Origin of the sequence: Actinobacillus delphinicola (genome assembly GCF_900638385.1) — a bacterium.
GTDB lineage: Bacteria > Pseudomonadota > Gammaproteobacteria > Enterobacterales > Pasteurellaceae > Actinobacillus_C > Actinobacillus_C delphinicola.
The window spans coordinates 230,687-288,357 of the sequence record NZ_LR134510.1 but is presented as its reverse complement, the minus strand read 5'-3'; the positions used below and the strand labels follow the sequence as shown (position 1 = coordinate 288,357).

At 37.6% G+C, this 57,671-nt stretch carries 54 protein-coding genes, 1 tRNA gene and 3 pseudogenes (2 of these 58 running past the window's edge); 32 read left to right on the top strand and 26 right to left on the bottom strand.

Translation table 11 applies throughout. From position 1 onward, the window contains the following. Positions 1-965, bottom strand: partial view of a threonine--tRNA ligase gene (gene thrS / locus EL259_RS01315; protein WP_126598287.1) — the 5' portion only. Its footprint begins 967 nt before the window's first position; 965 of the gene's 1,932 nt are visible here — the first part of the coding sequence; its start codon is at positions 963-965; its stop codon lies beyond the left edge, outside the window. Positions 966-1,152: 187 nt separating this feature from the next. Next, positions 1,153-2,160, bottom strand: coding sequence for an SLAC1 anion channel family protein (locus EL259_RS01310; protein WP_126598285.1), 1,008 nt, complete (start codon positions 2,158-2,160; stop codon positions 1,153-1,155). Between the two features lie 164 nt (positions 2,161-2,324). Between EL259_RS01310 and hemG the strand changes: the two genes are divergently transcribed. Further along, a complete protein-coding gene (hemG, locus tag EL259_RS01305; protein ID WP_126598283.1) occupies positions 2,325-2,855 on the top strand; it encodes a menaquinone-dependent protoporphyrinogen IX dehydrogenase in 531 nt (176 codons plus the stop codon). A gap of 32 nt (positions 2,856-2,887) precedes the next feature. Here hemG and ybaK read toward each other — a convergent pair whose 3' ends face one another. The 4 genes from ybaK to rpsB all read right to left on the bottom strand — a co-directional run bounded on the left by ybaK (position 2,888) and on the right by rpsB (position 5,787). Beyond that, entirely contained in the window at positions 2,888-3,379 is a 492-nt protein-coding gene (gene ybaK, locus EL259_RS01300; RefSeq protein WP_197721289.1) for a Cys-tRNA(Pro) deacylase, read from the bottom strand. 63 nt (positions 3,380-3,442) lie between these two features. Continuing rightward, positions 3,443-4,288 (bottom strand): translation elongation factor Ts, encoded by an 846-nt coding sequence (gene tsf / locus EL259_RS01295; RefSeq protein WP_126598281.1) that lies wholly within the window; start codon positions 4,286-4,288, stop codon positions 3,443-3,445. Positions 4,289-4,325: 37 nt separating this feature from the next. Further along, on the bottom strand, positions 4,326-4,898 hold the full coding sequence (gene gfa, locus EL259_RS01290) for an S-(hydroxymethyl)glutathione synthase (protein WP_126598279.1): 573 nt from the start codon (positions 4,896-4,898) through the stop codon (positions 4,326-4,328). Between the two features lie 154 nt (positions 4,899-5,052). Further along, complete coding sequence (gene rpsB, locus EL259_RS01285) at positions 5,053-5,787, bottom strand: 30S ribosomal protein S2 (protein ID WP_126598277.1); 735 nt, start codon at positions 5,785-5,787, stop codon at positions 5,053-5,055. 305 nt (positions 5,788-6,092) lie between these two features. Between rpsB and EL259_RS01280 the strand changes: the two genes are divergently transcribed. The 3 genes and pseudogenes from EL259_RS01280 to EL259_RS01270 all read left to right on the top strand — a co-directional run. Continuing rightward, positions 6,093-7,055, top strand: a complete 963-nt coding sequence (locus EL259_RS01280) for a hypothetical protein (RefSeq protein WP_126598275.1) — start codon at positions 6,093-6,095, stop codon at positions 7,053-7,055. 70 nt (positions 7,056-7,125) lie between these two features. Then, positions 7,126-8,772: a hypothetical protein gene (locus EL259_RS01275; RefSeq protein ID WP_126598273.1), complete on the top strand. Its 1,647-nt coding sequence runs from the start codon at positions 7,126-7,128 to the stop codon at positions 8,770-8,772. Between the two features lie 64 nt (positions 8,773-8,836). Beyond that, a pseudogene (locus EL259_RS01270) lies at positions 8,837-9,025 on the top strand (YkgJ family cysteine cluster protein); the annotation flags it as partial. A gap of 300 nt (positions 9,026-9,325) precedes the next feature. Here EL259_RS01270 and ppiD read toward each other — a convergent pair. Further along, a complete protein-coding gene (gene ppiD, locus EL259_RS01265) occupies positions 9,326-11,170 on the bottom strand; it encodes a peptidylprolyl isomerase (protein WP_126598271.1) in 1,845 nt (614 codons plus the stop codon). Positions 11,171-11,311: 141 nt separating this feature from the next. After that, a complete protein-coding gene (gene rsmC, locus EL259_RS01260) occupies positions 11,312-12,310 on the bottom strand; it encodes a 16S rRNA (guanine(1207)-N(2))-methyltransferase RsmC (protein WP_126598269.1) in 999 nt (332 codons plus the stop codon). Positions 12,311-12,479: 169 nt separating this feature from the next. Between rsmC and EL259_RS01255 the strand changes: the two genes are divergently transcribed. The 12 genes and pseudogenes from EL259_RS01255 (at position 12,480) to EL259_RS01205 (ending at position 23,456) form a co-directional block, all read left to right on the top strand. Next, positions 12,480-12,902 (top strand): DNA polymerase III subunit psi, encoded by a 423-nt coding sequence (locus EL259_RS01255; protein ID WP_172594202.1) that lies wholly within the window; start codon positions 12,480-12,482, stop codon positions 12,900-12,902. Then, positions 12,896-13,345, top strand: a complete 450-nt coding sequence (gene rimI, locus EL259_RS01250; protein ID WP_126598265.1) for a ribosomal protein S18-alanine N-acetyltransferase — start codon at positions 12,896-12,898, stop codon at positions 13,343-13,345. Before EL259_RS01255 ends, rimI begins: the two co-directional genes overlap by 7 nt. A 168-nt stretch (positions 13,346-13,513) precedes the next feature. Next, positions 13,514-13,744: an acyl carrier protein gene (gene acpP / locus EL259_RS01245; RefSeq protein WP_126598263.1), complete on the top strand. Its 231-nt coding sequence runs from the start codon at positions 13,514-13,516 to the stop codon at positions 13,742-13,744. A 218-nt stretch (positions 13,745-13,962) separates the two neighbouring features. Further along, positions 13,963-14,652: a bifunctional protein-disulfide isomerase/oxidoreductase DsbC gene (gene dsbC, locus EL259_RS01240; RefSeq protein ID WP_126598261.1), complete on the top strand. Its 690-nt coding sequence runs from the start codon at positions 13,963-13,965 to the stop codon at positions 14,650-14,652. A 12-nt stretch (positions 14,653-14,664) separates the two neighbouring features. After that, positions 14,665-15,288 carry an L-threonylcarbamoyladenylate synthase gene (locus EL259_RS01235; RefSeq protein ID WP_126598259.1) on the top strand — a complete coding sequence of 208 codons (624 nt, stop codon included), beginning with the start codon at positions 14,665-14,667 and terminating at the stop codon, positions 15,286-15,288. Between the two features lie 45 nt (positions 15,289-15,333). Next, on the top strand, positions 15,334-16,269 hold the full coding sequence (gene rluB / locus EL259_RS01230; protein WP_126598257.1) for a 23S rRNA pseudouridine(2605) synthase RluB: 936 nt from the start codon (positions 15,334-15,336) through the stop codon (positions 16,267-16,269). A gap of 29 nt (positions 16,270-16,298) precedes the next feature. Then, positions 16,299-16,832: pseudogene (locus EL259_RS08735) on the top strand (DNA translocase FtsK 4TM domain-containing protein); the annotation flags it as partial. Positions 16,833-18,791: 1,959 nt separating this feature from the next. After that, positions 18,792-20,345 (top strand): annotated as a pseudogene (locus EL259_RS08730) (DNA translocase FtsK); the annotation flags it as partial. A 56-nt stretch (positions 20,346-20,401) separates the two neighbouring features. Continuing rightward, positions 20,402-20,884, top strand: a complete 483-nt coding sequence (locus EL259_RS01220) for a DUF2799 domain-containing protein (protein ID WP_172594201.1) — start codon at positions 20,402-20,404, stop codon at positions 20,882-20,884. A gap of 51 nt (positions 20,885-20,935) precedes the next feature. After that, on the top strand, positions 20,936-21,496 hold the full coding sequence (locus EL259_RS01215; RefSeq protein WP_126598252.1) for a DUF2799 domain-containing protein: 561 nt from the start codon (positions 20,936-20,938) through the stop codon (positions 21,494-21,496). 6 nt (positions 21,497-21,502) lie between these two features. After that, positions 21,503-22,114: an outer membrane lipoprotein chaperone LolA gene (gene lolA / locus EL259_RS01210; protein ID WP_126598250.1), complete on the top strand. Its 612-nt coding sequence runs from the start codon at positions 21,503-21,505 to the stop codon at positions 22,112-22,114. 1 nt (position 22,115) lies between these two features. Then, the gene (locus EL259_RS01205; protein ID WP_126600800.1) at positions 22,116-23,456 is read left to right on the top strand and encodes a replication-associated recombination protein A; all 1,341 of its coding nucleotides are present in this window, start codon (positions 22,116-22,118) and stop codon (positions 23,454-23,456) included. Between the two features lie 34 nt (positions 23,457-23,490). Here the strand turns inward: EL259_RS01205 and EL259_RS01200 are convergent, their stop codons facing one another. Further along, entirely contained in the window at positions 23,491-24,087 is a 597-nt protein-coding gene (locus EL259_RS01200) for a uracil-DNA glycosylase family protein (RefSeq protein ID WP_126598248.1), read from the bottom strand. Positions 24,088-24,256: 169 nt separating this feature from the next. Between EL259_RS01200 and serS the strand changes: the two genes are divergently transcribed. Then, on the top strand, positions 24,257-25,543 hold the full coding sequence (gene serS, locus EL259_RS01195; RefSeq protein WP_126598246.1) for a serine--tRNA ligase: 1,287 nt from the start codon (positions 24,257-24,259) through the stop codon (positions 25,541-25,543). Between the two features lie 97 nt (positions 25,544-25,640). Here the strand turns inward: serS and EL259_RS01190 are convergent, their stop codons facing one another. Next, the gene (locus tag EL259_RS01190) at positions 25,641-25,865 is read right to left on the bottom strand and encodes a helix-turn-helix domain-containing protein (RefSeq protein WP_126598244.1); all 225 of its coding nucleotides are present in this window, start codon (positions 25,863-25,865) and stop codon (positions 25,641-25,643) included. A gap of 95 nt (positions 25,866-25,960) precedes the next feature. On the opposite strand from EL259_RS01190, the gene EL259_RS01185 reads away from it, so the two are divergent. Then, positions 25,961-26,716 (top strand): DUF3944 domain-containing protein, encoded by a 756-nt coding sequence (locus EL259_RS01185; RefSeq protein WP_126598242.1) that lies wholly within the window; start codon positions 25,961-25,963, stop codon positions 26,714-26,716. Positions 26,717-26,753: 37 nt separating this feature from the next. On the opposite strand, the gene EL259_RS01180 is transcribed toward EL259_RS01185, so the two are convergent. Beyond that, the gene (locus tag EL259_RS01180; RefSeq protein WP_126598238.1) at positions 26,754-28,424 is read right to left on the bottom strand and encodes a formate--tetrahydrofolate ligase; all 1,671 of its coding nucleotides are present in this window, start codon (positions 28,422-28,424) and stop codon (positions 26,754-26,756) included. Positions 28,425-28,668: 244 nt separating this feature from the next. Here EL259_RS01180 and smpB point away from each other — a divergent pair, with 244 nt between their 5' ends. The 3 genes from smpB to lon all read left to right on the top strand — a co-directional run bounded on the left by smpB (position 28,669) and on the right by lon (position 31,929). Beyond that, positions 28,669-29,151, top strand: a complete 483-nt coding sequence (smpB, locus tag EL259_RS01175; protein ID WP_126598236.1) for an SsrA-binding protein SmpB — start codon at positions 28,669-28,671, stop codon at positions 29,149-29,151. 131 nt (positions 29,152-29,282) lie between these two features. Further along, positions 29,283-29,373, top strand: a tRNA-Ser gene (locus tag EL259_RS01170). 153 nt (positions 29,374-29,526) lie between these two features. Continuing rightward, entirely contained in the window at positions 29,527-31,929 is a 2,403-nt protein-coding gene (gene lon, locus EL259_RS01165; RefSeq protein WP_126598234.1) for an endopeptidase La, read from the top strand. 74 nt (positions 31,930-32,003) lie between these two features. Here the strand turns inward: lon and EL259_RS01160 are convergent, their stop codons facing one another. From EL259_RS01160 to fucP, 4 genes are read right to left on the bottom strand one after another with little or no spacing between them, the layout of a single operon-like run. Then, the gene (locus tag EL259_RS01160; RefSeq protein WP_126598232.1) at positions 32,004-33,008 is read right to left on the bottom strand and encodes a sugar-binding transcriptional regulator; all 1,005 of its coding nucleotides are present in this window, start codon (positions 33,006-33,008) and stop codon (positions 32,004-32,006) included. 56 nt (positions 33,009-33,064) lie between these two features. After that, complete coding sequence (rbsK, locus tag EL259_RS01155) at positions 33,065-33,994, bottom strand: ribokinase (RefSeq protein WP_232019061.1); 930 nt, start codon at positions 33,992-33,994, stop codon at positions 33,065-33,067. Continuing rightward, complete coding sequence (locus EL259_RS01150; RefSeq protein ID WP_126598230.1) at positions 33,991-35,016, bottom strand: aldose 1-epimerase family protein; 1,026 nt, start codon at positions 35,014-35,016, stop codon at positions 33,991-33,993. The genes rbsK and EL259_RS01150 overlap by 4 nt, the downstream gene beginning before the upstream one ends. Positions 35,017-35,025: 9 nt before the next feature. Continuing rightward, on the bottom strand, positions 35,026-36,351 hold the full coding sequence (gene fucP, locus EL259_RS01145; protein WP_126598228.1) for an L-fucose:H+ symporter permease: 1,326 nt from the start codon (positions 36,349-36,351) through the stop codon (positions 35,026-35,028). A gap of 341 nt (positions 36,352-36,692) precedes the next feature. Here fucP and EL259_RS01140 point away from each other — a divergent pair, with 341 nt between their 5' ends. After that, positions 36,693-37,070: a winged helix-turn-helix transcriptional regulator gene (locus tag EL259_RS01140; protein ID WP_126598226.1), complete on the top strand. Its 378-nt coding sequence runs from the start codon at positions 36,693-36,695 to the stop codon at positions 37,068-37,070. A gap of 58 nt (positions 37,071-37,128) precedes the next feature. Here the strand turns inward: EL259_RS01140 and radA are convergent, their stop codons facing one another. Next, positions 37,129-38,508, bottom strand: coding sequence for a DNA repair protein RadA (gene radA, locus EL259_RS01135; RefSeq protein WP_126598224.1), 1,380 nt, complete (start codon positions 38,506-38,508; stop codon positions 37,129-37,131). Next, positions 38,508-39,587, bottom strand: a complete 1,080-nt coding sequence (locus EL259_RS01130) for a CYTH domain-containing protein (protein WP_126598222.1) — start codon at positions 39,585-39,587, stop codon at positions 38,508-38,510. Before EL259_RS01130 ends, radA begins: the two co-directional genes overlap by 1 nt. A gap of 197 nt (positions 39,588-39,784) precedes the next feature. Between EL259_RS01130 and EL259_RS01125 the strand changes: the two genes are divergently transcribed. From EL259_RS01125 to EL259_RS01095, 7 genes are all read left to right on the top strand, one after another. Beyond that, a complete protein-coding gene (locus EL259_RS01125) occupies positions 39,785-40,465 on the top strand; it encodes a TIGR00153 family protein (protein WP_126598220.1) in 681 nt (226 codons plus the stop codon). A gap of 15 nt (positions 40,466-40,480) precedes the next feature. Continuing rightward, positions 40,481-41,740: an inorganic phosphate transporter gene (locus EL259_RS01120; RefSeq protein WP_126598218.1), complete on the top strand. Its 1,260-nt coding sequence runs from the start codon at positions 40,481-40,483 to the stop codon at positions 41,738-41,740. Between the two features lie 78 nt (positions 41,741-41,818). Beyond that, entirely contained in the window at positions 41,819-42,439 is a 621-nt protein-coding gene (locus tag EL259_RS01115) for a TIGR04211 family SH3 domain-containing protein (protein WP_126598216.1), read from the top strand. After that, entirely contained in the window at positions 42,430-43,572 is a 1,143-nt protein-coding gene (gene cca, locus EL259_RS01110) for a multifunctional CCA tRNA nucleotidyl transferase/2'3'-cyclic phosphodiesterase/2'nucleotidase/phosphatase (RefSeq protein WP_126598214.1), read from the top strand. The genes EL259_RS01115 and cca overlap by 10 nt, the downstream gene beginning before the upstream one ends. Positions 43,573-43,590: 18 nt before the next feature. Further along, entirely contained in the window at positions 43,591-44,238 is a 648-nt protein-coding gene (gene lolB, locus EL259_RS01105; RefSeq protein ID WP_126598212.1) for a lipoprotein insertase outer membrane protein LolB, read from the top strand. Between the two features lie 2 nt (positions 44,239-44,240). Continuing rightward, complete coding sequence (gene ispE, locus EL259_RS01100) at positions 44,241-45,110, top strand: 4-(cytidine 5'-diphospho)-2-C-methyl-D-erythritol kinase (protein WP_126598210.1); 870 nt, start codon at positions 44,241-44,243, stop codon at positions 45,108-45,110. A 36-nt stretch (positions 45,111-45,146) separates the two neighbouring features. Then, positions 45,147-46,097, top strand: a complete 951-nt coding sequence (locus tag EL259_RS01095) for a ribose-phosphate pyrophosphokinase (protein WP_126598208.1) — start codon at positions 45,147-45,149, stop codon at positions 46,095-46,097. Between the two features lie 59 nt (positions 46,098-46,156). Here the strand turns inward: EL259_RS01095 and EL259_RS01090 are convergent, their stop codons facing one another. From EL259_RS01090 to rsxA, 9 genes are all read right to left on the bottom strand, one after another. Beyond that, positions 46,157-46,690, bottom strand: a complete 534-nt coding sequence (locus tag EL259_RS01090; protein WP_126598206.1) for a TIGR00645 family protein — start codon at positions 46,688-46,690, stop codon at positions 46,157-46,159. A 42-nt stretch (positions 46,691-46,732) separates the two neighbouring features. After that, the gene (locus tag EL259_RS01085) at positions 46,733-48,454 is read right to left on the bottom strand and encodes a protein-disulfide reductase DsbD (RefSeq protein ID WP_126598204.1); all 1,722 of its coding nucleotides are present in this window, start codon (positions 48,452-48,454) and stop codon (positions 46,733-46,735) included. Positions 48,455-48,614: 160 nt separating this feature from the next. Beyond that, complete coding sequence (nth, locus tag EL259_RS01080; RefSeq protein WP_126598202.1) at positions 48,615-49,250, bottom strand: endonuclease III; 636 nt, start codon at positions 49,248-49,250, stop codon at positions 48,615-48,617. 8 nt (positions 49,251-49,258) lie between these two features. Then, the gene (locus EL259_RS01075; RefSeq protein WP_126598200.1) at positions 49,259-49,975 is read right to left on the bottom strand and encodes an electron transport complex subunit E; all 717 of its coding nucleotides are present in this window, start codon (positions 49,973-49,975) and stop codon (positions 49,259-49,261) included. Positions 49,976-49,978: 3 nt separating this feature from the next. Next, positions 49,979-50,623, bottom strand: a complete 645-nt coding sequence (gene rsxG, locus EL259_RS01070) for an electron transport complex subunit RsxG (RefSeq protein WP_126598198.1) — start codon at positions 50,621-50,623, stop codon at positions 49,979-49,981. Between the two features lie 2 nt (positions 50,624-50,625). Then, the gene (gene rsxD, locus EL259_RS01065; protein WP_126598196.1) at positions 50,626-51,711 is read right to left on the bottom strand and encodes an electron transport complex subunit RsxD; all 1,086 of its coding nucleotides are present in this window, start codon (positions 51,709-51,711) and stop codon (positions 50,626-50,628) included. Then, positions 51,704-54,061, bottom strand: a complete 2,358-nt coding sequence (rsxC, locus tag EL259_RS01060; protein ID WP_126598194.1) for an electron transport complex subunit RsxC — start codon at positions 54,059-54,061, stop codon at positions 51,704-51,706. Before rsxC ends, rsxD begins: the two co-directional genes overlap by 8 nt. Positions 54,062-54,076: 15 nt before the next feature. Beyond that, positions 54,077-54,652 (bottom strand): electron transport complex subunit RsxB, encoded by a 576-nt coding sequence (gene rsxB, locus EL259_RS01055; RefSeq protein WP_126598192.1) that lies wholly within the window; start codon positions 54,650-54,652, stop codon positions 54,077-54,079. Further along, positions 54,652-55,233 carry an electron transport complex subunit RsxA gene (rsxA, locus tag EL259_RS01050; protein ID WP_126598190.1) on the bottom strand — a complete coding sequence of 194 codons (582 nt, stop codon included), beginning with the start codon at positions 55,231-55,233 and terminating at the stop codon, positions 54,652-54,654. Before rsxA ends, rsxB begins: the two co-directional genes overlap by 1 nt. Positions 55,234-55,637: 404 nt before the next feature. Between rsxA and xseB the strand changes: the two genes are divergently transcribed. The 3 genes in view from xseB to dxs are tightly spaced (at most 42 nt apart) and all read left to right on the top strand, a layout consistent with a single transcriptional unit that may run on beyond the window. After that, on the top strand, positions 55,638-55,877 hold the full coding sequence (xseB, locus tag EL259_RS01045; protein WP_126598188.1) for an exodeoxyribonuclease VII small subunit: 240 nt from the start codon (positions 55,638-55,640) through the stop codon (positions 55,875-55,877). Positions 55,878-55,895: 18 nt separating this feature from the next. Continuing rightward, on the top strand, positions 55,896-56,780 hold the full coding sequence (ispA, locus tag EL259_RS01040; RefSeq protein WP_126598186.1) for a (2E,6E)-farnesyl diphosphate synthase: 885 nt from the start codon (positions 55,896-55,898) through the stop codon (positions 56,778-56,780). Positions 56,781-56,822: 42 nt separating this feature from the next. Next, positions 56,823-57,671, top strand: the 5' portion of a protein-coding gene (gene dxs / locus EL259_RS01035; protein ID WP_126598184.1) for a 1-deoxy-D-xylulose-5-phosphate synthase. The gene runs 1,005 nt beyond the window's last position; the window shows 849 of its 1,854 coding nt (coding positions 1-849); the start codon lies at positions 56,823-56,825; its stop codon lies beyond the right edge, outside the window.

Genomic DNA, 57,671 nt, shown 5'->3' with positions numbered 1-57,671 from the left:
GATTGTGTTGTGAACATTAAATCACCGTAGTTTTGCCAGTGACCAGTACGTTCCCAAAGTACACGATCCATCATGAATGGACCTTTTACTTCTTGGTAATCGTATTCTTTTAATTTAGTACGAACGAAAGTTTCTAACTCACGGAAAATTGTCCAACCATCGTTATGCCAGAACACCATACCAGGTGCTTCTTCTTGCATATGATAGAGGTCTAACGCTTTACCGATTTTACGGTGATCACGTTTTGCCGCTTCTTCTAAACGTTGTAAGTAAGCTTTAAGTTGTTTTTTGTCTGCCCATGCAGTACCGTAAATACGTTGTAACATTTTGTTATCACTGTTACCACGCCAGTAAGCACCAGCGACTTTCATTAATTTGAAGTTGTGGCAGAAGCGCATGTTTGGTACATGTGGACCACGACACATATCGATATATTCTTGGTGGTGGTAAAGCGCAGGAGTTGCACTGCGTTCAATATTTTCATCAAGAATTTCTTGTTTGTAAGGTTCTTCACGTTCTACGAATGTATCAAACGCATCTTGCCAAGTACCCACTTTTTTTACAACGTCGTAGTTCGTTTTTGCTAACTCAAGCATACGTTTTTCAATTTTTTCTAAGTCTTCTTGAGTTAAAGAATGATCAAGATCTACGTCGTAGTAGAAACCGTTATCAATAGTTGGTCCGATGGCCATTTTTACATTTGGATAGAGTTGTTTAATGGCATGACCTAAAAGGTGAGCGCAAGAGTGACGGATAATTTCTAAACCATCTTCATCTTTTGCAGTGATGATTTCTAATTTTGCATCGTCTTCGATTAAGTCACAAGCATCGTGACGTACACCGTTTACACGACCAGCGATAGTTGCTTTTGCAAGACCAGAGCCAATGCTTTCAGTCACTTCCATGATAGTAACGGGTTTATCAAATTGACGAGTAGAGCCGTCCGGTAAAGTAATAATTGGCATAATTTAATCCTTTCACAGTGGTAACCCTCACGACAGGTTACGTGTTAAATAAAAAAGAAAACAAGGGACTTGCCCTTGTTGAAACATTGTTTAATGTCATCCCTACAATGGATAACGAAAACGTTTACCATTTTACGCTTTTTTTAAGCATTCGCAAGAAAACGAGGGCTTAAACATAAAGCAAAATTTAACAGAAACAATGGACTTCGCGCATAATAATTCCTTTAGCGGTTCGATAAATTAAAAAGAGAATAATCAGGCTAAAAAGCAATAGGCCAATATTGGTTACCATGAGTAAAGCTTGTGCGAAAAGTGGATAATCTTGATGAGCAAGTTTTGCTACGCTGTACATACTATTCAACATAGCAGCAATTGGGAAGCTGATTGCCCACCAAATCACTTTAAAAGAGAGCATGCGTGTTGCGTGCATTAATTGTGGAAGTAATCCAAGAAAAATAAAAACACCGATGCTAAATAATGCGTAAGAAAAAGGCGTCAGTGCTTTAAATGTTGCTGCATAGGCAAGGTACGCCACGCTAAAAGGTGCAACAAGGATAATGAGTGTTGGCATAAAATTTGATGGTAATTTTTCTATAAAAACAATACGTGAGAAAATTAACGTAATGAGCGGAATAGCAAAAAAGATACCAATGCTTAATGAGGTTAAATTTAAAATATATAGATATTGCCCGTGAAAAAGTACAGATGCAGGGGGAATATTAAGTGTACCCACAACAGGCAGCACCCAAGCAGGGGTTAATTGAGTGGCAATATGTTTGGTTTCGATCCAAAAATGTAACATGTAAATGGCAAAAATCCAGGATAATGTTACGCCAACAATCCAAACATAAAATGCGAGAGTATGAGAATATTGATTTAATATAAGAGGTAACAATAATAGTGAAATAGTAATCGTAGCAAAAAAGCTTTTTGTCATAGGATCTTGAAATTCTGCTTTAGCTTGCTCAAAAAAGAAGATCCACTTTAAAACAAAAAGGCAGGTCAGTACAGTAAATACAAAAAGCGTAAATATGCTTAATCCAGTCGCAATATGATTAAAAAAAGCGTATTGCTGAGCAAATTGACGGTATGCCAGTGTAAGCCCTGTTAATCCCATAACGCTTCCAAATAATCCAACGGGAATTGCCATGACAATAGAGGGTTGCGGTGAATTATTTTTAGTGTGCTTGTTCATTAAAACTTTATCCTAAGAAAATATAATATTAAGTGAGTATTATATCCTTTATTTAGAATAAAAAAATAACATTGGAATGGTAACAATTTTTAGTCCATAATACACGCCATATTGTTATAATTTTAATTAAATTTACGTTATCTTTTTTAGAGAATTAGTGGGAAATGAAAATTTTAATTTTGTACTCAACCCAAGATGGTCAGACACAAAAAATTGCCTACTATCTTGCTGAGCATTTAGCACCGTGCCAAGTTGAAAATATGAATGAATTTCGAGGTTCTTTGGCTGATTTTGATGTCGTTATTATCGGCGCACCGATACGCTATGGGCACTTCCATCCAAGTTTGTTCCGTTTTATAAAAGGACATCGTGCAATTCTGAGTTATAAAGAAACCGCCTTCTTTGGTGTAAATTTAACAGCACGCAAAGCAGATAAGAGAACTCCTGAAACTAATCCATACATGAGAAAATATTTAGCAGGTATTGCGCCTATTTGGCAGCCTAAATTAAAAGCAGTATTTGCAGGGGCGTTGCGTTACCCACGTTATAAACTTATTGATCGCTACATGATTAAGTTAATCATGAAATTGACGGGTGGGGAAACTGATACATCTAAAGAAGTTGAATATACGGATTGGCAACAAGTAGATCAGTTTATTGTTGAAATTAAAGAAAAATTTTTACAAAAAAATTGACGAAAATCAGGGCGTGATTTTCGTCAAAAATTTTATTCATTATGGGCTTTAATGAAAGATGCAAATTTTGCATTGATAAGTTTTTCTAAGTCTAATGGATTGATTTCTATTTGTAATCCAATTTTGCCACCTGATACATAAATACTTTCCCAATCTTTTGCTGTTTCATGGATAAAAGTTGGGAATTGTTTTTTCATGCCAACAGGAGAGCAACCGCCATGGACATAACCAGTTAGAGGGAAGAGATCTTTTTGTTTAAGCATCTCAATTTTTTTCACTCCCGCCGTGCGTGCAGCTGCTTTCAAATCCAGTTCTTCCTCACTTGGAACACAAAATACAAAGAAGTTTTTGTTATTATCCGTTGTGACTAATGTTTTGAATACACGTTCTGTTGGCTCATCTAAAAGCCTTGCTACATCTGTTGCTGCGATAGAACCATCAGTTGGATATTCGTGGATTTTATACTCCACTTTTGCACGATCTAGCATGCGCATCGCATTTGTTTTATGAATTTTCATTGCCATAAAAAACCTCAATAAATAAAAAAAGCAGATCCTAGGATCTGCTTTTTTCTAACTAAGAAGAAATTATTTAGTCATTGCAGCAACTTCTGCAGCGAAATCAGTTTCTTCTTTTTCGATACCTTCACCTACTTCTAAACGTACGAAGTCAACAACGTCAGCACCATTTTGTTTTAAGAATTCACCAACAGTGATTGATGGATCCATAACGAATGGTTGACCTGTTAAAGATACTTCGCCAGTGAATTTCTTCATGCGACCTTCAACCATTTTTTCAGCGATTTCTTGTGGTTTACCAGATTGCATTGCGATTTCAATTTGGATTTTACGTTCGTGTGCAACAACGTCTGCTGGAACATCTTCAGGGCGAACGAAGTCTGGGCGGCTTGCAGCGATGTGCATAGCAACTTTTTTCAATAATTCTTCGTTTGCATTTTTACCAGCAACTAAAACACCGATTTTAGCACCGTGTAAGTAAGAACCTAGTTCGTCACCTTTTAAGAATTTAACACGACGGATAGTCATGTTTTCACCGATTTTAGCAACTAATGCCGCACGTTTTTCTTCAAATTCTTTTTGAAGATCTTCGATGCTGATACCTTCATGAGCTAATGCGTAATCAGCAACTTCATTCGCTAAGCCTAAGAAACCTGCGTCTTTAGCTACGAAGTCAGTTTCGCAGTTCATTTCAATCATCACACCGTGATCTTTAGCGATACGAACGATGATAACGCCTTCAGCAGCAACACGACCAGCTTTTTTAGCTGCTTTTGCTTGACCTGATTTACGCATGTTGTCGATAGCAAGTTCGATATCACCATTTGCTTCAACTAATGCTTTTTTGCATTCCATCATACCTGCGCCAGTACGTTCACGCAGTTCTTTTACTAATTGTGCTGTAATTTCAGCCATGGTATCTTTCCTTTTAATTAATGAATAATTAAATTAATTATTTATTGTGCTTGCTCTTGTAGATATGGAAAGCGATAGCGTCCATAAGTACTGGAGATAAGCAATCGTAAGTCGGTAAGCCTAGCTCTTCAAATTGAGCGCGAATTGCGGTCATATCTTCAGGGTTCGTACCAGCTTCAATGATAGAAGATACGAAAGCTGCGAATGATGGTGCAGTCCAACCTTTTTCGTCAGAAAGTTCAGTGTGAACGAAATCTAAACCATAGAAAGGATGGTTTGTATCTTCGATACGACCATACATATGAACACCGCATTCTTTGCAGGCATGACGCTTAATAACAGCGCTAGAGTCTACAACATAAAGTTTATCTTCGTTCGCTTCTACGCTAAGTTTGTCACTTGGCACAACAGCGATTTGTGAAAACAATGCTCCTTCAGGTTTCCAACATTTTGAACACCCACAAGCGTGGTTGTGTGCTGTTTGTGAAGATAATTTCACAACAACTGGGTTTTCTTGACATTTACAGTGTAAAGTACCGCCAGTAAATTCTGGGTTAGTTGCAGTAAAACCGTTGTTGATTTGTGGGTGTAGATTAAATTTTGATGTCATTTTAATTTCCTTATTTATAATTTAATATCATCCCTCGTTATAATGATAGGTTATACCAACTCCAAATGGGGGTGATAAATTTACATCAATAATCAATAATAACTTTAAAGTTATATGACGACTCTATAAAAAGTGGGGTTGCCCCCACAATTTATTATTCTGCGTCTTTAACGATATCAGCAACTAATTCTTCAGTTACTGTTTCATCGTTTTGACGACCTTCATTCACAGCTTTAGCTGCGAAATCTACATAAAGGTTGATTGCGCGAGTTGCATCATCGTTTCCTGGGATGATGTAGTCAACGCCATCTGGACTTGCGTTAGTATCCACAACTGCGAATACAGTAATTCCTAGATTGTTTGCTTCTTTGATAGCGATATGTTCGTAGTCAGCACCGATTACAAAAATTACATCAGGGATGCCAGCCATATCTTTGATACCGCCAAGGCTCATTTCTAGTTTTTCCATTTCACGAGTACGCATTAACGCTTCTTTTTTGGTTAATTTGTCGAACGTACCGTCAAGTGCTTGAGCTTCAAGTTCTTTTAAACGTTTGATTGATTGACGAACAGTTTTCCAGTTAGTCAACATACCACCTAACCAACGGTGATTTACGTAGAATTGACCACATTCTTTAGCTGCTTTTTCTACAGCTTCAGATGCTGCACGTTTAGTACCAACGAATAAAATTTTACCGCCGTTTGCTGAAATGCGAGTTAATTCTGCTAATGCTTCATTGAACATTGGAACAGTTTTTTCAAGGTTGATGATATGAACACCGTTGCGAGCACCAAAGATGAACGGTTTCATTTTTGGATTCCAGTAACGAGTTTGGTGACCGAAGTGAACACCAGCTTGAAGCATTTCACGCATAGTAACTTGTGCCATGATTTTTTCCTTTTTAAAGTTTGGGTTTAGCCTCCACATACCAAGTAAAACGACCGTTTGGCACCCCGTTTTACCCGCTCGGTATGCGTGTGTTTTAGAGTTAAAAAAAAGTTATTCTGAACCATTCAAAATAACACTGCGCTTTATATCACAAATTGAAAAAAAAGACGAGAAAATTTTTCCCAACCTATAAAATTTGTCAAAAAAATCACCATGATCTAGCTCAATAAAACAAAAACTAAAATTGTGAAATCGTTTTTTTTTTGTACAATTTTGCACGAACCAGGCTATAAGAGAGAGTATTTATGATGTTTGAATTAGAATCACCTTATAAATTGCATAGATTAGAGAGAGCACTAGAATTTTTTGAAAACATAGAAAATCATCTAGATAGTAAAGTAATTGAAAAGAACCCACAAAGTTCACGAAAATTACAGAGGTTTGTGAGAGAGTTTATTTTTTATATCCAAAATGATGAAACGTGTTCGTCTCTATCCCATTACAATAATAGATTAATTACGATTGAAATTTCTCGTGATGTTTTATCTTCAGAACAAATAATAGAACAGGAAAAGAGAAAATATCAGCAAATTAAAACAGGACTAGATGAAGTAATAAATAAAACGAATAATAATATTACTGTAATTTATAGAATTTTTCACAAATTAAAATCAAAAACAGAATCTAAAATATGCGAATTTAGTAAGCTAGCAGCCAATTTATTAGACCAATTAGAGTATACTGATTTATCTTCAAATATTAATATAGATATAGTTGATATTCCTTTATGCAAAGTAATTATTCCATCACCAGTTTGGAAAGTTTTTAAAGGAGCTTTATGGGGTGGTGTTATAGGGGCTTTATTATCTTATTCTAAATATAAAGAAGAAGAGAGAAAGAATGTAGGAAACTATATTAAAGATGTAAAAAAAGCAATAGAAAAATGTGATAGTATTTTTAAAAAATTATATGAAATTAATTTATATCTAGTACAAGTGGTGAGTATCTTGATTTGTCAGTATACGGAGTTTAAAAAATATGTATCAATTTTACGTGAAATAAATGAAATGAATAAGGATGAAAGAAAGAATTTAGAAAACTCAAAAATTGAATTGGTTGGTAATGGTAGAGCAATGGTCGATTTATTAGTATCCATGTTTACTACTCCTATTTTTGTAATAGAGAATAAGGAAGAAAAATTAATTACTGACAAGGATGGATTATATATAATAAATGATAATTATAGAAAGAAATTTATAAATAATTAATATATAAAAATATATTAGTGTACAATAGCTTATATAAATTATTTTGTATTTATGGGATGCAGGATGACTTATGAATCAAAAACTAGACTTTTCTAAAGAATTAGAACGTACTGTTGTGCAATCACTTGCGACGAGTTTTGGGCTAGATTTTTTACTATTTGAAGATAAAAAAGGTGGAGATGTTGACACAATTCATAATGTAAGAGCTGGTATTTACGCAACTGAACAGGAAAAACAGCGTTTTGAAAATCGACCAGATTATAAGGAAACAAAAATATTAGCAGATGGAACGAGTTATAAAGTAGATCGATACCACAATGATCCTGAATTTAAGAAAGTGGCACATCAAAGTACGGAAAGAAAATATACTGAACATGTGGATGGTTATCAAAGTGGAAAAAATTTAGGTAAAGATCAGCAACTGGATCATGTGGTCTCTACGTCGGAACTTCATAATGATGCAGGGGCTTATTTAGCCGAAGTTAGCCCAATAGAATTATCAGTAATGAAGGAAAATCTCGTTTTTACTCAATCTTATGTTAATAATAAAAAAAGCAATTTAACAATGGCAGAGTTCATTGAAAAATTGCCAGAAATGAAAGCAAATAAACGAGTAGCTATCCAGAAAAATCAGGATAAGTTGAAAAATATGCCTGAAAGTACACCCCAAGAACGCTACCAAAAACAAAAGGTCAAAGATGCCATTCGTAAAGATAAAGAGCATTTAGAAAACCTAGAAAGATGTGATATTGATAAAATGCGAAAAGCTGATCAAAAAGCACGTAATGCACAGCAATATAAGATTAATGTAGCTTATTACTCAAGCAGTAAATTTTTTAAACAAACTACAGTAGCTGCTGCTAGACAAGGTATAGCACTTGGTCTGCGTCAGGCATTGGGATTAGTTATGGCGGAAACCTGGTTCGAATTGAAAGAACAAATTCCTGTTATTTCTAAAAAACATAAAGAAAATTTCTATATTGGTGAATTTTTAAGAGATGTTGGTTTGACGTTATCCAATATTTGGGATCGTATAAAATCACGTTTTTCGGACTTATTAGCCAATTTTAAAGATGGCTTAATAAGTGGAGTTTTTTCAAGTATAACGACGACACTTCTGAATATTTTCCTTACTACTGAGAAAATGATCGCTAAAATTTGCCGAGAAATGTGGAATACAGTGGTAGGCGTTATAAAACTTATCTTTTTTAATCCTGATAATTTAAGTGCAAAGGAAATATTTTTAGCTTGTTTAAATATGTTAGCGGGGGCTATTGCTGTCGTTACAGGTTCCCTTATTACAGCCTATTTAGCGCCTATTTTTACTTTTCCATTTGGGGATGCTTTTGCTGCCTTTATTGGTACTTTGGTTACTGGTTTGATGACACTGGCATTCGGATATTACATTAGTAATAGTGATATTACCCGAAAAATTTGGGAGTTTCTCGCAAAATTTCAAAGTCCCTATGAGTTACAAGTGAAAGAAATACAGCGAATAAATACAGAGTTAGATCGCTACTTAATAGAACTCACAAAACTGAAATTTAATATGGATATAGAGCAATTACAAATATTTATGGATAGTCTCAGTAAAGCAGATACAGAATTTGAAAAATCTCATATTCTTGCGGAAGAATGCAAACGGCGGAATATCCAGCTCCCATTTGAATTAGGGAATATGGATAGTACTCGAAATTGGTTAGAAAATATAGATTAATAGTTCTTATAAATATTGATTTCTGAATATAATATAGTATTGCCACTATGTCAGCAAAAGTGAATTAACTGCCTATTTAGATCGTGGTGATGGGACGTGTCGGCACTTTGATGAAGAAACGAAATTGTGTAAGATTTATCAAAACCGCCCTCTTATCTGTAGGGTCGAGGATATGTATAAAACACACTTTGCAAAAGATTATACATGGGAAGAATTTATTGCGATTAATTTAGAAATTTGTAATAAATTGTAGTGGTTGGACATTATTGATTTTAACTTAAGGAGCCCCAAATGATCCCCTTACCGCCGAATAAGCACTATGTGATGGTTTGCCCGAATTGTGGGTTTGAGAAAGCGTGTATAGCACGGGGAGATGTGATTTTTTCCTCTAAGGAATGTTCGCAATGTCATCATGAGGTAGAAATCACGATTCGAGAGTTGAGTTATTTTGAGCGTATTAAAAATACTGTTTCAAAACTGATTGATTAATAAAATTGATATAAAAAAAGCGATCTTCCGATCGCTTTTTTGTTATGTTGTTTTTATTTTACGTTTATTCTGCTTGCATGAAGTCTTTGTTGACTTTGATTTCAGCATGTTCGCGTAATGCTTTTACGAGTAAAGTGTTGAGTGCCATTAATTTGGCTTGTTGCACTTGTTGGGTAAAGGCTTTTTGTTGTTCAGGGGTAAGTGCTGGATCGGTTACTTTTTCAAGTTCGACAAGTTTCACTTCGCCCGCTGGCATTTTCACAGCGTAATACATTGGTTTATCTGATTTTGGCAGAGCGAAAACAGCTTGCGTTAAATCAGGTTGGCTTGTATTGCTGAATGAAAGAGTTTCATCTTTACCAAATTGTACATCCGCAGGCATTGGTTTATTGGCATTCAAGTCAGTGGCAATTTTTTCTGCATTTTGGAATGCAATTGCTTGCGCTTTTTGTTGCTGAATTAAATGCGTAATGTCTGCTTTTGCTTCATCAAGAGTACGAACGCCCGCTGCTTTGTGTTGAAGCACACGTACAACAATAGAATGTTGATCGCCAACACTGATTGCTTCAGAATTCATGCCACCTTGCGTGATGTCTGAGTTAAATAATGCGGTTACAACACTACCGTAATTTAAGGCTGCAGGTACGTCTTGACGAGAGAATAGGGTAGTTTCATGAACGGGTAAGTTCAATTCTTTGCCTACGCTATCAAGATTGTCTGTTGTGCCGAATGCGGTATCACTTAATTTTTTCTCTGTACTATAGAAAGCATTAAGTGCCAATTCGTTACGAAGTTTTGTTGCAATTTCATCTTTTACATCAGAAAGTGGTTGAACTTTTTCTTCTTCAACTTTGATGATGTGGTAGGCGTTATCCACTTTAACTGGTAAAGAGAATTGTCCTGCTTTTAATTGAATTGCAGCATCTTCAAATGCTTTCGGCATCATTCCTGGAGTGATCCAACTTAAATCACCACCATTTTTCGCAGAAAGAGTGTCTTTAGAATATTCTTTTGCGAGAGTAGCAAAGTCTGCACCATTTAGTAGTTCTTGATAAATTTTATCTGCTTCTTCTTTGGTTGGTACTTGGATATGAGCAACACGTTGTTGGGTATATTGTGCAAGATTATCTTGATAATATTGTGCAACCTGAACATCGGTTACATTGATATTTTTCGCGACATCTTGGTGTGTTAAATCAATATATTGTACTTTTACTTGTTCTGGTACAGTAAATTCGGCTTGGTGTGCATCATAATACGCTTTGATTTCAGCATCTGTAACTGGCATTTTATTCATAATTGCGTCAGTTGAGATGTTTGCTACACGAATTTGACGGGTTTGATAGAAGTTTTTCGCAAGGGTATCTGCTAAAGCAGGAACAACGAAGTTAGAACCAAGAATCCCGTTTTGTAATTGCCCTAATAGAAGATTGTTATACACGATATGTGCGTAGTAATCAGGGGTTAAACCATTAATTTTTAAGACTTGAAGATAAAGATCGTTATTAAATTTACCATCTTGTTTAAATTCTGGATTCATAACGATAGCTGTTTCAATTTGACGTTTACTGATACCAAGTTTTAACTGATCAGCGTATTGATTAAGTAAAGTTTGATCAATTAATTGGTTTAGTACGTTGTTACGTAAATTTTTATTAAAATCAGGTGAGTCTGCAACCGCAGCAAATTGATTGCCAAGACGTTGGCTAATTTCTTGATATGCATTATTGAAGCGTTGCTGGAAACTTTGTTGAGAAATTTCTTGACCATTTACTTTGACCGCATAGGTATCCGTACGTGAGAATACGTATCCCGCAACACCACTTAAGACGAAAGTAACCGCAATAAAACCGAGGAGAATTCGAGAAGCGAGGCTATTCGCCGAATCGCCAATTTTTTCCATTAACATCGTTATGTTCCTGTAAAAAGTCGTAAAAGTTGTAAAAACAGTGCTAAATTATAATCTATCCGTGCCCATTTCGCATTAGGAAATTTAGTCACGCCCCGATTTTCGTATAATTTTTTACGAAAATTGGGGCGTGATATTGCATTAATTATGCACCGAATACACTACAAATTTATTATTTTTGGCAAGCACTTCATGGCTACCAAAATGCTGGTCGAGTAGATCAGGGTAAGGTAAATGGCGATTTGCCACAATACGCAATTCTCCGCCTTCTTTTAAATGCCATTTTGCTTGCGTAATAAGTGCTGTTACTGCACGGTAAGCGGTATCAAGCCCATCGTGGAAAGGCGGGTTTGAGAGAATGACATCGAATTTTCCTTCAATGTGGGAAAAAACGTCACTTGCGATGACATCGCCCATTAAATTATTGATGAGTAAAGTGCGGCGGCTACTTTCAAGTGCCATGGCATGAATATCGCTCATGACGAGATGAATATTAGGGAATTTTTGTTTGATATAGGTACCAATTACCCCTGCACCACATCCAAGATCGAGAATATCCCCAAAGAAATGGCGATTATCTAAGGTTGATAGGAGGAGTTTGGTTCCTTCATCAAGGACATTGGCACTAAATACGCCAGGCAAACTTGCTACGTTAAAGTGTGGTATAAATTCGGTTGTTTTCCAGAATTCATCAAAATTGAAGTTTACTTTTTCTGTTAATTCAAAATGATACAGAGAACAACGGCGCGCTGAGTCAATTTTGGCAATCTCTCCATAAGGTGCAAGTAGTTTTTCAGCAGAACGCACGCCAGAGCGATTTTCACCGATAATCAGTACTTTTTGACCGATAGGAGCTTTGGAAAGAAGTTGTAAGAGTTGGAATTGATTTTCTAGCTTATTTTTTGTCCAATAAAAGAGAATTAAATCTGCCTGCTGATAACAGTTACTTCCAAAAGTACAGGCTTCTTCGCTGAAATCTTTGGCATAGTCAAAATACCATGACCAAACATGTGTTGGGATTTTTTGTGATTTTAATTGTTGTGGGAAATTATCAGTGACATTACCTGCAAAAAGTACCGAACCTTGATTTAATAGATCTAAGTGGCGTTCTAGTACTTGGCTTTCAGGGGAAATATTCATTATCAAACCTATTGTTAAAGCATAATTTAAAGTTGACGGTATTGTACGGAGATTATAAGGAAAAGCAATGTAAGAGGAGAGAGCGTTATTTAAATTTGAGGAAAAAGCAAGAAATCTTTACAATGCAAGCCATAATAAAGTGAAAAATAATTTTATGTTGAGAGAGAACATGCCAAAGCCATCACGACGCGATAAAATGCTTTATCAAATGGGGATCCCACAATGGGAATTGGTTCATCCCAATACATTGCGTGGAATCGCTAACATGCCTATTGCTGAGAATGTACAACTAGTGCTGGTGGCTGAGAAAACATTGGATAAAGCGGAACAATTTATACAAGATGTTTTATGCGTATTGGATATGCCGAGTCAAAATTGCTTATGTTTAAGTTTTGATTTAACGACGAATTTAAACTTATCGCATTCTGTTATTTTTTGGTTTTTAGGTGCAAATCAAGAAAATATTACTGCTATACAAAAAGCCTTTTCAGATTGCATTATTTGGCAAACACCTAACTTTGAACAATTACTTAAAACAGCTTCTGCCAAAAAACAATTATGGCAACAAATACAACAAGGGACGTTATGTTAGAAATTAGAGAATTAAAAGAGGAAGATATGGAGCAAATTTTCTCAATAGAGGAGAAAGCGCACCTTGTTCCTTGGAGCCTTGGTATTCTTAAAAATAGCCAAGGAAAAAATTATTGTAATTTATTGTTAAAAGATGATGAAAACCCTGTAGGTTTTGCGATTTGTCAAAAAGTTTTGGATGAGGCAACCTTATTAAATATTGCTATTGACCCTGTGGCACAACAGCATGGAAATGGTACTTTCTTATTAAATGCGTTACTGAAACGCCTTAAGGATGAAGGGATTGTGACAGTTTGGTTAGAAGTGAGAGTAACTAATGAAAAAGCGATCCATTTATATAAAAAGTTACAGTTTGAAGAAAAAGGGAAACGTAAAAACTATTACCCACTTCCTGATGGCGGGCGAGAAGATGCGTTTGTTATGGCGAGAGATCTTACCAGTTAATGAAGACTATTTTTTTACTAAAAATAGATTAATAAAAATACAAAATATGTTAAAATAATGCCCTCATTGGGGACGCTTTCCTGAAAAACTACTTGCAACTTTAGCAAAAATAAATAAACTATTGTTCAATCTTTTTATCTTAATCGCTAACCATATAGGAAATTACAAATGAGCATTGAAGATCGCGTGAAAAAAATTGTTGTTGAACAATTAGGTGTTAAAGAAGAAGACGTTAAACCAGAAGCTTCATTCATTGAAGATTTAGGTGCTGACTCTTTAGACACTGTTGAATTAGTGATGGCGTTAGAAGAAGAATTTGATATTGAAATTCCAGATGAAGACGCAGAAAAAATCACTACAGTTCAATCTGCAATTGATTACGTAACAAAAAATCAATAATCTCTTATAAAAGCAGTGAAATTTCACTGCTTTTATTTTTCCACCTTTTTACAGTCCTTTATTTTATATTTCCATTCATTTTTAAATATTGTTTATTTATTTCTTAATAAAAAATTCTTGAAAAATTAGCTTTTTATTCATTTGTGATATCGGCTTATGCTAGAATGCTGAGATGTTTGTACATCTTTTGTATTTTTATCTAAAGAGGATTCTCATTCATGAAAAAACTTCTTACACTCTGTACATTGATGACACTTTCTAGTGTGAGTTTTGCATCGGATCAACCTTTACAGCAAGAGTTGCAAAGATTAGGGTTAACAAATGCTGAAATCAGTGCATCACCAGTCCCAGGATTAAAAACCGCAATGACCGATATGGGAGTCTTTTACATCAGTCAAGATGGTAAATATTTACTTGAAGGCAAAATGTATAAAATAGGATCCAAAGGTATTGTAGATTTAACCAATCAGGCCTTGATGTCAAAATTAAACAGTTTCTCAAAAGAAATGGTTGTATTTCCTGCAGCACATCAAAAATATGTCATTAATGTCTTTTTAGATATCAGTTGCCATTTCTGTCACAAGATGTTTGAACAAACAAAAGCATATAATGATCTTGGTATTACAGTGCGTTACCTCGCTTTCCCTCGTAATGGTCTAGATTCTATGACAGCCCAACAAATGGAAGCAATTTGGCGAGCTAAAGATCCTGCATACGCCTTAACACAAGCAGAAAATAATAATACCTACCCTGAAAAAATGTTGATACCAGATATTGTGAAAAAACAATACGATCTTGGCATTCAATTTGGTGTGCAAGGTACACCAACAATCGTCATGAGCAATGGTCAGACAATTGGTGGGTATGTGCCACCTGAAAGATTATTGGAAATATTAAAACATCAATAAATAGGTGTCATGATGAGTCAGTTTTTTTACATTCATCCAACTAATCCCCAAGCTCGCTTAATTGGGCAAGCTGTTGAGATTTTGAAAAAAGGTGGCGTAATTGTATATCCAACCGATTCAGGTTATGCGTTAGGTTGTTTAATTAATAATAAACAAGGTGTAGATCGGATAGTTCAAATTCGTCAATTGGCGGAGGATCATAATTTTACCTTGTTATGCGAAGATCTCTCCGAAATTTCACAGTATGCAAAAGTTGATAACCAATGTTATCGATTATTAAAAAATAATACACCAGGGGCTTATACCTTTATTTTGCCTGCAACCAAAGAATTACCAAGACGATTAATGGTCAGCAAACGTAAAACGATAGGTATTCGAGTACCTGACAACAATATTGCATTGGCATTGCTTAACGCCTTACAAGAGCCTCTTTTGTCTTGTTCGTTAATGTTGCCGAATGAAGAAAATATCACGCAAACCGATCCAGAAGAAATTCGGGATTGCTTAGAAAAACAGGTAGATTTGATTATTCATGGTGGTGTTTTGGAACCAACACCAACTACTGTTGTAGATTTAACGGATGATGATATTCGTATTTTACGAGTAGGACGAGGGGATACCGCACCGTTTGAATAATAATTTTTACCAATAACGACGCTTGTGAAAGCGACAAGGAATATTATGAAAATGCAAAAAAAAATGCCAAAACGTACTCCAAAAGTAATGCGAACGAGTTCACGCTCGAGTATGACGAATACGGTTGAAGGTGAAAAATTACAAAAAGTTTTAGCTCGAGCTGGCAAAGGGTCACGTCGTGAAATTGAAGCGATGATTGAAAAAGGGCTCGTAAGTGTTGATGGAAAAATGGCTAAACTTGGTGATCGTGTTGATGTTCATTCAGGTGTAAAAATTCGGATTAATGGTGAAGTCGTTAATCTTACTCACGCTCAAAAAGAAATGTGTCGTGTTTTAATGTATTACAAACCAGAAGGTGAGCTTTGTACACGAGTTGATCCACAAGGACGAGCAACCGTTTTTGATCGATTACCACGTTTAACTGGATCTCGTTGGATCGCAGTAGGGCGCTTGGATATCAATACTTCTGGATTATTGCTTTTTACAACGGATGGTGAACTAGCGAATCGCTTGATGCACCCAAGCCATGAAGTAGAACGTGAATATGCGGTACGTGTTTTTGGACAGGTGGATGATGCAATGATCGGACGTTTACGTCGAGGCGTACAACTTGAAGACGGCATGGCAAACTTTACCAGTATCAAAGCCGCTGGTGGACAAGGGATGAACCAATGGTTTAACGTTACGCTTATGGAAGGCCGTAATCGTGAAGTACGCCGCTTATGGGAGTCACAAGATATTCAAGTTAGCCGTCTTATTCGTGTTCGCTATGGTAATATTGAACTAATGAAATCATTACCTCGTGGCGGTTGGGAAGAGATGCCATTAAAACAAGTTAATTATCTTCGTGAATTGGTTGGGTTACCGCCAGAAACGCAGAGTAAACTTGATCAAACCCAAACGAAACGCCGTGTGAAAACGGGACGTATTCGTAAAGCAGTTAAACGCTACGGTGAGCGTAACAAGCAAAATAATAAGTAAAATCAATCTATCAATTTAAGTTTATTAGTATGAAAGTGAAAGTCACACCATTTTTCTTTTTTTTACGCCTTCTGGCTTGGTGTCTAGTCGGTTTTGGTTTATATCTTTTTGTTGCATGGACGAGTTATCATCCATTTGACATGGGATATTCGACAGCGAATTTGAATGATCAAGTTCAAAATGTTACAGGGAGTTTAGGGGCGTTATTAACAGATGTGTCTTTCACTTTTTTTGGGCAGCTTGCAAATTTAATTCCATTTATTTTTTGTGCCGCACCTATATTATGGCTGATTTATGCTAAATCAGCGCCAACCTCTATTTGGGTTCCTTTTCGCTGGTTAGGCGGAATTATTCTTTTACTTTGCGGATTTACTAGTCTAGCGACCTTTACCCCCGTTTCTTCAAATTTTTCTGATTTTTATACTTCTGGCGGTGTGCTTGGGGAATGGCTTAAAGCAGAGGCTTTCAAATACGGGCTTAATGATGTGCTTTTCTTTTTAGTTATCGTAGTCGCCCTTGTTGGGGGATTTATACTTTGCAAAGGCTTAGAGTTCTGCCAAATTGCACATAAAGTTTATCGTTGGGCATTGATGAAACCGCAAGAAGATATAGAAGATGATGAGGAAAATGAGCCTGAAGAATCTGTATCACTTGAGCAGAATGATGACGCCCCAATTTTCGCTGAAAATTATGCAATTCATGATACGGATGAGGTTAAAACAGCATTAGAACGTACGGAAGATCATGCGGTTACGCATAATCATACTGATTTTATTCCTGAACCCGTTACGCATTCTATGCCGAAAATTCGTGGTTTAGCTCCTCATGAAGAAAATCATGCACAAAGTGAGGAAAGTAATACTTTTAGTAAATCTGATGAAGTATCGGATAATGTGACCCCACATTTACAGCAAGAAAGTTTTTCTAAAGCGACAGTAATTGGCGACGAAATAAATGATCTTTTACAAGCGGATACTGCTGATGCAGTTTCGCAAAAAGACGCTGATGATGTACTTGAATCAAATGTTGAAACTCAACCGACTTCCATGATTGAGCCAACCGAAACTCAGGAAATTCCACCGATCGATTTAGCCGAAATTGGGCAACCTGTTGATGTGAAAATCAGTGATGAAGTTATGCCGAAAAAAGTAGTTGAAGGGGAAATGCAAGAAATTCCTGTTGTAAAAATGGCACAAAAGGAAAATCCGATTAATCCGCCAAGGACTCGACAATTTAACACAGCAACAATGTCAGCAGAAGCATTGAAAGCACAAATTGCAATGCGTCAACGCGTTCAGGCGCAACGTGTTCTTGCGAAATTTGGGCGATTACCAAATCAAAATCAGGTTGCTGAAGATACTGATGAAAAAATTGAAAATACCGCAGAAGAGAGTGCATCATCAATGCATAGCACTCGTACAGAGAACGCAGTTCCAGCACCAGCTACTGCGCCGATGAATGTTTCGCCGAAAGTGGAGGAAATGGTACCAGAATTTGTGCCTAGTCCATCGACAAGCCCACTTCATATCCAATTAAATGATATTCCTGAAGTAGCCGCATTGGTTAGTGAGGTAGAACAGGAATCTCATTCTTCTTCGCAATCAACGCAAGTAGAGCATCAACCAGTAACACAAATTGTTGATGATGAAACTGCCGTTGAAACAGGAAGCAGTATTTCAGAAAACACTACACATACCATTTTAAATAATCATCAAAATGATAGTGGAACTTCAGAAATACACCGAGTGACACCGCCTGCAAGTATTGCAGCAGAATTAGCGCAACGCCAAAATGCTTTTGCACAAGCACAAGCACAAGCACAAGCACAAGCACAAGCACAAGCACAAGCACAAAATGCTTACCCACCCCGTGAAATGCAGGTTACTCAACCAGCGCAAAACGCTTACGCACCACGTGAAACGCAGGTTACTCAACCAGCACAAAACGCTTATGCGCCACGTGAAACGCAGGTTACTCAACCAGCACAAAATGCGTACGTTCCACGTGAAACCCAGGTCACTCAATCAGCACAAAATGCTTATGCGCCACGTGAAACGCAGGTTACTCAACCAGCACAAAATGCTTATGCGCCACGTGAAACGCAGGTTACTCAACCAGCACAAAACGCTTACGCACCACGTGAAACGCAGGTCGCTCAACCAGCACAAAACGCTTACGCACCACGTGAAACGCAGGTTACTCAACCAGCACAAAATGCTTACGTACCCCGTGAAACGCAGGTTACTCAACCAGCGCAAAACGCTTACGCACCACGTGAAACGCAGCTCGCTCAACCAGCACAAAATGCGTACGCACCACGTGAAACGCAGGTCGCTCAACCAGCACAAAATGCTTACGCACCTCGTGAAATGCAGGTCGCTCAACCAGCACAAAACGCTTACGTTCCACGTGAAACGCAGGTTACTCAACCAGCGCAAAATGCTTACGCACCACGTGAGGCACAGGTTGTTCAGCCAGCTATTGAAGAAGTAGAAACTGAGGATGTGTCTAATATTCCTCAATATCAAGTTTATGGCGATAGTCTTATTCACCCTGCATTACAAAAACGTATGGAAGTATTAGAAAAACCGACTACGCCATTACCGACAATCGATTTATTAGATAAACATCCAAGTGCGACACAAAATATTACTGAGGCTTCATTACAACAAACTTCAGCACGTATTGAGCATTTATTAAAAGATTTCGGTGTAAAAGCAACAGTTGAAGAAGTGCTTGTTGGACCTGTGGTTACTCGCTATGAATTAGCATTACAGCCAGGTGTGAAAGCATCAAAAATTACAAATATTGAAAGTGATTTAGCACGTGCCTTGTTGTTCCCTGCAATTCGTGTTGCGGAAGTTATCCCAGGAAAACCTTATGTTGGGATTGAAACGCCAAATGCAGAACGACAAACCGTATTTTTGCGTGATGTTTTAGATAGTGATGAGTTTCGTGATGCAAAATCACCACTCTCTATGGCGTTAGGTAAAGATATTAGCGGTGAACCTGTCGTGGTTGATCTTGCCTCTATGCCACATTTACTGGTTGCAGGGGCGACAGGTTCAGGTAAATCGGTTGGGGTGAATACGATGATTTTAAGTTTACTCTTCAGGGTCAAACCTGAAGATGTGAAATTCATCATGATCGATCCTAAAGTGGTAGAACTTTCCGTGTATAACGGTATTCCGCATCTATTGACAGAAGTTGTGACGGATATGAAAAAAGCGTCTAATGCATTACGTTGGTGTGTAGATGAGATGGAACGCCGTTATCAATTATTAGCAGCACTTAGCGTTCGTAATATCGAAGGCTACAATGAGCAAATTGAAAAATATGAAAAACTCGGTATGCCGATTCCGAATCCACTTTGGAAACCAGGTGATACTATGGATAAAATGCCACCACCATTAGAAAAATTACCATATATCGTAGTAATCGTGGATGAATTTGCGGATCTCATGATGATGGTGGGTAAACAGGTAGAAGAATTAATAGCACGTCTTGCACAAAAAGCACGTGCGATTGGAATTCACTTAATTTTAGCAACACAACGTCCTTCAGTTGACGTTATTACTGGCTTAATTAAGGCGAATATTCCAACTCGAATTGCATTCTCTGTGGCAAGTAAAATTGACTCTCGAACCATCTTGGATCAAGGTGGTGCGGAGGCCTTATTAGGTCGTGGGGATATGCTTTATGCAGGTAAAAATGCATTAGAATTAACACGTGTTCATGGGGCTTATATGACCGATGAAGAAGTTGTACGTGTTGCTAACGACTGGCGAGCACGAGGTAAACCAAATTATATTGATGGCATTTTAGATTATGCAGATGAAGAAGAGGAAAGCGCTGTACGTAGCCGTGAAGATGTGGGCGATCTTGATGAGCTTTTCGATGAAGTTGTGGATTTTGTTGTAAATACTGGCACAACTTCTGTTTCTGCATTACAACGCCGTTTTAGAATTGGTTTTAACCGTGCCGCACGAATCATGGATCAACTAGAGGAACAAGGCATTGTATCCTCTATGCAGAATGGGAAAAGAGAGGTATTAGCCCGATCCACTGACTATTAGGAATATAAAAAATGAAATCACATTTAAAAAAAGTGGCACTTTGTGCTATTCCGTTTATGTTGTCGGCTTGTTCTTTCAGTTCATTATCTACGATGGATTGTTTTTCGGATAATTGGAAAAATATTGGTTACCAAGATGGATTAATGGGTGCTAGTAAAAGTAAGTTTAATGATTACAGAGATAATTGTCGCAGTGTAGGTAAAGTACCTAATTATCGACAATGGGAAGAGGGTCGCCGTGAGGGATTAAAATATTTCTGTACACTGGACAATATTAAACGTTTTGGCACATACAGTTATAATTCTGTATGCTCACGATATAAATATGGTTCTAGTCATCATTCGTCTAGTTTGCAACGTCAAATCGATCACGAACAACGAAAGTTACGTAGTTATCAAGATAAAATGGATAGACTCAGACGTAAGGTTGACGAAGGATATTATTCGCCTCGTCAAGCACATGCGGAAATGGAACATCTAGAGAAAAAAATAGAGTACTATGAAGCGAAACTTGATCGTCATATGAGAGAAATGTCATAACTCATTTAAAATGATGATTAGAATTAACAAAAATGTAATTGTGGTGTAAATATGAGAGTCAGTGCCTTAATTTTAATGTGTTTTACTTTAAGTGCATGTACTTATCAATCTTTAACAAAGGAACAGTGCCTAAGTGGAGATTGGAGAGGAATCGGTTATCAAGATGGATTGCTTGGGCAATATCCAGATCGCATTGTGGAACATGCTGAAGCTTGTGCTGAAACAGGCGTAAGACCAAATATTTCTGCTTGGCAACAGGGGCGGGCAGAAGGTTTGGTATATTATTGTACTGAGGATAATTTTTACCGATTAGGTATAAATGGGCAAGCTATGCATTATGTTTGTGATAAAGCGAAAATGCCACAATTACAAAAAGTTTATCGCCAAGCCTATGAGGAGTACGATTTACAACAAAAAATCTATTCTGCACAACAACAAATTCAGGATGATGAAGTTGTATTGGAAAAATTGAAAAATGGTGAAATGTTGACGTATAAGACGGAAAAAGAGGCGAGAGCCGAATTATTACGTTTACAAAACCACATTTGGACGTTAAAACAACATATTGAGCAATATCAGAATAGTTTGCAACAAGCAAAATTGAAGGAATAAACGCTTATGACAAAAATTTTTACGAAAATCGTGGCGTGTGCGTTCGCCTGTAGTATAACTATGGCATCTGCAAATGTTGTTAGCACATTGCAAATGCGTCTTTCTAAACTTGAAAATCTTAGCGCGGATTATCATCAAATTCTTAAAAATGCGAATGGAGAAATGGTTCAACAAAGCACGGGAACGATTCAATTAAAACGCCCTTCGCTTTTTCGTCTTGAAAGTAAAACTACGCCAGAAAATATGATTGTTGGTGATGGAAAAACAATTTGGTTCTATGATCCCTTTGTAGAACAAGTAACGGCGCGCAAAGAGAGTTCTTTATTAGATAATACACCATTTGTACTTTTAACAAATAATAATCATGCGACTTGGCAACGTTACACAATGAGCCAAATGGGCGATACTTTTACACTTATGCCAAAGTCGCCTAAAAGTATTATTAAAAAATTTACGCTTAACGTGACTAAAGATGGCAAATTACTTGGTTTTTCTACAACAGAAAAAAGTGGACAGCAAAATATTTACCAATTAACACATCAAAATTATGCACCGTTGGCAAGCAAAGACTTTAAGTTTGTGATGCCTGAAGGGGCAGTATTGGATGATCAACGATAAGATGGATAACTTAAGTTTAGATTTTTCAAATAATGAATTTCAACCTCTTGCTGCTCGCATGCGACCACGTACGTTAGCAGAATATTGTGGGCAACAGCACATAATTGGGAAAGGAAAACCCCTTTATCGTGCGATAGAAAGTGGGCATATTCATTCTATGATTTTATGGGGAACTCCAGGGTGTGGTAAAACGACCTTAGCAGAAATTATTGCCCATAAAATTAATGCCAAAGTAGAACGCATTTCAGCAGTAACGTCTGGCATAAAAGAAATTCGTGAAGCGATTGAGCGCGCTAAACAAAATCGTCAACTAGGCATGCAGACGATTTTATTTGTTGATGAAGTACATCGCTTCAATAAAAGCCAACAAGATGCCTTTTTACCTCATATTGAAGATGGCACGATTATTTTTATCGGAGCGACTACCGAAAATCCATCGTTTGAATTAAATAATGCATTACTTTCACGCGCTCGTGTTTATATTTTAAAACCTCTGCAAAAAGAAGATGTATTAAAAGCGCTACAACAAGCCTTAGCGGACAAAGAACGTGGGCTTGGCAATGAGAAACTTATTTTTCAAGATGATGCATTAGATGTTTTAGCCGAGTATGTTGCAGGGGATGCACGTGCGGCATTAAATTATCTTGAATTATTGGTTGATCATGCAGATGAAACAAAATACGGAAAAGTAATTGACCGCACACTTTTGACGGAAGTGCTGGGCGAACGACAAGCTCGCTTTGATAAAGGTGGGGATCGTTTTTATGATTTTCTCTCTGCATTGCACAAATCTATCCGTGGTTCTTCGCCAGATGCTGCGCTTTATTGGTACGCAAGAATTATTACCGCTGGTGGCGATCCGCTAGTCGTAGCACGTCGATTATTAGCGATTGCCTCAGAAGATATTGGTAATGCCGATCCCCGTGCAATGCAATTAGCCATTAATGCATGGGACTGTTTTACCCGAGTTGGTCCTGCTGAGGGAGAACGTGCGATTGCGCAAGCTGTCGTATTTCTTGCGTTAGCACCTAAGAGTAATGCGGTTTATATGGCATTTAATGAAGCGAAAAAATTAGCGCAAGAAGCACCAGATTATGATGTGCCTATCCATTTGCGCAATGCGCCTACACATTTGATGAAAGAATTAGGTTATGGTGATGAATATCGCTACGCACATAATGAAGAACATGCTTATGCCGCAGGAGAAAATTATTTTCCAGAGCCGTTAAAGGATACTCGTTTCTATTTTCCTGTAGAGCGAGGTTTAGAGATTCAATTAAAACAGAAATTGGATTATTTACATGCATTAGATGCACAATCACATCAAAAACGATATAAATAGCAATGATAAAGGGATCCAATGATCCCTTTTTATATTATTGTCCATTTAAAATGTGCTGAACTCGCTGACGTAAAGCAGGAATGACATCATTGCCAAACCATGGATGTTCGGCAAGCCAAATATTATTGCGTGGTGATGGGTGAATAAGGGGAAAATATTTAGGTAAATATTGACGAAAATTTTCTACCGCATCAGTTAATTTAAAATGTGAATTGCCATGTAGATATGCTTTTGCGGAATATGATCCTAATAATAAAGTTAGTTGGATACCAGGCATTAACGCAATTAGTTTTGGGTGCCATTTTTCTGCGAAGTTTTTACGAGGTGGAAGATCGCCATGTTCTCCTTTCCCATTAAAGAAAAAATCCATAGGTAACACAGCAAACAAGCCAGAATGATAGAAAGTTTCACGATCAACGCCTAGCCATTCACGTAAACGATCACCGCTTTGATCATCAAAAGGAATGCCTTTTTCTGCGGCGACGGCTCCTGGCGCCTGCCCAATAATCAAGATCCTCGCCTTTGCATCTGCCATATATACAGGAATTTGCCCTTCTTTTTTAAAAATAGCATTATCAGGATCATGTATGATTTCATTACGAATGATTTGGAATGGAGTAGGTTGAGTCATAGAGGTCCTCCTTTGTTGTGTATAAAGTTTAGCACTTCGCCTAATTGGGGAGAATCATTTTTAGCGATAATTTCTACAAAAATATAGGAAACGTACGATTTTTACGGTTTAAATAAATGGTATTTTTGGATAAAATAGGAAGATACTACAAAAAAATTAAGGATGTTCTATGATCGACCCAAATTTACTGCGTAACGATTTAGCAAATGTCGTCGCCCTTTTAAAAACTAAACGTAATTTTGATTTAAACTTTGAACAAATCAATGAATTAGAAGCGCAACGTAAAACTCTTCAAGTTGAAACTGAAACGTTGCAAGCGGAACGTAATGTACGTTCAAAAACGATTGGACAAGCAAAAGCGCGTGGCGAAGATATTGCTCCATTATTAAAAGAAGTGGATGATCTTGGCTCGAAATTAGAAGAAGCAAAAGCAAAATTAGCAGCGATTCAAGCGGAACTTACTAAAATCGCATTAAGTATTCCAAATCTTCCAGCGGATGAAGTACCGCTTGGTAAAGATGAAAATGATAACTTAGAAATCATGCGTTGGGGTCAACCACGTACATTTGATTTTGAAATTAAAGATCACGTGACTTTAGGTGAAGATCTTGGCGGTTTAGATTTCGCAGCAGGTGTGAAACTTGCAGGTGCTCGTTTCGTGGTAATGAAAGGTAAAATTGCTAAATTACACCGTGCTCTCGCACAATTTATGCTTGATTTACATACTGAACAACACGGTTATAGCGAAACTTATGTTCCTTACCTTGTTAACCATGAAACGCTTTATGGAACAGGACAATTACCGAAATTCGGTGAAGATCTATTCCATACCCGTGCATTAGAAGGTGAACAACCTTATGCATTAATTCCAACTGCGGAAGTACCAGTGACTAACCTTGCACGTGGTGAAATTTTAGAACAAGCTGATTTACCACGCCGTATGACTGCACATACTCCGTGTTTCCGTAGTGAAGCAGGCTCTTATGGTCGCGATACTCGTGGTTTAATCCGTATGCACCAATTTGATAAAGTTGAATTAGTGCAAATCGTAGAACCTGAAAAATCAATGGAAGCGTTGGAAGAATTAACAGGTCATGCAGAAAAAGTATTACAACTTTTAGGTTTACCATACCGTAAAGTATTACTTTGTACTGGTGATATGGGCTTTGGTTCTTGCAAAACTTACGATTTAGAAGTTTGGGTTCCAGCACAAAATACTTATCGTGAAATCTCATCTTGCTCAAATATGTGGGATTTCCAAGCACGTCGTATGCAAGCACGTTACCGTGTGAAAGGTGATAAAAAACCACGCCTTGTACATACTTTGAATGGTTCAGGTTTAGCGGTTGGACGTACTTTAGTTGCAGTATTAGAAAATTATCAAAATGAAGATGGTTCTATCACTGTTCCAGAAGTATTACGTAGCTACATGGGCGGTTTAGAGGTTATTAAATAAATTTAGCTTAATAATACGCCTCAAAATTCATAAAATTTTTTGAAAATTGGGGCGTCAAAAAGCAAAGGAAAATCTCGCTAAAAAGCGAGATTTTTCGTTAAATATCATGTAAGACGCTTGAAGGATCAAGCTCGATGGCTTCACAGATTTCTATAAACTCCAGAACATCAAGTTTTCGTTCAAAACCTTCAATTTTAGCAATGTAAGATTGCGGTTTATTTAATTTAGCCGCAATTTGTTGCTGCGTCAGATTTAACTCTTTGCGACGAGCAATAAGTTTTTGAATTATGGAACGATAACGCTCTTTGTAAATAGTTTTCAAGGGGATCACAATCGCTTAAAAATTTAGCTTGTGATTATTATCCTGTTTTAGTATTATCCCAATTCAGGATAATTTTTTACAATAAAGGATAAAAAATGTCTTATCTTGAGGATCAAGATTTGGAATTTTTACAGTTTCTTACCAATCAGGAATTGCAGGAACTCTATAACGTACTTGTTTATGATAAAGATGGCGATAAGCGATTAACAGAAACACTTTCCACTTCTGACGAAGTCGCCGATTATGGTGAAAATTATTCTAAATACTGGCAACGGATTGCTGAAGAATTACAATGTTTGGGTGCAAATGCTTTTGCAACACTATTTCGCAATGGAACAGGTGCATTCTATAAACAAATCCTTTGTAATGTTTGTGATCGATTTAAGGTAAATTCCGATCAAAAATCATCGACAGAAAATATTGAATATCATCTTTTAGAGCGGGTTTTAGAAAAAACTTTCGATAATATGACGCGATCTGAACGAGATGCTATTGCTCAAAGTTGTGAGATTGAATATTCATGTCATGTCACATCTGCTAATTTAGTGGAGTTTTTCGTTAAGATACTAAGTGTCGGCGATATTTATTCTTATAAATTGGTTATTTTAATCGTAAATGCGGTATTAAAAACATTTATCGGGCGTAGCATGATGGATGTAGCGAATAATACCTTTATTAATCGTACCATGACACTTTTGAATAGTGGTATCAGATGGACGATGTTACGACTATGCACCATGGCGGAAGTGATTGGACCTGCATATCGTGTAACAATCCCAGCTGTTTTTATGGTAATTGGATTACGACAACGCTATATAAATCGCTCGCTTCTCATGCAAGAGAATTGCTGATAAAAAATCTCGCTTTATGCGAGATTTTTTATGTGGTCTAAGATAATCCAGTTATTACTCCATTATTATCAATATCAATTCTTTCAGCTGCAGGGACTTTTGGTAACCCAGGCATAGTGAGTACATTTCCCGTTAGTACGACGATGAATCCTGCACCCGCACAGAGATTAACATCATTTACATAAAGGTTAGCATCTATAGGTGCACCGAGTAAGGTCGCATCGCTTGAAAAACTGTATGGGGTTTTTGCGATACAAATAGGTAAGTCTTTAAAACCTTGTTGTTCATACTTAGAAATTTTATCTAATGCTTTTTTATCAAAGATAACTTCATGACAGCGATAAATTCTGCGGGCAATCGTTTCAATTTTTGCAATAATTGGCTCTTCGCAAGCATATGCATATTGGAAATGTGATTTTTCTTCACAAAGTTTTATGACTCCCTCTGCAAGTGCAGTAGCGCCTTTACCTCCTTTCGTCCATGCTTTATTGACGATAACTTGCACGCCTTCTTTTTGGCATAGAGAACGCACCAGATCAAGTTCTTCTTGGGTATCGCTTGGGAATGGATTAATAGTAACGATAGTTGGTAAACCATATACTTGAGTAAGGTTATCGATATGACGCGATAAGTTTTTAATGCCTTCACGGATAGCATCAAGATTCGTTTTTTCTAACTCATTTCGTGTTACACCACCATGATATTTTAAGGCACGGATCGTGGCGACAACAACGCAAGCATCAGGCTTAATATTTGCCTCACGGCATTTGATATCTAAGAATTTTTCAGCACCAAGATCAGCGCCAAAACCAGCCTCAGTCACAACATAATCTGCAAGTTTTAAGGCGAGTTGAGTCGCCATAACAGAATTGCAGCCATGGGCAATGTTAGCAAAAGGTCCACCATGAATGAAAACAGGGGTTCCCTCTAAGGTTTGAACAAGGTTTGGTTTAAGGGCATCTTTTAAAAGGGTAGATACTGCACCTTGACAATTTAATTCACGAGCATGAATAACATCTCCATTGAATGTATAACCAAGGACAATATTACCGATACGTTTTTTTAAATCATCTAAATCTTTTGCTAAACATAGGATTGCCATAATTTCACTGGCAACTGTGATATTAAAGCCGTCTTCGCGAGGAACACCGTTATTTTTACCATTTAATCCGCTAACGATGTTGCGTAATTGGCGATCATTGATATCTAATACACGTTTCCATGTAATAGTTCGTGGATCGATATTTAAGGTATTTCCTTGGAAAATATGGTTATCTAACATCGCAGCGAGAAGATTATTTGCCGCACTGATTGCATGGAGGTCACCAGTGAAATGAAGATTAATTTCTTCCATAGGAATGACTTGTGCATAGCCACCACCTGTCGCCCCCCCTTTCATACCAAAAACAGGACCTAAAGACGGTTCACGGAGTGTTGCAATAACAGATTTTCCAAGCTGAGCAAGTCCATCTGCTAGACCTACAGACATTGTCGTTTTTCCCTCTCCCATGGGAGTAGGAGACATGGCTGTAACGAGAATTAATTTACCATTAACACGATTTTCAGTTTCTTTAATGAAACGGTAACTTATTTTTGCTTTGTTATTGCCATAGAATTCTAAATCTTGAGAAGAAATATGTAATTTTTGGGCAACTTCTAATATTGGACGAGCAGGGGTGTTTTGTGCAATTTCAATATCTGTTTTCATTCAATAACTTCCCGTAAAATCAATCAATTATATTGGTATGGCATGAGTATATGAACTCACTATATAATGATGAGGCAGGGGATACAAGTTAAAAAATGACTTTCTTCTGTTTCAATGTTGTTATAAATCATTATTGCGAAACGTCCTTTTTATATTTGAATCGGTGGTCGTTGTGGTAGGGGCGCTTTTTCAGTACAATGCGAATAATTTTAAAAATTAAAAAATTAATAGAGTAGTAGATATTATGGCAAAGAAAAAAGTAAAAGTGGGATCAAATACGATTGCCTTAAATAAACGGGCAAGACACGATTATTTTATTGAAGAAGAAATTGAGGCCGGCTTAGAGTTACAGGGGTGGGAAGTTAAATCCATGCGTGCTGGCAAAGCAAATATTAGCGATAGCTATATCATTTTTAAAAATGGTGAGGCTTATTTATTTGGTGCAACTATTCAGCCGTTAAGTGTTGCTTCAACACATGTAGTTTGCGATCCAACACGTACTCGTAAATTACTTTTAAATAAGCGTGAACTTGATAGCTTAATTGGTAAAGCCAATCGTGACGGTTTTACAATTGTCGCACTTTCGCTTTACTGGAAAGGCGCATGGGCCAAAATTAAAATTGGTGTCGCGAAGGGTAAAAAACTGCATGATAAACGTGACACAATTAAAGATCGTGAATGGCAAGTTGCAAAACAACGTATTATGAAAAATGCACAACGCGGGTAAGCGATCAAACAAAATACGCTAAAATATCAAGGAATAATCAAATTGATTAAAAAACGAGGGAATGATAATTTTTTTTAAATAAGTGCTTGACCTAATTAGAGAAAGCCATTATTATTCACCTCGCTTTCTACGGAGGAATGGTCGAGTGGTTGAAGGCACCGGTCTTGAAAACCGGCGAGGGTTTGTAGCCCTCCGTGAGTTCGAATCTCACTTCCTCCGCCATCAAATTCTTAAAAGCCGTCTTGTAATGACGGCTTTTTTCATATCTGCTTATCGTTAAAATAATTAGTTCATTAATATAACCCGAAAAGCCTTGAATTTTTAAATAAATCCCCTATCTTAGAAACGATTTATAGAATAGTGTTGAGAAAAAAAATGACAGAAAATCAAATGCAAGAAAAACGTTTGCCAGTTTTGGCATTACGTGATGTGGTTGTTTTCCCTTATATGGTGATGCCACTCTTCGTTGGACGCAAAAAATCTATCAATGCATTAGACGCTGCGATGAAAAAAGATGAACAGATTTTTCTCGTTGCACAAAAAGATGCAGAAATTGATGATCCAGAAGTAGATGATTTATATCAGATTGGGATCGTCGCAAATATTATCCAGCATTTAGAAATGCCAGACGGTGCCGTAAAGGTATTGGTCGAAGGGGTAGAACGTGCCTATGTACGTGATTTTACAGATGAAGACGATTGTTTAAGTGCAGTAGCCGTTCCATTAGAAAACGATTTTACTGTACCAGCAGAAAGTGATATGCGAGTGCTCGCAAATTTAGCAAAACAAGAGTTTGATAGTTATGCTAAATTGAATAAGAAAATTCAGCCAGATGTCATGACGGCACTTGCGAATATTGAAGAATATGATCGCCTTGCAGATACTATGTCTGTCCATATGCCAATTGATGTAATGCGTAAGCAACAATTATTGGATCAACCAAAAGTTTACGATCGTTTACAACAGCTGCTTGGTATGATGATTTTTGAAAAAGATATCCTTCAAGTTGAAAAACGTATTCAAGATGAAGTGAAAAAACAAGTAGAAAAGAATCAGCGTACCTATTATCTCAACGAGCAGATTAAAGCATTACAAAAAGAGCTGGGTCAAGATAGTGAACACGGATTTAGCCCATTAGAAGAAGTTGAACAATTAAACCGTAAAATTGAAGCGGCAAAAATGCCTGCAGATGCAAAAGAAAAAGCATTAGCAGAAGTTCAAAAACTTAAAATGATGCAACCAATGTCACCAGAGGCAACAGTAGTCCGTTCTTATATTGATTGGATGCTTCAGATGCCATGGCATGCACGTAGCAAAGTGAAAAAGGATCTTGCGAAAGCGCAATCGACATTAGATAGCGACCATTACGGTTTAGAACGTGTGAAAGAACGTATTTTAGAATACCTTGCAGTACAAGCACGTTTAAATAAAATTAAAGGTCCAATTCTCTGCTTAGTAGGACCACCAGGGGTAGGTAAAACTTCTCTTGGGCAGTCTATTGCAAATGCGACAGGACGTAAGTATATCCGTATGGCGCTTGGTGGTGTACGAGATGAAGCTGAAATTCGTGGGCATCGCAAAACTTACATTGGTGCGTTACCAGGTAAACTTATGCAAAAAATGGCAAAAGTAGGGGTGAAAAACCCATTATTCTTGCTCGATGAAATCGATAAGATGTCATCGGATATGCGTGGTGATCCTGCTTCAGCGTTATTGGAAGTGTTAGATCCAGAACAAAATACTAAATTTAATGATCATTACTTAGAAGTAGATTACGATCTTTCTGATGTGATGTTCGTGGCGACATCTAACTCCATGAATATTCCAGCACCATTATTAGATCGTATGGAAGTGATTCGTCTTTCTGGTTATACCGAAGATGAGAAATTAAATATCGCGACTCGCCATTTGGTTAAAAAACAAATGGAACGTAATGGCTTAAAAGAAAAAGAATTAACTATTCACGAAGATGCAATTTTAGATATCATTCGCTACTATACTCGTGAAGCGGGTGTGCGTAACCTTGAACGTGAAATTGCGAAAATTTGCCGCAAAGCGGTGAAAAATCTGTTGGTGGATAAAATACTTAAACACCTAGATGTAGATAGCAAAAATCTTGTCGATTATCTTGGCGTGAAACGTTTTGAATTTGGACGTGCAGATACACAAAACCGTGTCGGTGAAGTGACAGGTCTTGCATGGACAGAAGTTGGTGGCGATTTATTAACGATTGAAGCAGCATCTGTTATCGGTAAAGGTAAATTAACATTTACTGGTTCACTTGGTGACGTGATGAAAGAGTCTATTCAAGTAGCAATGACTGTTGTTCGCTCTCGTGCTGAAGCCTTGGGGATTAATCCAGACTTCTACGAAAAACGTGATATTTATATTCACGTGCCAGATGGCGCAACGCCAAAAGATGGTCCAAGTGCAGGTATTGCAATGTGTACAGCACTTGTATCTTGCTTAACAGGTAATCCTGTGAAAGCGGAAGTGGCGATGACGGGTGAAATCAGCCTACACGGTAAAGTATTACCGATTGGTGGCTTGAAAGAAAAATTACTCGCAGCACATCGTGGCGGAATTAAAACCGTGTTAATTCCAAAAGATAATGTGAAGGATTTGGAAGAAATTCCAGAAAATGCCAAAGAGGCATTAACCATTCATCCTGTGGAAAATATTGATGAAGTGTTAGGGATTGCTTTGCAAAATCCGCCAACAGGTGTGGAGTTTGTGATGCCAAAAGAAGCAACTACGCATGCGAAATCAATTAATTAATTTAGAAATATAATTAAAAATGCCTCAAATTTGAGGCATTTTTTATAAAATGACGCCCCGATTTTCAGAAAAATTTATGTATTTATAGTGTTATTTTGTTTCTCTTGTTTGATTAAGTCTAATAAAAGCATTGCCGTTACCTTATCAGTAATTAAGCGATTTGCGTAACCATGCTTTAAAGCAACGTGCGTGATAAGTGTTTTACTTTGTCCACCTGCAATTAAAACACGCTCTTCTTTTTGGCGTAGTTCAGGTAAACCGATACCGACAGTACGATTGTTTAAGTCTGGCAAGCAAATGCGTCCATTTTTATCAACAAAATGCGCACAAATACTTCCAACAGCACGATTTTGCAAATAATGCACTTCATCTTGAGTGTAGAAGCCTGATTGAAAGAGAAGGCTATCTTCATCAACCGCACCGACAGTAAACACAACAACACGGCTTTTTTTAATATTCTCTAGTACACGCCAAATTGTGGTTTCACGCTGGATAAGATTTTTGGTTTTTATATCTTCAAAAACAATGGGTAAGGGGAGTAATTGTCCTTTGCCATTAAAAGATTGAGCAATTTGGTTAATAGTTTCTGATTCATTTAAACCTTGACTTGCCTTTGTTTCGCTACCTCTAAGTTGGACTACTTCGACACCATCACGTAATTGAGGTGTGAGGTGTTGTGACATGGCATAAATTGTGCGTCCCCATTCCACGCCAACTACATCATGATTACTCACTAATTTTTCAAGTAATTTCGCACCAAGAGAGCCGAGTGCGTGACGTAGTTGGGCAGGATCGTGATTAATTGGGGTTGAACAGATTCCAACGCTTTTTAATTGATAAAATTCTTTCAATTCTTCCGCTAATTGCCCAAACGTATCCTGAGGATCATGAATGGTAATGACTACGAATCCTTGTTCAGTTGCATGTTGCAATAGTTTAGAAACGGATGGGCGAGAAATGCCCAGCATGTCTGCAACCTGTTGTTGAGAATAATGATTTTTATAATAAAGTTTTGCCGCATCAATAGCTTGACGATCTTTAGTCGAAAGTAAAGTGGAAGCGGCATTCTCGTTGTTCATAGGCGACTCACAATAAAAAGGTCGACGATTGTCGACCTGCTAACGATGTTAATTTTTTAGATTTTACCAGATAACTGCGGGTATTGTTGTAAAAAATCTTCCTTATTTAGGTAAGAAGTTTGTGTCCCTAAACGGGTAACAGAATCTGCCGCATAGTGGTTTGCTATTTCAATGGAATGGGCAATATCTTTTGATTTGCAATACATGCTTGCAAAGCAACCGATAAACGCATCTCCCGCCCCTGTAGTATCTTTGGCATTTACATTAAGTGGAGGAAAATACTGTTGTGTCTTTTCGGAAAGCCACAGCACACCTCGTTGTCCCATAGTTACGATCACATTTTTTACGCCTGCATCTCGTAATGTCATCGCTGCATTGCGAATTTCGTCTTCAGTTTCGACAGGCATTCCAGTGAGTAAGGATAGTTCTGTTTCATTAGGGACGATAAACTCGCAACTTTTTACCTTATCTAAAATAAGATCTGGCTGAGCGGGTGCAGGGTTGAGTAAAACTGGAATATTATGTTCTTTACCGAATTGAACTGCAGCATAAACGGTTTCAGTAGGGATTTCTAATTGTAAAACAATGAGTTGGCATTTTTTGATATCTTCTGCTGCAGATTGAATATCGCTTGCACTTAAATAACTATTTGCCCCCTTTACGATAATAATTGAATTATGGGAAAGTGGATCGACAAAGATAGGAGCAACACCGCTAGAAGCGTTTGTTCTTAAAACATAATCTGTTGAAATACCATTTGCTTGGAAATTAGCAATGGTATTATCGGCAAAAATATCATTGCCAACACGAGTCAACATCAGGACATCAGCTCCTAAACGAGAGGCGGCAATGGCTTGATTAGCACCTTTTCCACCACAACCCATTTTAAAGTCTGGTGCTTCAAGGGTTTCGCCTTTTGTAGGCATACGAGTGATATAAGACACCAAATCGATCATGTTAGATCCAATAACGGCAATTTTCATCATGATTGCTCCTTAATTCCAGTTAATACATGAAAAGATCGCGTTTGTTGCGGAGCAAGCCAAGATAAAGTATCAGCTTTTTCTGCAGCAAGGTAGCCCTCAGGGCGACTAGTAGCAGGGAGAATAAAAGCAGCAACTTGTTGATCAGGATTTTTTAAAATCCAACGAGTAGCATGTGGAAATTCTTTGCTAGAGAATTGTGTAAAGAATGTGGTTTTTGTTGCTGGATCAGTTAATGTAAACGTGAGATTTTTTCCGTATTTTGCGAGATTATCGGCAAAATAGACAATTTCTGGATCATAGTAATGTGGATAAATCAGCGATTGATCATCAATCTCACCAGCAACGATTGCCGAATTAAATGCTCGCCATTCTGCGGTTGGTTTCACATGCGCAGGAATACTGCCACGTAAACAGAAAGCTGAATTAGGAATATCCTGTGCCATGATGCCGTTATCTATATAGTTATAGTTTAGATGACACATATACATAAGTGGCATATCTTTATATGCAGATAAATTGGTTACATCCATTCCAATCGTAAATGCCGTGGCATTCTTTTTAAGAGTAATACTTGGTTTAGCACGATAATGATAACCAAAACCTTGAACGTATTCGTAATCGCTAACTAAGCGAATGCTTTGTTCGGTGACCTCTAACCAGGCAGTACCCATCGGCGCACATGGAAATTCGCCATGTAACGGATGTGTATCTTCGGGAGCGGGGCAACCAGAACTTAGTAGCCCAGAATGGAAAGCAAAACAACCGTAGGTATCGACAATCACATTACCTCGTTTAGGTTGTTTAAACATGTTTTTCATTTTCAATGAGATACTATCGAAATTAGCATCCCAAATCATTTGTCCCATGAAAGGTAGAATTTCCAAATATCCACGTGAGTTACTGATTTTAAGTGCTGGAATATTATCAGGATAGCAAAAACTTTCTACGCAAAATGCATCAGATTGCAGGAGAATTTGTTTCTTTTCTGTAAAGTAAGTTTGATATAGAGGAATACGATACATTTTCTTCTCCTATTTATCTTGTAAATTAATTTTTTGTAGATAAGCAAAATAGATAAGAACAACACAGAAACAGATGAGTGATACCACAAAGGCAGTTTGCATAGAACCTGTGATGTCAGAAGTTAATCCTTGGACTACTGGAATTGCTGCACCACCAATGATTGACATAACAATGATTGCCCCACCTGTTTCGGTGTAACGTTTATCTTTAATTGCATCAAGAGTACGAGCATAAATAGTTGCCCAACATGGTCCAAAGAGGGTAGAAGTCAGAATTGCGGCCCAGACGACACTAAAATCATGGACTAAGATGACATAGAGTAAACTTGCGATACCTAATACGGAATAACCAATAAGAACTTTATTTGGATTAAATTTGGTCATCAATAAGTTAGCAATAAATTTACCGAGGAAGAAGCCAATGAAAGCATAAATCATATAATTCGCTGCCATGCGTTCATTAAGACTAGGATCGAGTTGTAGCGCAAGACGAATGGTGAATGACCAAACAGCGGTTTGCATACCTACATATAAAAATTGGGCAAGGATACCGAATTTAAATAGGCGATTTTTAGCAAGATAGCGGAGGGTTTCCATGATACTTGCTTGGTTAGTTTGAGTTTTAGTTGCGGTTGGTTTGCAGCGTGGGAATTGGGTAATAGCAACAATGACTAATAGGACGACTAAAATCATAATCATGAACTGATAAGGCTGAAGCGTGCGTTGAAGCATTTGTTCCGCAAATTGACGTTTTGCCTCACCAGAAAGGGCGCCCATTTGTTTATGAAGTGGATCACCTTCAGTAAAGATTAAGTATTTCCCGAGTAAAATACCAGAAAGAAAACCGATAGGCGTAAAAGTTTGTGAAATATTTAAACGTAAAGTAGCACGTTCCTGAGAACCAATCATAGTGGAGTAAGTATTACATGATGTTTCTAGGAATGAGAGTCCCACTGCGATGCAGAATAAAGCACAAAGAAAAACAGAGTAGGTTGCCATGTGAGAAGCTGGGAAGAACATGGTGCAACCAATGATATAAATGGATAAACCGATTAAAATACTTAATTTATAACTCCAGCGACGAATAACACGGCTTGCTGGAATAGCAATGAGGAAATAACCGCCATAAAAGGCACTTTGTACGAATGCAGAAGCGAAGTCTGATAGGGTAAAAATTGTTTTAAATTGCGTGATAAGAATATCATTTAAACTTGCTGCCATGCCCCACATGGGAAAGCAAATAGATAAGAGTAAATATTGAAAAATTGGGGTTTTGTTAAGATACCCATTGGGGAGTTGTTCAACGTGTAATGGAATAAGGCGATCGAGCGACATATTTCCCTCCAAATAGTAAGTGCAGATGAATAAGGCTTATCATATTGAAAAATATAACAATATGTTGATGGGGCTAAAACTAACGGCTGATAGAACATATGTCAAATATAAATTTTTACATTTGTTAAGCCTGTCAAATTTTTGATAAATTTTTTTACAAAAAATCATCAAAATTAGGGAGATAATGAAAACGAAGTGAATCAATTGTATAAAGACGATAAAAAAAGCTACTATTTATTTCTGATTAGGGTAGTATTAACAACCTTTTTATGTTTATGCGAGGATTAGTGTGAGCATGTGGTACATGCCAGCTTTTAAATGCATCAAATTAAGGAGAATATATGCCAGATATCAGAGATAATAAAATTAGCTGTTCAAATTATCAATGTGAGATTGAGGTTACTTTAGAAGTTTTATCGGGAAAATGGAAATCCTTAATTTTATGGAATTTACATCTACACGAGAAAATTCGTTATAACGAACTCCGCCGTCTCATCACTGGAATTACACAAAAAATGTTGACCCAACAATTACGTGATTTGGAAAAATACGGGATTGTTGAACGCATGATTTATCCAACGGTTCCGCCAATGGTTGAATATTCATTGACGCAATTAGGTAAGGATTTAATTCCGATTATGCAAAAGATGGATGAATGGGGTAAGGAATACGTAAAACACTATCAAGCCCAGATTGAAACAGGAAAGCATAATGCATAAATTTTTCTGAAAAATGAGGCGTGATAAAAAAGCCACTCTTTTAAAGTGGCTTTTTTATTTAGAATTGTTCTAGAATTTCCAGAGCATCAGCAAGCTTTTTCACAGTAAAGACTTGCATGTTAGGAATAGGATTTTTAGGACGATTGGCAAATGGGATGATGGCACGGCGGAAACCGTGTTTTGCTGCTTCGCTAATACGTTCTTGTCCACTCGGCACAGGACGAATTTCACCCGCTAACCCAACTTCACCAAATACGACTAAATCACGTGGTAAGCACTGATTACGGAAACTGGAAATTAAAGCAAGAAGTAGCGCTAGATCCGCACTGGTTTCTGTTACTTTTACCCCGCCAACTACATTAACAAATACATCTTGATCAGACATCATCAAACCACCATGGCGATGCAAAACGGCGAGTAGAAGAGCTAAACGATTATGTTCAAGACCTACGGCAACACGGCGTGGATTTGCTAACATAGAATGATCTACCAATGCTTGAATTTCTACAAGGAGTGGACGTGTACCTTCCCATAACACCATTACAGAACTCCCTGGTGTTTGTTCTTCACCACGGCTTAAGAAAATAGCAGAGGGATTTTTGACTTCTTTCAAACCTTGTTCGGTCATACCGAATACGCCTAATTCATTCACTGCACCGAAACGGTTTTTCTGGCTACGCAGGGTACGAAAACGTGAGTCGGCTTCCCCTTCCAGTAAAATGGAACAGTCAATACAGTGTTCGAGAACTTTTGGTCCTGCCAGTGTACCGTCTTTTGTCACATGCCCTACCATGATGATCGCAACTTGGCGAGTTTTAGCATATCGAGTTAGAAAACTTGCACATTCACGGACTTGGGCAACACTACCTGGTGATGATTGAATGTCAGCTAAGTGCATAACTTGAATAGAATCCACAACGATAATTTTAGGTTTTAAATCATCAGCAAGGTGGCAAATATGCTCAACAGAGGTTTCTGAAAGCATATTTAACTTATCAGTTGGTAAACCTAAACGATTTGCCCGCATAGCGACTTGTTGTAAACTTTCTTCACCTGTTACATAAAGTGTAGGCATCTCATTTGCAAGATGACACATGACTTGTAGTAATAATGTACTTTTCCCCGCACCAGGATGCCCACCAATTAAGATGGCACTGCCAGGTACAATTCCGCCACCTAATACCCGATCAAGCTCATTAAAACCGCTAGTAAAACGAGGAGTTTCTTGAAGGCTAATTTCAGAAAGAACTTGGATTTTTCCTTGAGTTTCCCCCGCATAACCGCTTAAACGATCGTTACTTGATGTTGATTTTGCGCTAACCACCCGCACTTCACTGATTGTATTCCACGCTTTACATGCGGAACATTGTCCTTGCCAGCGAGAAAATTCTGCACCGCAGTCATTACATACATAAGCACGTTTTGGAGCTTTTGCCATTATTTTTCCTTATTCTTTTCATTTAAAACGATTAGCATTTCAATGATAAGTCGTTTTAGCTGTACGTTACAATATAACCAATCCCAAAGTGCTTGCACCGCTTTATCATTATTACGATCTTGACTATGTTCTTGCATGATTTGCTGAATTTGCTGGTAAGCATATTGGTTAAAAGAGGCAAAATCATGTACAAGTGTTGGAGAGAAAGCTTGCAAGATTTCAGGAGCTAAATATTCTAAATTTGCTATTAAATATTGCCCCATTTTAACATCGGTTATATAAGTATAAAGATTAAAAAAGGCACTAATTAATTGTACTGTGCGTGTAAAATCTTGACTAAAGTAAGTTTTTCCTAAACGCCATGCATTTTCGACTATGTCTTGCTCAAACGCTAAAATTGCTGGAATTTGTTGGTCTTGAGGTAATGTAAGAACTTTTTCCCATTGTGCTAAATAATCATCCATTTGTGCATGGTTATCTAAAGCGAGCCAGTAGCCTCGTGTGGCTTTATTGGTCGCACTTAACATTGCTCCGTTATCAGAGGAAAAATGATATACAAAGCTAAGGATGTCAATAGGTTTACCTTCTTTTAATTCAAATTCCAATTCGCAGATAATATCCTTTTCAGAAGCTCGAGGGCTAATAATTTCACCTTCATCAAGTGCAAGCTCAATTTGAGCTGCTCGATAGGGGATTAGCCATAGTTTACGTGTAAAATTTGTTTGAAATAAAGGTGAAAGTTCTTCTTGCTTACATGGGAGAGTAAGTGCAAATTTCTTTTGTAATGCGGTTAGATCTAGCTTATCATCGGGAAGATCTATGTTGTATTCTGGATGAGAATGGAGTCCCCCTGTTACTTGACCCGCTAATTTAATTGTAAGAATGAACTGATTTTTTATTTTTCGGATTCTTAAAATAGATTTTTGGCGAGATAAGGCAAGGTCAGGTGTATCATAGTAAGTGTTGATGAGCGTCTGCTGTTTTTGTGAATAGTTGTTGTAAGATTCCAAGTTAGCAGAAAGCTTAAAAAGAAAATCTGGTCGTAAACGAAGTTTTAATTCAATTTCATTGTTTTTCATGAATTTTATTCCATAAAAGGGGTAAATGAGGTAGCTATAAGGGATTATTTTAAGATAACTTGTTAAAAAGTTATACAAAAAGAGCCTTATTTACAATAATTTTCTTGGAAAATGTCATTTTTAAAAATTAATTAAGGTAGAATACTGCGAGTTTATTTAACACCGCCTGTATTTTCTACAATGAGAGGAATAACATTATGGCAATAAACAATATACTTGGTCTTTTCGCCAATTCTCCATTTAAACCTATTCAAAAACATTCAGAAAAGGTTACAGAATGCTGTAATTATTTGATTGAGTTTTTTGAAGCTACTTTCCAGGATAATTGGGATAAAGCAGAAGTATTGCGTCAAAAAATTGCGGACGCGGAAAAAGAAGCAGATATGTTGAAAAGGGATATCCGTTTAAAATTACCGCGTGGCCTATTTATGCCAATTGCTCGTACGGATTTATTAGAGCTAACTACCCAACAAGATAAATTGGCAAATTATGCACGTGATATCGCGGGACGTATGATTGGACGTCATTGTACTTTCCCACCGGAAATGCAAGATAAATTTATGGCATATGTACGCCGTAGTTTAGATGCGACCATGCAAGCAAATCGTGTTATCACAGAAATGGATAATTTATTAGAAACTGGCTTTAAAGGTCGTGAATTTGAATTAGTCAATCATATGATTAATCATCTTGATTCCATTGAAGATGATACCGATCGTATGCAAATTGAATTACGTTTAATGTTACGTAACGTGGAATCACAATATAATCCAATTGATGTTATGTTCTTGTATAAAACACTTGAATGGATAGGTGTGCTAGCCGATCAAGCACAGCGCGTTGGTTCTCGTATTGAACTAATGTTGGCTCGCGCCTAATTTTTGGGGAACCTTATGGAAATTATTCAACAATACGGCACCTTGCTCGTCGTTATTACTGCTGTTTTTGGCTTCTTTATGGCGTTTGGGGTAGGGGCTAACGATGTTTCTAACGCAATGGGAACATCAGTTGGTTCTGGTACTATCACTGCCAAACAAGCAGTCATCATAGCATTGATTTTTGAATGCGCAGGCGCGTATTTGGCTGGGGGAGAAGTAACGCAGACAATTCAAAGTGGGGTAATCGATCCCGCAGAATATGTCAAAATGCCTGAGGTATTAGCGTTAGGGATGATGTCTGCTTTACTTGCCTCTGGTTTGTGGTTGATCATTGCATCTAAATTTGGTTGGCCAGTATCCACAACACATACAATTATTGGTGCTATGATAGGGTTTGCCTGTGTCACAGCAGGCGCTCATGCTGTACATTGGCATGAAATCTTAAATATTGTGGGTAGCTGGGTTATTACACCATTTATTGCAGGGCTTATTGCCTATATCATTTTCTTCAGTACGCAGAAATTAATTTTTGATACCGAAGAACCCGCTAAGAATGCACAAAGATTTGGTCCGTATTATATGGGGCTTACGATTGTTATTATCAGTATCGTAACGATGACAAAAGGGCTTAAACATATTGGATTAAATCTTAGTGTACCTAGTATCACTAGTATTTCTATTCTTATCGGTATTGTTTCTGTTGTTCTAAGTCATTATTACTTCCGTAGTGAACGTTTTCAGCGCCGTGGTAAAGGAACTTTTGGTGCCGTAGAACGTGTATTCAGTATTCTTATGCTTTTAACAGCATGTGCGATGGCTTTCGCACATGGTTCTAATGATGTTGCAAATGCAATTGGACCATTGGCAGCCGTTGTATCTATTATGGATCACCAAGGCGTAGTTGTCGGTAATGTCACTATGGCATGGTGGATTTTACCATTGGGTGCATTGGGTATCGGAATTGGATTGATCGTAATGGGACGTACCGTTATGGCAACCATTGGTTCTGGTATTACTGATTTAACACCATCTCGTGGTTTTGCTGCACAATTTGCAACAGCCGTAACTGTTGTATTGGCATCGGGTACAGGCTTACCGATTTCTACCACTCAAACCTTAGTCGGGGCTATCCTTGGTATTGGATTTGCACGTGGTATTGCGGCATTAAATCTAAAAGTTATCCGTAATATTGTTGTTTCATGGGTGATTACATTACCAGCAGGTGCATTATTCGTGGTTATTATTTATGCATTGCTGCGTATGTTTTTTCATTAGAAACTAAGGTTACTTTGTAATTAAAAAAAAGTGCGGTAGAATTTTCCCGCACTTTTTTATTACCTATTAGGATGGATTATGTCTAAAAAATTTCTAAAATTTTTATTGGGAATGGCAGTATTTTCATATGCGGTGCCAAGTTTCGCAGATGGTTCTCAAATGTATATTACCGAGAATTTACAAACCTACATGCGTTCAGGCGCAGGTGATCAATACCGCATTACGGGTTCTTTACTAGCTGGGGCGCCTGTCACCTTATTAGGACAAAAAAATAAATATTCTCTTATCCGTGATGCCCGTAATCGTAATGGATGGGTTTTGACGAAAGAATTGAGTGATCAACCAAGTAGCAAAGAACAAAATCCAATCTTAAAAGCGAAAATTGATGCATTAACATTAAAATTAAATGGATTAGATGACAGTTGGAAACAACGTGTTAGTGAAATGCAACGCCGTACTACACAGGCAGAAAGCCAAAGCTCAGCATTACTGGAAGAAAATGCGAATTTAAAACGTGAAATGGATAGCATTAAAAGTAAAAATCGCAATCTTGAAGCAATGTTAGATGCAAATAAACAAGCAATTGCAATTCAATGGTTCATTTATGGCGGTTCTGTTCTTGGTGTAGGTCTTTTACTTGGTCTTATTTTACCTCACCTTATTCCAAGTCGCCGTCGTAAACCAAGTGGATGGGCGTAATATTGGTAGAATATTATTTAGTTGGTGGCGCAGTACGAGATAAATACCTTGGGTTAGAAGTTAAAGACAAGGATTGGCTCGTTGTTGGTGCGACACCAGCCATATTATTGGCACAAGGATTCCAACAAGTAGGGAAAGATTTCCCCGTATTTTTACATCCAAAAACTAAAGAAGAATACGCATTAGCGAGAACTGAGAAAAAAGCAGGTGTGGGATATACAGGGTTTATTTGTGATTTTTCTCCTAATATTACTTTAAAAGAAGATTTACTTCGTCGTGATTTAACGATTAATGCACTAGCGGAAGATCAGTATGGCGTGTTATATGATTTTTATGGCGGAAAATCGGATATAGAACAACGAATTTTACGCCATATTTCGCCTGCTTTTTGTGAAGATCCTTTACGCATTTTACGTGTTGCCCGTTTTGCAGCTCGATTCGCATCGCTAGATTTCACTATCGCGCCAGAAACGTTATCTTTAATGAAAGAGATGACTAAAGCTGGCGAACTGACAACCTTAACTCCTGAACGAGTATGGCAGGAAACGTTAAAAGCATTAGATACGACATCGCCAGTGACCTATTTTACTCTTCTTGAAAGTATTGATGCACTATCAGTACTTTATCCTGAATTGGCAGAATATTTATATCAAGATTCAGAGTTTTTGTATTTTTGTCAAAATGAAATCAATTCAATGCTTCCACTTGCACAAGAACGGGCGCTTTTTCATTTTACATTGATTTTTAGTGTTCTTTCTGAGAACGCTTTACAAGATTTATGTCGTCACTTGAAAGTACCGAATAATTTCAAACATTTTGCATTGATGTATCATCGATTCCGTCATCTTTTTGAAGATTATTCGGCGCTCACGGTTGCTGATGTGATTGCGTGTTTTAATCAAATTGATATTTGGCGGAAACCAGAATTGTTTGAAAAGTTGAAAATATTCATTGAATGGAAGAATCGAGAGAAGTCAACAATGGATACACTTTGGCAAGCTTATCAAATGGCTCAACAAATTGATGTACAACAAATTATTCAAGCAGGTTTTCAAAAGGCAGAAATTCGTCATGAATTAGATCGCCAAAGACAGGAACAAATTGCAAAAATTTTGCCGAAAAATGTGGCGTGATTATTTGAAGGATAAAATATGAAGAAATTATCACGAACTCTCGTAAATCTAGGCGGAGCAGTGGGATTAAGTTTCCTCCTCTGCAGTTGTAGTATGAATTTTACTGCACCAGCAGATAATGGCATTAATCTTTCTCATCATGATAAAGACTGGCAAAGCCATTTGCATCAAATTGAGAAAATGGGTGCTTACCAAGCCAGTGGGCAAATTGGTATTTTAACGCCTAAGAATCGCTACTCAAGTGCTTTCCAATGGCATTATCAAAATCCATTAGATTCGCAATTACATTTATCTGCCTTTTTAAATATGGCATCTATTGATGTGATGATGACAAAAGAAGGATTGGTGATTATCGATGATAAAGGTGTGAAACATACACATCAAGAAGCAGAAAATTTACTTTACCGTCTGATGGGGGCGCCAATATCACTTGCGCAACTTGCACAATGGTTAAAAGGGATTCCGCCACAACATACCTCTTATAAAGTGGGTGAAAATCACCTTTTAAAACAATTTACTTATCCAACACTAAATGGTGCATGGAAAGTAGATTATTTAACGTATCATCAAGATATCGCTGTGCCGATGCCAGAAGATATTTTATTAACTAATGGGACAACGCGTTTGAAAATCCGTATTAAACAATGGCAATGGGAAAATAAATAAAAATGATGACGACACCAATTACTTTTCCTTGCCCAGCAAAATTAAATTTATTTTTATACATTAATGGTCGCCGTGAAGATGGTTATCATGAATTGCAAACATTATTTCAATTCGTTGATTTTGGAGATGATTTAACGATCTCTTTGCGAGAAGACAATAAAATTATTGTCACCCCTGAATTAGACGATGTACCGATGGAGCGTAACCTGATTTATCGTGCGGCAAAACTTTTACAAGATAAAACAGGCTGTACGCAGGGGGCTAATCTTGATTTAGTCAAACGCTTACCAATGGGCGGTGGTGTTGGTGGCGGTTCATCTGATGCTGCAACTGCACTTGTTGCCCTTAATCTACTTTGGAAAACAAATTTATCACTAGATGAATTAGCACGCCTTGGATTGCAACTCGGGGCTGATGTGCCAGTTTTTGTCTATGGGAAATCTGCCTTTGCTGAAGGAGTGGGAGAAAAGTTCCAATTTTGTGAACCTGCTGAAAAATGGTACGTGGTTTTAAAACCTAATATATCTGTTTGTACAGCGACGGTATTTAATAATCCATTTTTAACAAGAAATACTCCTAAAAGAGGTATGGAAATTTGTTTAAATTCTCCCCATCACAACGATTGTGAAAAAGTTGTAAAAAACCACTATCCAGAGGTTGAAGAAACGCTTATGTGGTTGCTACAATATGCACCAGCTAGATTAACTGGAACAGGCGCTTGCGTGTTTGCTGAGTTTGATGACGAACAATCCGCACAGTCTGTTTTTGCTAAAAAACCACAAGCTGTATCGGGTTTTGTTGCAAGGGGAAGGAATATTTCACCCCTACACGAGTTTGTTGATCAGCTACATAAACAACGCAATTTATTGTAATTTTTCATTTAGAACTCTCGAGGTTAAAAATAAACGATGCCAGACATTAAAATTTTCGCGGGTAATGCTACACCAGAGCTTGCTCAACAAATCGCCAAACGACTTTATCTTTCTCTTAGTGATGCGACAGTAGGTCGTTTCAGTGATGGAGAAGTTCAGGTGCAAATTAATGAAAATGTCCGTGGTTGTGATGTCTTTATTATTCAATCTACTTGTGCACCGACAAATGACAATTTGATGGAACTAATTGTTATGATTGATGCACTTCGTCGTGCTTCAGCTGGTCGTATCACAGCAGTAATTCCATATTTTGGTTATGCACGTCAAGATCGTCGTGTACGTAGCGCACGTGTGCCAATTACTGCAAAAGTGGTGGCAGATTTCTTATCAAACGTGGGTGTAGATCGTGTTTTAACTTGCGATTTACATGCTGAACAAATTCAAGGTTTCTTTGATGTTCCTGTAGATAACGTATTTGGTTCACCAGTATTAATTCACGATATTTTGAAAAAAACCGATTTAGAAAATCCAATCGTGGTTTCTCCTGATATCGGTGGTGTTGTTCGTGCACGAGCAGTGGCTAAATTACTAAATGATACAGATATGGCAATTATCGATAAACGTCGTCCAAAAGCGAATGTTGCACAAGTGATGCACATTATTGGTGATGTAAAAGATCGTGATTGTATCCTCGTTGACGATATGATCGACACTGGGGGCACATTATGCAAAGCAGCAGAAGCATTAAAAGAGCGTGGTGCAAAACGTGTATTTGCTTACGCAACTCATGCAGTATTCTCTGGTTCTGCGGTTGAAAATCTTGCAAGCGATGCGTTGGATGAAATCGTGGTAACTGATACCATTCCACTTCGCCCAGAAATTAAAGCATTAGGCAAAGTGCGTGTGTTAACACTTTCAGCAATGCTCGCAGAAGCAATTCGTCGTATCAGCAATGAAGAATCTATTTCTGCAATGTTTAAAGAATAATCTTTAAAAGATTCTATAAAAAACCCAAGCATTAGCTTGGGTTTTTTGTTATTCATTAATTACTTACGTTTTTTATCAAAGGCAATTTTATCTACTAATGCTAATAAAACTGCTGAAACAACAAACACTAAATGGATCAGCGTTTGCCAGAATAAAGGATTTTGCAGTAAGGTCGCATGCGGTGGCAAATTAGCAAGCGTGGTGTCGATTACCATATATTTTTTTAGTAGGAAAATTGCCGAAATTGCTACAATAGAAGCTGAAACTTTCAATTTGAGTGTTCCAGAATCTAAATGGGATAACCACTTGATATGCGATGTATCGCCTGCTTTGTCAATTTTAGAAACAAAGTTCTCATAGCCTGAAAACATAACCATAACGATTAATCCACCAATTAGTAGCATATCGATCATCGTTAAACAAAGTAGAATAAAATTAGTTTCTGAAATCACCGTAATATGGGAAATCATTACCCATAATTCATGGAGAAAAACATAGGCCAGCCCAAGTAAAACAAAGGACATAGCTAAATAGAGTGGTGCTAATATCCATCGGGCTGCGAAAAGAACATTCTCAATAAATTTTTCGATCATAATTAATCCTTTTTATTTTTATTACCAATAATGCAAGCAAAATCATTTATTTTGCTTTTCTGCCTCATTTAATAATGTCATGAAATCCTTTGCATTTACAAAACCTGATAAACGAAGATTTTTTATTTCTTGGGCATTATGATCAAAGAATAACACAGCCGGTAAGCCAAGAATATGAAAATGTTCTAAAATTGCTTTATTTTCAGGGGTATTATTAGTCATATCTACTTTGATTAATAATAATTGTTTTAAGCGATCTTGAACTTGAGGTTGTGAAAAGGTTTTTTCATCAAGTTCTTTACAAGCCACACACCAATCCGCATGAAAATCGATCATCGCTAATTTTTGAGGGTTATTTTTAAGAAGTTGCTGGATATCGCTTAATGTGTTTGCTTTAACCCATGATAATTCAGTAGATGAATTCATTTGATAAGCAACTTGTTGTTCAGTATTGGTATGCCAAACCCAATTTTGTAGAGGTTGCACGCAGATAAATGCCAAAGTGAATGCGATAATGCGTAGTACAATCTGTTTCATTTCTAGTGCCAGATATAGGAAGAATGTTGTACCAAGTAATGCCCATAAACGCATAGACCATGCATCATCAATCAAACGGGAAAGTAAGAATATCGGCAATGCTAACATCACGAATCCAAAACTTGCTTTGACAATATTCAACCACGCCCCAGATTTCGGTAAGATTTTATTACCAAATAAAGTAATGAGAATTAAAGGGCAGCCCATGCCAAGAGCAAGGAGATAAAGTGTGAGTGCGCCGATACCTAAATTGCCACTCTGAGCAACATAAAGCAATGCACCAGAAAGTGGGGCAGAGGTACAAGGAGATGCTACCAATCCTGCAACCATTCCCATCACGAATACGCCACCAAATGCACCACCATGTTGTTTTTGGCTAATTTGCATTAATTTATTCTGCCAGCTTAATGGAAGTTGAAGGGTAAACAGTCCAAACATAGATAGTGCAAGCAGTACAAAAATAACGGAGAGTGTGATTAATACTGCTGGGCTTTGTAAAGCAATTTGGAATGGTAAACCCACCGCGGCAACGATTAATCCTAAAATGGTGTAAGTTAGTGCCATGCCTTGAACATAGGTAAAACTTAATGCAAAAGCACGCCATGTACTCGGACGTTGTTGTGAGCCAATTACTAGCGCTGATAAAAGCGGAAGCATTGGTAGAACGCATGGAGTAAAAGCTAGCCCTAATCCTAAGATAAAAAACCAGAAAACAGCATATTTGCTTTCAAATAATTCATGCGCAATAGCCGTAGCAGAACTTAAATTGTGAGGCTCGGCAGAAACATTGCTAGGTGTCGTTCCTGTTGCGCTCAGTGTAAAATCTTTAGTTTCTGGAGGATAACAAAGCCCTGTAGTACACCCTTGATAACTGACAGATAATATTGATTCATCAGATAAATGTTGCGTTGGAAGCGTAATATTTAAACTATTTTCAAAAATTTTGGTATCCCCAAGATATTCATCATGGTGAGTCATCCCTGCGGGAATCTCAAGATCAGGAAGTACCTTATTATTTATTTTCACGTTAATGCTATGACGATACAGCCAATAACCTGGTGCAATTTTCCAGTGTAATGTGATTTTTGATCCTTCTTGAATAAAAGTAGGTTGAAAGGCTTCATTTACAGGCAAAAAATTAGATTTTTCGCTGAAAAAGCTGGCGTGACTTATGATAGAAAATGCGAGGAGAAAAAGACTTAATAGCAAATAACGAATACGTTTCATAGCGGTTAAAGTTCCTAATAATAGACCCAAAAAAGTTTTACAAAATTATCAGAAAATCTAAAACTTGCAACTGATAATCGTTCATATTTATGATTTTTTATCAGAAAATAAAAGAAACGCCTTAAATTTCATAGTGTTTGAAAAGTAAGGCGTATAGAGATTAATCAATGTTTTTATCTGGAAATTCACAAAGATCAGAAATGACGCAAGAACCACAACGTGGTTTACGTGCGATACAGGTATAACGACCATGAAGAATGAGTAAATGATGCACGTCAATTTTAAACTCATCAGGAACAACTTTATTCAGTTTTTTTTCTACTTCTAAGACGTTTTTGCCTTCTGCAAATTTTGTACGATTGCAAACACGGAAAATATGCGTATCTACAGCAATGGTTGGGTGACCGAATGCAGTATTGAGGACTACATTAGCTGTTTTACGTCCAACACCTGGTAAAGCTTCAAGTGCTGCACGATCTTCAGGGACCTCGCCGTTATGTTTGTCTAATAACATACGGCAAGTTTTAATGATGTTTTCTGCCTTACTGTTATATAAACCAATCGTTTTGATATATTCTTTCAAACCATCGACACCAAGATCGTAAATAGCTTGGGGAGTATTTGCAATCGGAAATAATTTAGCCGTTGCTTTATTCACACCCTTATCTGTTGCTTGAGCCGATAAAATCACAGCAATTAGTAACTCAAATACCGAAGCATATTGGAGTTCGGTTGTTGGTTCAGGAATTGCCGCTTGCAAACGTTTTAGAATTTCAATACGTTTATGTTGGTTCATAAAATTCCTTATTTCTGTATCTTGCGATCGATAATATTTTTAAGTGCTAATAATAAAGCTAAGCCTAAAAATGCACCTGGAGGTAAAATTGCAAGAAGAAAACTATTATGTAAATGAAGGACATCCATATGTAAGCATGTTGCCCATTGTCCGAATAGATTTTCAATCCCCATAAACAATTTACCTGTACCTAAGAGTTCACGTAATGCACCTAAAAGGAAAAGAGCAAATGTCATGCCTAATCCCATGGAAAAGCCATCGAAAATAGAATGTAAAATTCCATTTTTAGAGGCAAACGCTTCAGCACGTCCAATAACGATACAGTTTGTTACGATCAAGGGAATAAAAATCCCAAGTGCTTGATAAAGCGTATAGGTATAGGCATTCATAAATAATTGGACCGCAGTTACTGTGGTTGCAATAATCATCACATAAATCGGAATACGAATTTCTTGTGGAATATGATGACGGAAAACTGAAATGATTCCATTGGTACACATTAAAACAACGGTGGTCGCAAGTCCTAAACCTAAACCATTTGTGATGGAGTTAGATACAGCTAATAGTGGGCAAAGACCAAGAAGTTGGACCAATGAAGTATTGTTTTTCCAAACACCTTGAATAAAAATATTACGCCACATGCTATCTTGTTTTTTACGAGCTTGGCTAACGTTTTTAGCCTCATCATCCAAGGCTTTATTAGAATCAATAGGAGATTCTTGCATGCATTATTCCTTATTTGTGTTTTGTGCTTCTTTCATGTCTTTTAGAATGGATAAAACAGAAACACTTGATAATTTAACTTGATTAACGACTGCACGTGGAGTGATTGTTGCCCCTGTAAATTGGTCAAATTCTCCACCATCTTTTTTTACTGCCCATTCTTTCATATTTTGAGGATTGTTAGGCTCAATAAATTTATGGGCAAAAGAGAGAATCCAATTAGAATGTTTTAATTCAATTTTATCTCCCAATCCAGGTGTTTCATTTTCTTCTGTTACTCGCACACCAAGTACTTCGCCTGCAGGCGTTAAGCCTACGATCAAATGAATTGGTCCTGAGTAGCCATTAGGTGCAATTGTTTCGAAAACATAGGCAACGGTTTTATCATTTTCTTTGGCAATGCACATTTGTTTGAGATTTTTATCATGTGCAAAGACACCATTTGGTTTGCCACAGGTTGCCAGAAGGTCATTATTGTACATATCGGTTGGTACAACCTGAGCGAGCAAATCCCGTTTTTGATTGGCAATTTCATCGGCAATTTGTGATCGAGTCAGGAAATAACTTCCCGCAGAAAGTGCTGTACATATAAAAGCGACTGCTGAAAGTAAAATGGCATTTTTACGTGTTACTTTAAAAATATTTTTCATAATTACATTCCTTTTACTCGATGACCTGATACATGTGGGCGTGTATATTGATCAATTAGAGGCACACAGATATTTGCGAGCAATACTGCAAAGGCAATCGCATCTGGATAGCCACCATAGTAACGGATAATATAAAGTAAGAAACCGATTAATGCACCGAAAATTAATTTACCTCGTGGCGTAATTGATGCGGTTACTGGATCAGTGGCAATGAAGAATGCGCCAAACATTGTTGCGCCACTTAGAAGTTCCCAAATAGGATTTGGAGCAAGTGGGGCAATGCACCAGTTAATAGAACAACAAATTGCAAAGGTAACCAGTAAGGCCGTTGGAATTTGCCAATGAATAATGCGTTTATAAAGTAAGAATAATCCGCCGACAAGGAAACATAAGTTAACTTGCGTCCAACCAATACTCAATGTCCACGCAGATGGTCCAAAAATAGAACTATCTGCAAAAATTGGCGATGATTTTATTTCATTAAGTGATGTTACGCCTTTTTCAAGTGCCGTACGGAGATCATTTAATGGTGTTGCTTGGCTGAGACCATCAATGGTAGCTGTTAATTGAGTAAGAGTCAGTCCTGCACTATTATGTCCAGTAAATATTAATAACCAACTATCCATAAAGCTTGGCGTATGTTGAAGTAGTTCAACAGGTGGCATCCAGGTTGTCATCGGAACAGGGAACGATACGAGAAGAACAGCATAGCCAACCATCGCAGGGTTAAATAAATTCTGACCTAAGCCACCATAAACTTGTTTACCTAATAAAATAGCAATCGTAATCCCCATTAGAATAATCCAATAAGGTGCATAAGGCGGAATAGCCATGGCTAAAATTAATGCGGTTAACGAGCCACTAAAATCTTTAACATAGAAGAAAGTAGGTTTATGACGAAGTTTTGTAACGATTAATTCTAGAATAAATGCCCAAATCAATGCGATGGCAGACTGAATAAGCACCCCATCACCAAAGTAATAAACTTCGGCAAAGAGGGCGGGTAACATCGCCCCCATAACCCAAAGCATAATTCTGGAAGTCAGTGCACCAGAGTGTGTATGAGGAGAACTGGCTAGTTTAAACATTATTTTTTCCCTTTTCAGCTTGTTGTGCTAATTTCTTGGCTTTAGCCCGAGCAATTGCTGCAGCGACCGCTGCTTTTTTCGGATCGATTTCTGTAGTTTCTCCAATAGGAGAGTTTTCTGAACTTGATTCGGTTTGCTGAGCAAGTTTTTTCGCTTTAGCTCGAGCAATTGCTGCAGCGACCGCCGCTTTTTTCGGATCAATTTCTGTATTTTCTCCAGTAGGAGAGTTTTCTGAACCTGATTCGGTTTGCTGAGCAAGTTTTTTCGCTTTAGCTCGAGCAATTGCTGCCGCGACGGCTGCTTTTTTCGGATCGATTTCTGTAGTTTCTCCAATAGGAGAGTTTTCTGAACTTGATTCGGTTTGCTGAGCAAGTTTTTTCGCTTTAGCTCGAGCAATTGCTGCAGCGACCGCCGCTTTTTTCGGATCGATTTCTGTATTTTCTCCAGTAGGAGAGTTTTCTGAACCTGATTCGGTTTGCTGAGCAAGTTTTTTCGCTTTAGCTCGAGCAATTGCTGCAGCGACGGCGGCTTTTTTCGGATCGATTTCTGTAGTTTCTCCAGTAGGAGCATTTTCTGAACCTGATTCGGTTTGCTGAGCAAGTTTTTTAGCTTTTGCACGTTCAAGTGCAGCAGCAACAGCTGCTTTTTTCGCATCTAATGCTGAATTTTGTGTTGGGGTAACTTGCTCGCTATTTTGCTCTGCCATTTTGGCTAGTCGGCGAGCTTTGCGTTGTGCCATGATTTCAGAATTATCTGGAACAATTTCACCATTTTCAGCTCGGCGAACTTTTTGAATAGTTGCACCTTCCAATTCTTTTTTCGCACGTAAACGCTCTAGTGCTGCTGCGACAGGATCAACACCATCTTGGTTGGCTACTTCAGCACGACGATTTTCAGCAAGTTTTTGCGTTCTTGCTTTGCGATCTGCCATTTCTTTTTCAATACGGGCTTGGCGTGCTTCAAAACGTAAACGAGCATCTTCTGATTTACGTTCTTTTTCTTTTGCTTCCCAAATTTTAGCTTTTTCTTGGCGAAAATATTGCACAAGCGGAATATGGCTTGGGCAAACATAGGCACAAACACCACATTCAATACAATCTTTTAATGCGTATTGTTGTGATTTTTCATGATCTTCTTCACGAGCAAACCAATAAAGTTGTTGTGGCAGTAAAGAAACGGGACACGCATCTGAACATGAAGAACAGCGAATACAAGCACGTTCGGGTTCACTCGGTGCATATTCAAGTGCATCTGGTGCAATTAAACAGTTACTGACTTTTGTAATAGGGGCTGAAATATCCGGTAAGATGAAACCCATAAGAGGACCACCGACAAATATCGGATAATTTGGGTGCGCACGGTAATTTACACTTTTGAGTAAATATTCCATTGGTGTACCTAAGCGTACCCAATAGTTTGCAGGTTGGGGAATATTATTACCTGTTACTGTTACAGCTCGTTCAATAAGCGGTTCATCGTCGATAATGGCGCGTTTAATCGCAAAAGTTGTTCCAACGTTTAGCATTAAGACTCCAATGCTGGATGAACGCTTACCGCTAGGGACTTCTTGTCCTGTTAGAAGATAAATTAATTGTTTAGCTGCCCCAGATGGATATTTGGTTGGGACAACACGGATATCAATATCGTTGATCCCATCTAATGCACGGCGTAAGGCGGAAATTGCCTCTGGTTTGTTATCCTCAATACCGATTACTACTTTTTCAGGATTAAGAATATGGCGAGCAATGCGTGCGCCTGTGATGATTTCATTCGCATAATCACGCATTAAGCGATCATCACAGGTGATATAAGGTTCGCATTCTGCACCATTAATGATTAGGAGCTTAACTTTTTCTTGGGCTGAATCAATTTTAGCCGCAGTGGGGAATACTGCACCTCCTAATCCTGCAATCCCAGCTCGGTAAATTCGTTGGACAAGCTCTTGTGCAGGAATATTTAAATATTCTTGTTCTGAAAGGGGATGCTTTTCGCACCATTCATCTTTACCATCTGCTTTGATATGAATACAGAGATCTTGCATGCCAGATGGATGTGCAACAACATACGGTGCGATTTTAGTAATCGTTCCAGATGTCGGTGCATGAATAGGTAATTCACGTAGGCCGTCACCAAGTGTGAGCATTTGTCCTTTAAGGACATAATCTCCTTCTTGCACCAAGAGTTCACCGTTTTTTCCTGCATGTTGATTAATTGGCAAATAAAACATTTCTGCCAATGGAGCAGGCTGTAATGGTTGTTGGTTGGACTGGCTTTTCATTTCTGGAGGATGAATACCGCCAGGGAAATTCCATACATTATTTTTGTTATATTCTGCGATAATATCGCTCATGTTTCCCTCGCCAATTTATTTTCTTTCAGAAGTGGTATCAACCACAGGAATAATAAGTTTCGGATCAAATTGCCAATTCCAATTTTGAATACTTGGCTTGATATCTTTCATACTAATACAATCTGTTGGACATGGAGCTACACAAAGCGTACACCCTGTACACAGATCTGGAATGACTGTATGAACACTTCGGTTTGTACCAATGATGGCATCGACAGGGCAAGCTTGGATGCATTTTGTACAACCAATGCACATATTTTCGTTTATAAAAGCGACTTGTGGGAGAGGATCCTCTTCTTCTAACGCTGTTTGGGGAACGGCAACCCCCATTAAGTCTGCAATTTTTACGATAACCTCTTTACCACCTGGAACACATTTTGTGATTTCATCACCATTGGCAACCGCTTCGGCATAAGGTTTACATCCAGGATAACCACATTGCCCACATTGACTTTGTGGGAGAATCGCATCAATTTTTTCTACAATAGGATCATCATCTACTTTGAGTTTTACAGAAGCAAAACCCAAGAGACCGCCTAAAATTAAGGCAAGAATTGCGATTAAAATAAGAATAATAGTAATTGTTTGCATTATGCTTTCACCAATCCAGCAAAGCCCATAAAAGCAACGGACATTAATCCTGCTGTTACTAATGCGATTGAAGCACCACGGAATGGAACAGGAACATCTGCACCAGCAAGGCGTTCACGAAGGGCTGCAAATAAAACAAGAACGAGGGCAAAACCAAGTGATGCACCAAATCCATAAACGACGGATTGAGTTAGGTTGTGAGCAAGATTTGTATTGAGTAATGCAACCCCTAGAACGGCACAGTTAGTCGTAATCAATGGGAGAAAAATACCAAGCAGACGATAGAGTGCCGGGCTTGTTTTACGAATAACCATTTCTGTAAATTGCACAACAACCGCAATGACTAAAATGAATAGTAATGTCCGTAAAAAAGGCGCATTAAACGGAATCAATAAATATCGATCAACAAGATATGAACACAAAGAGGCAACGGTCAATACGAACATGGTTGCAAGTCCCATACCTAGAGCACTCTCTATTTTGCGAGAAACCCCCATAAATGGACATAGTCCAAGAAATTTTACCAACACAAAGTTGTTTATAAGGGCCGTACTGATAATTAATAGAATATAGTCAGTCATTGGAATTTTTCACGATCCTACCTGTTTTAATTAAATGGTGCATTTTCCTCTTTTCTCGATTATTTGGCAAGTTTAGGGGAAATTTACGCATAAAAAAATGCCACTCAATAGAGTGGCAGGAGGTCTTAAGATGAATCATCATTAAGTTAAAAAGTAGGTATTAATCAACTCTCATTAATAAAGACTCACCAGATGAAAAAAAGTTCTGAAAATAATTTTGTTAGAGAAAAATTTATTTTGGTGAAGAAGAGGAGGGATAAATTAAATGAGTTATTAAAGTAAATAAAGATTAAAAAATATGCAAAATTGTTATTCAATGTACAATTCTACAGTTTACTTTTAACAAGATTGTAAAAATACAGTACAATACAGCCCTCTTTAAAAATTTTAAGGTAAGTGTATCCATGGCTAGTCAAGAAAATCTCGATTTTGAGCAAATAATGTTGCAACTAGAAAACCTAGTCAACCAATTAGAAAAAGGTGATCTTCAACTTGAAGATGCGCTAAAGTCCTTTGAAAAAGGAATTAAATTGGCTCAAGAAGGACAAGCAAAACTTCAGCAAGCAGAACAACGGATTCAGATTCTCTTACAAAAAAATGAAACTGCACAGCTTGCAGATTTTGAAGACACAGAGCCATTTTAACGGATTAAGATAACGATTATGTATTCATTTGTAGAACAATTAAAACAAACTCAAGACCGAGTTAATGATGTGCTGCGAGAACATTTATCACTAAATGAACCAAGTAAGCTCTTAGAAGCGATGAAATATGCCGTATTGCTGGGCGGAAAACGGATTCGTCCGTTTCTTGTTTATGCAACAGGTAGAATGCTAGGTGCAAAGGACGAAGCGCTTGATGCACCTGCCGCCGCAATTGAAGCGATTCATGCTTATTCTTTAATTCACGATGATTTGCCCGCTATGGATGATGATAACTTGCGTAGAGGGCAGCCAACTTGTCATATTGCGTTTGACGAAGCAACTGCAATCCTTGCTGGTGATGCATTACAGCCTTTTGCCTTTGAACTGATTGCGACAAGTGAAAAATTAACAGATAGTCAAAAAGTTAAATTGACAAAAATTTTAGCCGAAAATGCTGGCGTAAAAGGAATGTGTTTTGGGCAAAGTTTAGATCTAGAGGCTGAAGATAAAGAAATTGATCTTGTAAGTCTTGAAAAAATTCATCAGCACAAAACAGGAAATTTATTACGAGCAGCGGTAAAAATGGGTTTCGTTTGTTCTGAATATGCACAAGATATTATGATTGAGCAGGCATTAGATGATTATGCGACTGCGATTGGTCTAGCTTTTCAGGTACAAGACGATATTTTAGATATAGAGGGAGATAGTGCTGTGCTAGGCAAGACAGTTGGTGCAGATATTCAAGCACATAAAAGCACTTATCCTAAATTTTTAGGGCTAGATGGAGCTAAAAAGAAAGCAAATGCTTTGTATGAAGCGGCACTTTTAGCACTTGATAATGTACCTTTTGATACCACCACTTTACGTGAATTAGCAAAATTTGTTGTTAATCGACAAGCTTAATTACAATAGCGTAAAGTATTTATAACATATTGGATATAAACAATGATTGATTACACTCTGCTACAACAAATAGACTCGCCTGCAGATTTGAGAAAACTGGATAAAACACAATTATCTCTTGTATGTGAGCAACTACGTCAGTATCTATTGGAAAGTGTGAGTCAAAGTAGCGGGCATTTAGCATCAGGGTTAGGTGTTGTTGAATTGACTGTCGCTTTGCATTATGTGTTTGATACACCTTTTGATCAATTAATCTGGGATGTTGGGCATCAAGCTTATCCCCATAAAATTCTGACTGGTCGTCGTGAACAGTTAAAAACGATTCGTCAAAAAGATGGATTGCATCCCTTTCCGTGGCGTGAAGAAAGTGAATATGATGTTTTAGGCGTAGGGCATTCTTCTACGTCTATCAGTGCAGGCTTGGGAGTCGCACTCGCCGCTCAACATGAAGGTAAAAATCGTAAAACAATTTGTGTGATCGGAGATGGCGCAATTACTGCTGGAATGGCCTTTGAGGCACTAAATCATGCGGGAAGTTTGCATTCTGATATGTTAGTTATCTTAAATGATAATGAGATGTCAATTTCAGAAAATGTTGGTGGTTTGAATAAACATTTTGCACGTTTTATGACAGCACCTTTTTACACAAACTTGCGTGAAAGTGGTAAAAAAGTGCTTTCAAATGTACCGCCAATTAAGGAATTTGTGAAAAAAACTGAAGAACATATCAAAGGTTTCGTTTCACCTGTCGGCACTATGTTTGAGCAACTAGGATTCAATTATATTGGTCCTATTGATGGACACAATGTGGAAGAATTGATTACTACCTTGTCTAACATGAAAAAACGGACTGGACCACAATTCTTGCATATCAAGACAAAAAAAGGGAAA

Coding starts and splice junctions, on each gene's coding strand:
- EL259_RS01310 (WP_126598285.1), bottom strand. CDS start 2,160: ATGAACAAGCACACTAAAAATAATTCACCGCAACCCTCTATTGTCATG.
- hemG (WP_126598283.1), top strand. CDS start 2,325: ATGAAAATTTTAATTTTGTACTCAACCCAAGATGGTCAGACACAAAAA.
- ybaK (WP_197721289.1), bottom strand. CDS start 3,379: ATGGCAATGAAAATTCATAAAACAAATGCGATGCGCATGCTAGATCGT.
- tsf (WP_126598281.1), bottom strand. CDS start 4,288: ATGGCTGAAATTACAGCACAATTAGTAAAAGAACTGCGTGAACGTACT.
- gfa (WP_126598279.1), bottom strand. CDS start 4,898: ATGACATCAAAATTTAATCTACACCCACAAATCAACAACGGTTTTACT.
- rpsB (WP_126598277.1), bottom strand. CDS start 5,787: ATGGCACAAGTTACTATGCGTGAAATGCTTCAAGCTGGTGTTCACTTC.
- EL259_RS01280 (WP_126598275.1), top strand. CDS start 6,093: ATGATGTTTGAATTAGAATCACCTTATAAATTGCATAGATTAGAGAGA.
- EL259_RS01275 (WP_126598273.1), top strand. CDS start 7,126: ATGAATCAAAAACTAGACTTTTCTAAAGAATTAGAACGTACTGTTGTG.
- ppiD (WP_126598271.1), bottom strand. CDS start 11,170: ATGTTAATGGAAAAAATTGGCGATTCGGCGAATAGCCTCGCTTCTCGA.
- rsmC (WP_126598269.1), bottom strand. CDS start 12,310: ATGAATATTTCCCCTGAAAGCCAAGTACTAGAACGCCACTTAGATCTA.
- EL259_RS01255 (WP_172594202.1), top strand. CDS start 12,480: ATGCCAAAGCCATCACGACGCGATAAAATGCTTTATCAAATGGGGATC.
- rimI (WP_126598265.1), top strand. CDS start 12,896: ATGTTAGAAATTAGAGAATTAAAAGAGGAAGATATGGAGCAAATTTTC.
- acpP (WP_126598263.1), top strand. CDS start 13,514: ATGAGCATTGAAGATCGCGTGAAAAAAATTGTTGTTGAACAATTAGGT.
- dsbC (WP_126598261.1), top strand. CDS start 13,963: ATGAAAAAACTTCTTACACTCTGTACATTGATGACACTTTCTAGTGTG.
- EL259_RS01235 (WP_126598259.1), top strand. CDS start 14,665: ATGAGTCAGTTTTTTTACATTCATCCAACTAATCCCCAAGCTCGCTTA.
- rluB (WP_126598257.1), top strand. CDS start 15,334: ATGAAAATGCAAAAAAAAATGCCAAAACGTACTCCAAAAGTAATGCGA.
- EL259_RS01220 (WP_172594201.1), top strand. CDS start 20,402: ATGTTGTCGGCTTGTTCTTTCAGTTCATTATCTACGATGGATTGTTTT.
- EL259_RS01215 (WP_126598252.1), top strand. CDS start 20,936: ATGAGAGTCAGTGCCTTAATTTTAATGTGTTTTACTTTAAGTGCATGT.
- lolA (WP_126598250.1), top strand. CDS start 21,503: ATGACAAAAATTTTTACGAAAATCGTGGCGTGTGCGTTCGCCTGTAGT.
- EL259_RS01205 (WP_126600800.1), top strand. CDS start 22,116: ATGGATAACTTAAGTTTAGATTTTTCAAATAATGAATTTCAACCTCTT.
- EL259_RS01200 (WP_126598248.1), bottom strand. CDS start 24,087: ATGACTCAACCTACTCCATTCCAAATCATTCGTAATGAAATCATACAT.
- serS (WP_126598246.1), top strand. CDS start 24,257: ATGATCGACCCAAATTTACTGCGTAACGATTTAGCAAATGTCGTCGCC.
- EL259_RS01185 (WP_126598242.1), top strand. CDS start 25,961: ATGTCTTATCTTGAGGATCAAGATTTGGAATTTTTACAGTTTCTTACC.
- EL259_RS01180 (WP_126598238.1), bottom strand. CDS start 28,424: ATGAAAACAGATATTGAAATTGCACAAAACACCCCTGCTCGTCCAATA.
- smpB (WP_126598236.1), top strand. CDS start 28,669: ATGGCAAAGAAAAAAGTAAAAGTGGGATCAAATACGATTGCCTTAAAT.
- lon (WP_126598234.1), top strand. CDS start 29,527: ATGACAGAAAATCAAATGCAAGAAAAACGTTTGCCAGTTTTGGCATTA.
- EL259_RS01160 (WP_126598232.1), bottom strand. CDS start 33,008: ATGAACAACGAGAATGCCGCTTCCACTTTACTTTCGACTAAAGATCGT.
- rbsK (WP_232019061.1), bottom strand. CDS start 33,994: ATGATGAAAATTGCCGTTATTGGATCTAACATGATCGATTTGGTGTCT.
- EL259_RS01150 (WP_126598230.1), bottom strand. CDS start 35,016: ATGTATCGTATTCCTCTATATCAAACTTACTTTACAGAAAAGAAACAA.
- fucP (WP_126598228.1), bottom strand. CDS start 36,351: ATGTCGCTCGATCGCCTTATTCCATTACACGTTGAACAACTCCCCAAT.
- EL259_RS01140 (WP_126598226.1), top strand. CDS start 36,693: ATGCCAGATATCAGAGATAATAAAATTAGCTGTTCAAATTATCAATGT.
- radA (WP_126598224.1), bottom strand. CDS start 38,508: ATGGCAAAAGCTCCAAAACGTGCTTATGTATGTAATGACTGCGGTGCA.
- EL259_RS01130 (WP_126598222.1), bottom strand. CDS start 39,587: ATGAAAAACAATGAAATTGAATTAAAACTTCGTTTACGACCAGATTTT.
- EL259_RS01125 (WP_126598220.1), top strand. CDS start 39,785: ATGGCAATAAACAATATACTTGGTCTTTTCGCCAATTCTCCATTTAAA.
- EL259_RS01120 (WP_126598218.1), top strand. CDS start 40,481: ATGGAAATTATTCAACAATACGGCACCTTGCTCGTCGTTATTACTGCT.
- EL259_RS01115 (WP_126598216.1), top strand. CDS start 41,819: ATGTCTAAAAAATTTCTAAAATTTTTATTGGGAATGGCAGTATTTTCA.
- cca (WP_126598214.1), top strand. CDS start 42,430: ATGGGCGTAATATTGGTAGAATATTATTTAGTTGGTGGCGCAGTACGA.
- lolB (WP_126598212.1), top strand. CDS start 43,591: ATGAAGAAATTATCACGAACTCTCGTAAATCTAGGCGGAGCAGTGGGA.
- ispE (WP_126598210.1), top strand. CDS start 44,241: ATGATGACGACACCAATTACTTTTCCTTGCCCAGCAAAATTAAATTTA.
- EL259_RS01095 (WP_126598208.1), top strand. CDS start 45,147: ATGCCAGACATTAAAATTTTCGCGGGTAATGCTACACCAGAGCTTGCT.
- EL259_RS01090 (WP_126598206.1), bottom strand. CDS start 46,690: ATGATCGAAAAATTTATTGAGAATGTTCTTTTCGCAGCCCGATGGATA.
- EL259_RS01085 (WP_126598204.1), bottom strand. CDS start 48,454: ATGAAACGTATTCGTTATTTGCTATTAAGTCTTTTTCTCCTCGCATTT.
- nth (WP_126598202.1), bottom strand. CDS start 49,250: ATGAACCAACATAAACGTATTGAAATTCTAAAACGTTTGCAAGCGGCA.
- EL259_RS01075 (WP_126598200.1), bottom strand. CDS start 49,975: ATGCAAGAATCTCCTATTGATTCTAATAAAGCCTTGGATGATGAGGCT.
- rsxG (WP_126598198.1), bottom strand. CDS start 50,623: ATGAAAAATATTTTTAAAGTAACACGTAAAAATGCCATTTTACTTTCA.
- rsxD (WP_126598196.1), bottom strand. CDS start 51,711: ATGTTTAAACTAGCCAGTTCTCCTCATACACACTCTGGTGCACTGACT.
- rsxC (WP_126598194.1), bottom strand. CDS start 54,061: ATGAGCGATATTATCGCAGAATATAACAAAAATAATGTATGGAATTTC.
- rsxB (WP_126598192.1), bottom strand. CDS start 54,652: ATGCAAACAATTACTATTATTCTTATTTTAATCGCAATTCTTGCCTTA.
- rsxA (WP_126598190.1), bottom strand. CDS start 55,233: ATGACTGACTATATTCTATTAATTATCAGTACGGCCCTTATAAACAAC.
- xseB (WP_126598188.1), top strand. CDS start 55,638: ATGGCTAGTCAAGAAAATCTCGATTTTGAGCAAATAATGTTGCAACTA.
- ispA (WP_126598186.1), top strand. CDS start 55,896: ATGTATTCATTTGTAGAACAATTAAAACAAACTCAAGACCGAGTTAAT.